50 protein-coding genes and 5 tRNA genes (2 of these 55 cut by a window edge) are annotated in these 56,936 nt (G+C 60.1%); 39 read left to right on the top strand and 16 right to left on the bottom strand.

Annotated features, from left to right (window positions below):
* From recB to PQU95_RS08035, 7 genes are all read left to right on the top strand, one after another.
* A protein-coding gene (gene recB / locus PQU95_RS08065) for an exodeoxyribonuclease V subunit beta (protein ID WP_272751520.1) crosses the window boundary here: on the top strand, window positions 1–1,039 show its 3' portion. It extends 2,516 nt beyond the left edge of the window; 1,039 of the gene's 3,555 nt are visible here — the last part of the coding sequence; the start codon falls outside the window, past its left edge; the stop codon is at window positions 1,037–1,039.
* A 73-nt stretch (window positions 1,040–1,112) separates the two neighbouring features.
* Window positions 1,113–2,069 (top strand): substrate-binding domain-containing protein, encoded by a 957-nt coding sequence (locus PQU95_RS08060; RefSeq protein WP_272751519.1) that lies wholly within the window; start codon window positions 1,113–1,115, stop codon window positions 2,067–2,069.
* 82 nt (window positions 2,070–2,151) lie between these two features.
* Complete coding sequence (gene pap, locus PQU95_RS08055; RefSeq protein WP_272751518.1) at window positions 2,152–3,639, top strand: polyphosphate:AMP phosphotransferase; 1,488 nt, start codon at window positions 2,152–2,154, stop codon at window positions 3,637–3,639.
* Window positions 3,636–5,360 (top strand): exodeoxyribonuclease V subunit alpha, encoded by a 1,725-nt coding sequence (recD, locus tag PQU95_RS08050; protein WP_272751517.1) that lies wholly within the window; start codon window positions 3,636–3,638, stop codon window positions 5,358–5,360. Before pap ends, recD begins: the two co-directional genes overlap by 4 nt.
* A 29-nt stretch (window positions 5,361–5,389) precedes the next feature.
* Window positions 5,390–5,466, top strand: a tRNA-Pro gene (locus tag PQU95_RS08045).
* 192 nt (window positions 5,467–5,658) lie between these two features.
* Window positions 5,659–6,540, top strand: coding sequence for an NUDIX hydrolase (locus tag PQU95_RS08040; protein WP_272751516.1), 882 nt, complete (start codon window positions 5,659–5,661; stop codon window positions 6,538–6,540).
* Between the two features lie 166 nt (window positions 6,541–6,706).
* The gene (locus PQU95_RS08035) at window positions 6,707–6,904 is read left to right on the top strand and encodes a hypothetical protein (RefSeq protein WP_272751515.1); all 198 of its coding nucleotides are present in this window, start codon (window positions 6,707–6,709) and stop codon (window positions 6,902–6,904) included.
* 61 nt (window positions 6,905–6,965) lie between these two features.
* Here the strand turns inward: PQU95_RS08035 and PQU95_RS08030 are convergent.
* A tRNA-Arg gene (locus PQU95_RS08030) sits at window positions 6,966–7,042 on the bottom strand.
* Between the two features lie 155 nt (window positions 7,043–7,197).
* On the opposite strand from PQU95_RS08030, the gene PQU95_RS08025 reads away from it, so the two are divergent.
* A complete protein-coding gene (locus PQU95_RS08025) occupies window positions 7,198–7,938 on the top strand; it encodes a c-type cytochrome (RefSeq protein WP_272751514.1) in 741 nt (246 codons plus the stop codon).
* A gap of 202 nt (window positions 7,939–8,140) precedes the next feature.
* Here the strand turns inward: PQU95_RS08025 and PQU95_RS08020 are convergent, their stop codons facing one another.
* Both PQU95_RS08020 and PQU95_RS08015 read right to left on the bottom strand, forming a co-directional pair.
* Window positions 8,141–8,923: a bestrophin-like domain gene (locus PQU95_RS08020; protein WP_272751513.1), complete on the bottom strand. Its 783-nt coding sequence runs from the start codon at window positions 8,921–8,923 to the stop codon at window positions 8,141–8,143.
* A 97-nt stretch (window positions 8,924–9,020) separates the two neighbouring features.
* On the bottom strand, window positions 9,021–11,045 hold the full coding sequence (locus PQU95_RS08015) for a UvrD-helicase domain-containing protein (RefSeq protein WP_272751510.1): 2,025 nt from the start codon (window positions 11,043–11,045) through the stop codon (window positions 9,021–9,023).
* 147 nt (window positions 11,046–11,192) lie between these two features.
* On the opposite strand from PQU95_RS08015, the gene PQU95_RS08010 reads away from it, so the two are divergent.
* Entirely contained in the window at window positions 11,193–12,014 is an 822-nt protein-coding gene (locus tag PQU95_RS08010; RefSeq protein ID WP_272751509.1) for a symmetrical bis(5'-nucleosyl)-tetraphosphatase, read from the top strand.
* Between the two features lie 266 nt (window positions 12,015–12,280).
* Here PQU95_RS08010 and PQU95_RS08005 read toward each other — a convergent pair whose 3' ends face one another.
* From PQU95_RS08005 to mutM, 3 genes are all read right to left on the bottom strand, one after another.
* Entirely contained in the window at window positions 12,281–13,606 is a 1,326-nt protein-coding gene (locus tag PQU95_RS08005; RefSeq protein ID WP_272751507.1) for a dicarboxylate/amino acid:cation symporter, read from the bottom strand.
* 138 nt (window positions 13,607–13,744) lie between these two features.
* On the bottom strand, window positions 13,745–14,518 hold the full coding sequence (locus PQU95_RS08000) for a lysophospholipid acyltransferase family protein (protein ID WP_272751506.1): 774 nt from the start codon (window positions 14,516–14,518) through the stop codon (window positions 13,745–13,747).
* 13 nt (window positions 14,519–14,531) lie between these two features.
* Complete coding sequence (gene mutM, locus PQU95_RS07995) at window positions 14,532–15,347, bottom strand: bifunctional DNA-formamidopyrimidine glycosylase/DNA-(apurinic or apyrimidinic site) lyase (protein ID WP_272751505.1); 816 nt, start codon at window positions 15,345–15,347, stop codon at window positions 14,532–14,534.
* A gap of 80 nt (window positions 15,348–15,427) precedes the next feature.
* Here mutM and PQU95_RS07990 point away from each other — a divergent pair, with 80 nt between their 5' ends.
* The 12 genes from PQU95_RS07990 (at window position 15,428) to PQU95_RS07935 (ending at window position 24,986) form a co-directional block, all read left to right on the top strand.
* A complete protein-coding gene (locus tag PQU95_RS07990; protein WP_272751503.1) occupies window positions 15,428–17,188 on the top strand; it encodes a tetratricopeptide repeat protein in 1,761 nt (586 codons plus the stop codon).
* On the top strand, window positions 17,185–17,751 hold the full coding sequence (gene lolB / locus PQU95_RS07985; RefSeq protein ID WP_272751502.1) for a lipoprotein insertase outer membrane protein LolB: 567 nt from the start codon (window positions 17,185–17,187) through the stop codon (window positions 17,749–17,751). Before PQU95_RS07990 ends, lolB begins: the two co-directional genes overlap by 4 nt.
* Before the next feature lie 6 nt (window positions 17,752–17,757).
* Entirely contained in the window at window positions 17,758–18,612 is an 855-nt protein-coding gene (gene ispE / locus PQU95_RS07980) for a 4-(cytidine 5'-diphospho)-2-C-methyl-D-erythritol kinase (protein ID WP_272751501.1), read from the top strand.
* Between the two features lie 9 nt (window positions 18,613–18,621).
* Window positions 18,622–18,698, top strand: a tRNA-Gln gene (locus PQU95_RS07975).
* Window positions 18,699–18,721: 23 nt separating this feature from the next.
* Window positions 18,722–18,798: transfer RNA gene (locus PQU95_RS07970), tRNA-Gln, on the top strand.
* Between the two features lie 86 nt (window positions 18,799–18,884).
* Complete coding sequence (locus tag PQU95_RS07965; protein ID WP_147682527.1) at window positions 18,885–19,868, top strand: ribose-phosphate pyrophosphokinase; 984 nt, start codon at window positions 18,885–18,887, stop codon at window positions 19,866–19,868.
* Window positions 19,869–19,938: 70 nt separating this feature from the next.
* Window positions 19,939–20,226: a 50S ribosomal protein L25 gene (gene rplY / locus PQU95_RS07960; RefSeq protein WP_017508751.1), complete on the top strand. Its 288-nt coding sequence runs from the start codon at window positions 19,939–19,941 to the stop codon at window positions 20,224–20,226.
* An 86-nt stretch (window positions 20,227–20,312) separates the two neighbouring features.
* Window positions 20,313–20,894 (top strand): aminoacyl-tRNA hydrolase, encoded by a 582-nt coding sequence (gene pth / locus PQU95_RS07955; RefSeq protein WP_272751499.1) that lies wholly within the window; start codon window positions 20,313–20,315, stop codon window positions 20,892–20,894.
* Window positions 20,895–21,008: 114 nt separating this feature from the next.
* The gene (ychF, locus tag PQU95_RS07950; protein ID WP_227302447.1) at window positions 21,009–22,100 is read left to right on the top strand and encodes a redox-regulated ATPase YchF; all 1,092 of its coding nucleotides are present in this window, start codon (window positions 21,009–21,011) and stop codon (window positions 22,098–22,100) included.
* Window positions 22,101–22,256: 156 nt separating this feature from the next.
* Complete coding sequence (locus PQU95_RS07945) at window positions 22,257–23,036, top strand: transporter substrate-binding domain-containing protein (RefSeq protein ID WP_147682530.1); 780 nt, start codon at window positions 22,257–22,259, stop codon at window positions 23,034–23,036.
* Between the two features lie 63 nt (window positions 23,037–23,099).
* Window positions 23,100–23,759, top strand: a complete 660-nt coding sequence (locus PQU95_RS07940) for an amino acid ABC transporter permease (protein ID WP_272751496.1) — start codon at window positions 23,100–23,102, stop codon at window positions 23,757–23,759.
* A gap of 84 nt (window positions 23,760–23,843) precedes the next feature.
* On the top strand, window positions 23,844–24,986 hold the full coding sequence (locus PQU95_RS07935) for a trans-sulfuration enzyme family protein (protein ID WP_272751495.1): 1,143 nt from the start codon (window positions 23,844–23,846) through the stop codon (window positions 24,984–24,986).
* Window positions 24,987–24,989: 3 nt separating this feature from the next.
* Here the strand turns inward: PQU95_RS07935 and PQU95_RS07930 are convergent, their stop codons facing one another.
* Window positions 24,990–25,277, bottom strand: a complete 288-nt coding sequence (locus PQU95_RS07930) for a hypothetical protein (protein ID WP_272751494.1) — start codon at window positions 25,275–25,277, stop codon at window positions 24,990–24,992.
* Window positions 25,278–25,434: 157 nt separating this feature from the next.
* On the opposite strand from PQU95_RS07930, the gene PQU95_RS07925 reads away from it, so the two are divergent.
* Entirely contained in the window at window positions 25,435–26,208 is a 774-nt protein-coding gene (locus PQU95_RS07925) for a substrate-binding periplasmic protein (RefSeq protein ID WP_272751493.1), read from the top strand.
* A 170-nt stretch (window positions 26,209–26,378) separates the two neighbouring features.
* Here PQU95_RS07925 and PQU95_RS07920 read toward each other — a convergent pair whose 3' ends face one another.
* From PQU95_RS07920 to PQU95_RS07905, 4 genes are all read right to left on the bottom strand, one after another.
* On the bottom strand, window positions 26,379–27,380 hold the full coding sequence (locus tag PQU95_RS07920) for a Wzz/FepE/Etk N-terminal domain-containing protein (RefSeq protein ID WP_272751492.1): 1,002 nt from the start codon (window positions 27,378–27,380) through the stop codon (window positions 26,379–26,381).
* Between the two features lie 256 nt (window positions 27,381–27,636).
* Window positions 27,637–28,377 carry a substrate-binding periplasmic protein gene (locus tag PQU95_RS07915; protein ID WP_272751491.1) on the bottom strand — a complete coding sequence of 247 codons (741 nt, stop codon included), beginning with the start codon at window positions 28,375–28,377 and terminating at the stop codon, window positions 27,637–27,639.
* Window positions 28,378–28,451: 74 nt separating this feature from the next.
* On the bottom strand, window positions 28,452–30,713 hold the full coding sequence (locus PQU95_RS07910) for an arginine/lysine/ornithine decarboxylase (RefSeq protein WP_272751489.1): 2,262 nt from the start codon (window positions 30,711–30,713) through the stop codon (window positions 28,452–28,454).
* A 524-nt stretch (window positions 30,714–31,237) separates the two neighbouring features.
* Window positions 31,238–32,653, bottom strand: coding sequence for a phospholipase D-like domain-containing protein (locus tag PQU95_RS07905; protein WP_272751488.1), 1,416 nt, complete (start codon window positions 32,651–32,653; stop codon window positions 31,238–31,240).
* A 293-nt stretch (window positions 32,654–32,946) separates the two neighbouring features.
* Here PQU95_RS07905 and gltB point away from each other — a divergent pair, with 293 nt between their 5' ends.
* From gltB to PQU95_RS07855, 10 genes are all read left to right on the top strand, one after another.
* A complete protein-coding gene (gltB, locus tag PQU95_RS07900) occupies window positions 32,947–37,398 on the top strand; it encodes a glutamate synthase large subunit (protein WP_272751486.1) in 4,452 nt (1,483 codons plus the stop codon).
* An 87-nt stretch (window positions 37,399–37,485) separates the two neighbouring features.
* The gene (locus tag PQU95_RS07895; protein ID WP_272751485.1) at window positions 37,486–38,901 is read left to right on the top strand and encodes a glutamate synthase small subunit GltD family protein; all 1,416 of its coding nucleotides are present in this window, start codon (window positions 37,486–37,488) and stop codon (window positions 38,899–38,901) included.
* A 228-nt stretch (window positions 38,902–39,129) separates the two neighbouring features.
* Window positions 39,130–39,417 carry a co-chaperone GroES gene (gene groES / locus PQU95_RS07890; protein ID WP_017510212.1) on the top strand — a complete coding sequence of 96 codons (288 nt, stop codon included), beginning with the start codon at window positions 39,130–39,132 and terminating at the stop codon, window positions 39,415–39,417.
* Between the two features lie 47 nt (window positions 39,418–39,464).
* On the top strand, window positions 39,465–41,099 hold the full coding sequence (gene groL / locus PQU95_RS07885) for a chaperonin GroEL (RefSeq protein WP_272751482.1): 1,635 nt from the start codon (window positions 39,465–39,467) through the stop codon (window positions 41,097–41,099).
* Window positions 41,100–41,250: 151 nt separating this feature from the next.
* Window positions 41,251–41,997, top strand: coding sequence for a Nif3-like dinuclear metal center hexameric protein (locus tag PQU95_RS07880; protein ID WP_272751481.1), 747 nt, complete (start codon window positions 41,251–41,253; stop codon window positions 41,995–41,997).
* Window positions 41,998–42,122: 125 nt separating this feature from the next.
* The gene (gene petA / locus PQU95_RS07875) at window positions 42,123–42,707 is read left to right on the top strand and encodes a ubiquinol-cytochrome c reductase iron-sulfur subunit (protein ID WP_147682542.1); all 585 of its coding nucleotides are present in this window, start codon (window positions 42,123–42,125) and stop codon (window positions 42,705–42,707) included.
* A 15-nt stretch (window positions 42,708–42,722) separates the two neighbouring features.
* Complete coding sequence (locus PQU95_RS07870) at window positions 42,723–44,060, top strand: cytochrome b (protein WP_272751479.1); 1,338 nt, start codon at window positions 42,723–42,725, stop codon at window positions 44,058–44,060.
* 13 nt (window positions 44,061–44,073) lie between these two features.
* Entirely contained in the window at window positions 44,074–44,835 is a 762-nt protein-coding gene (locus PQU95_RS07865) for a cytochrome c1 (protein ID WP_272751478.1), read from the top strand.
* Between the two features lie 232 nt (window positions 44,836–45,067).
* A complete protein-coding gene (locus PQU95_RS07860) occupies window positions 45,068–45,670 on the top strand; it encodes a glutathione S-transferase N-terminal domain-containing protein (protein WP_026108187.1) in 603 nt (200 codons plus the stop codon).
* Window positions 45,671–45,764: 94 nt separating this feature from the next.
* Entirely contained in the window at window positions 45,765–46,196 is a 432-nt protein-coding gene (locus PQU95_RS07855; RefSeq protein ID WP_272751477.1) for a ClpXP protease specificity-enhancing factor, read from the top strand.
* An 80-nt stretch (window positions 46,197–46,276) separates the two neighbouring features.
* On the opposite strand, the gene PQU95_RS07850 is transcribed toward PQU95_RS07855, so the two are convergent.
* Together PQU95_RS07850 and glnK are read right to left on the bottom strand one after the other, a co-directional pair.
* Entirely contained in the window at window positions 46,277–47,584 is a 1,308-nt protein-coding gene (locus PQU95_RS07850) for an ammonium transporter (protein ID WP_272751476.1), read from the bottom strand.
* 23 nt (window positions 47,585–47,607) lie between these two features.
* Window positions 47,608–47,946 (bottom strand): P-II family nitrogen regulator, encoded by a 339-nt coding sequence (glnK, locus tag PQU95_RS07845; protein WP_017510221.1) that lies wholly within the window; start codon window positions 47,944–47,946, stop codon window positions 47,608–47,610.
* A gap of 248 nt (window positions 47,947–48,194) precedes the next feature.
* Here glnK and PQU95_RS07840 point away from each other — a divergent pair, with 248 nt between their 5' ends.
* The 6 genes from PQU95_RS07840 to PQU95_RS07815 all read left to right on the top strand — a co-directional run bounded on the left by PQU95_RS07840 (window position 48,195) and on the right by PQU95_RS07815 (window position 52,354).
* Complete coding sequence (locus PQU95_RS07840) at window positions 48,195–48,467, top strand: accessory factor UbiK family protein (protein ID WP_272751475.1); 273 nt, start codon at window positions 48,195–48,197, stop codon at window positions 48,465–48,467.
* 6 nt (window positions 48,468–48,473) lie between these two features.
* Window positions 48,474–49,988, top strand: coding sequence for a YifB family Mg chelatase-like AAA ATPase (locus tag PQU95_RS07835; protein WP_272751474.1), 1,515 nt, complete (start codon window positions 48,474–48,476; stop codon window positions 49,986–49,988).
* Window positions 49,989–50,102: 114 nt separating this feature from the next.
* Complete coding sequence (locus tag PQU95_RS07830) at window positions 50,103–50,717, top strand: SPOR domain-containing protein (RefSeq protein WP_272751473.1); 615 nt, start codon at window positions 50,103–50,105, stop codon at window positions 50,715–50,717.
* Window positions 50,718–50,732: 15 nt separating this feature from the next.
* Window positions 50,733–51,338 carry a thiol:disulfide interchange protein DsbA/DsbL gene (locus tag PQU95_RS07825; protein WP_272751472.1) on the top strand — a complete coding sequence of 202 codons (606 nt, stop codon included), beginning with the start codon at window positions 50,733–50,735 and terminating at the stop codon, window positions 51,336–51,338.
* Window positions 51,339–51,409: 71 nt separating this feature from the next.
* Window positions 51,410–52,228, top strand: a complete 819-nt coding sequence (locus tag PQU95_RS07820) for an undecaprenyl-diphosphate phosphatase (RefSeq protein WP_272751543.1) — start codon at window positions 51,410–51,412, stop codon at window positions 52,226–52,228.
* Between the two features lie 49 nt (window positions 52,229–52,277).
* Window positions 52,278–52,354: transfer RNA gene (locus PQU95_RS07815), tRNA-Met, on the top strand.
* A 150-nt stretch (window positions 52,355–52,504) separates the two neighbouring features.
* On the opposite strand, the gene purB is transcribed toward PQU95_RS07815, so the two are convergent.
* The 3 genes from purB to ffh all read right to left on the bottom strand — a co-directional run bounded on the left by purB (window position 52,505) and on the right by ffh (window position 56,260).
* Window positions 52,505–53,875: an adenylosuccinate lyase gene (gene purB / locus PQU95_RS07810; protein WP_272751542.1), complete on the bottom strand. Its 1,371-nt coding sequence runs from the start codon at window positions 53,873–53,875 to the stop codon at window positions 52,505–52,507.
* Window positions 53,876–53,947: 72 nt separating this feature from the next.
* Window positions 53,948–54,847, bottom strand: a complete 900-nt coding sequence (locus tag PQU95_RS07805) for an ATP-grasp domain-containing protein (RefSeq protein ID WP_272751471.1) — start codon at window positions 54,845–54,847, stop codon at window positions 53,948–53,950.
* A gap of 57 nt (window positions 54,848–54,904) precedes the next feature.
* A complete protein-coding gene (gene ffh / locus PQU95_RS07800) occupies window positions 54,905–56,260 on the bottom strand; it encodes a signal recognition particle protein (RefSeq protein WP_272751470.1) in 1,356 nt (451 codons plus the stop codon).
* 103 nt (window positions 56,261–56,363) lie between these two features.
* Between ffh and PQU95_RS07795 the strand changes: the two genes are divergently transcribed.
* Window positions 56,364–56,936 carry the 5' portion of a cytochrome C assembly family protein gene (locus PQU95_RS07795; protein WP_272751469.1) on the top strand. The gene runs 246 nt beyond the window's last position, so only the first 573 of its 819 coding nucleotides appear in the window; it begins with the start codon at window positions 56,364–56,366; the stop codon falls past the right edge of the window.

The following is a 56,936-nucleotide window of genomic DNA, read 5'->3' as shown; positions in this document are numbered from 1 at the left end:
GCTGCACGGCCGCCATGCGGCCAACCTGGCCAGCCTGGAGGACACGCCGCTATCCGACGCCGCCATCAGCGCCGACCTGGACGCCTACGCGCGCAGCCAGCCCGGCGCGGTGCACTGCCGCAGCGTGAACGTGGCCATGAACACGCTACCCGCGCTGCAGGCAGACAGCTTTACCCCGCAGCTGGCCACGGTGAGCCGCCGCCTGCGTACGCCGTGGTGGGTAAGCAGCTTCAGCAGCCTGACCCGCCACCTGCACGGCGGCGGCACGGTACAGGCAGGCGAGACGCCGGATCACGACCACGGCCCACTGCAGGACGTGGCCGCCGCCGAGCAGCTGGCCGACCGCTTTGCCTTCCCGCGTGGTGCCCGCGCCGGTACCTGCCTGCACGATATGTTCGAGCGCGTGGACTTTACCCGGCCGCAAGGTTGGCCGCAGGTGGTGGCCGAAGCGCTGCAGCGCCATGGTTTTGACGCGCAGTGGCAAGACGCCGCGCTGGCCATGCTGCAGTCGGCCATCCAGGCCGGGCTGGCCCCGGGCGTGCATTTGGCAGACATCCCGCCTTCGCGCCGCCGCGTGGAGATGGAATTCACCCTGCCGGCCAACGGCCTGAACCTGGCCGCCCTGCAGGCTGTGCTGTGCCAGCCGGCGCACGGCCTGGCCGCACCGCTGCGCGAGGCGGCTGCCACGCTCAGCTTCGAGCGGGTGCAGGGCTATCTGAAAGGCTTTATCGACCTGGTGTTCATTGCCGATGACGCGCTGTGGCTGGTGGATTACAAGTCCAACCACCTGGGAGACACTTACGCCGACTACGGCACGGCACAGTTGGCCGCGTCCATTGCGCGCGAGCATTACTACCTGCAGTACCTGATCTACTGCGTGGCGCTGCGCCGCTATATTGCCCAGCGCGCGCCGCAGCTGCGCCTGGGCGGCGTGCGTTACCTGTACCTGCGCGGTATTGATGGCAAAGGGCAGGGCGTGTGGCACGATGCGCCGGATGACGCACTGCTGGCAGCGCTGGACGCGCTGTTCGTGCCCTAGGCAATCAGGCAGACGCGCCGTGTGGTGCGTCCTACACTGAGTAGACCGCACAGAGCACGGCAAAGGAGGAGATATGAGCCGACGCATGCTATGCCTGCTAGCCGTATGGCTATGCTGGGCGCCTTTTTTGCAGGCAGCACAGCCGAACGTCGTCTTTATTCCCAAGGGCGCCTCGCACGTGTTCTGGAAAGAAATGGCACGCGGGGCGCAAGATGCGGCACTGGGCTTGAGCATCAATGTGGTGTGGCGCGGCCCCGCGCTGGAAAACGATGCCGTTTCACAGGGTAAGCTGCTGGAACATTACGCCAGCAAGGGTTTTGCCGGCATGATCGTGGCACCCAACGCCTCGGCCGCCTTGCAAGCGCCCTTGCGCCAGGTATTGCACGCCGGTTGCCGGGTGGTGATCGTGGATTCGCCGCTGCAGCCGGGGCTGGGTCTGCCTTATGTGGGTACCCACAACGCGGCGGCCGGTGCGCTGGCAGCCGAGTACGCCGCCCATCTGCAGCCTGCACCGCGAAAAGTGTTGCTGCTGCGCTTTTCGGCCAGGCACGATTCCACGCGCGAGCGCGAGAATGCCTTTCGCGACCGTTTGCAGCAGCTGTTGCCTGCCAGCCGTATCGAAGAGCGCGAGGAAGTCGGCATTACGGTATTCGATACCCGCGACAAGGTACTGAAAGTGCTGGCTGCCCACCCCGATGCCGACCTGGTGTTCACGCCAAATGAGTCGACCACCGAGGGCACCATCCAGGCGCTGCAGGATGCCGGCCTGGCCGGCAAGCTGCGCCATGTGGGTTTTGACTACTCCCCGCGTATCGACCGTGCGCTGTCCGGCGGCCAGCTGCAGGCGGTGGTGATGCAAGACCCCTACCAGATGGGCGTGCGCGCCATGACGGTGATCGCCCAACTGCTGAAGAAAAAGCCGGTGCCGGCTGTTTCCTACACCCCAGCCACCCTGGTAACGACCGCTGACCTGGCCCAGCCCGCAGTACAGGCGCAGGTACGGCCTTACCTGGATTACCTGCAACGCTAGGCAGGATATTGGCTGTACACACCGCTATCGTCTTACAATCCTGTCATGCCGTGCTGCGGCCAACCTGACAGGAAGGAATACCATGTTCGAATCTGCCGAGATCGGCCACGCTATCGACAAGGCGGCCTATAAAGCCGAGGAAGCCACCCTGCGCGAAGCCCTGCTGGAAGTGCAGTACGAGCTGAAGCAGCGCGGCGAGTTTCCGGTGTTGATCCTGATCCACGGCATGGATGGGGCAGGCCGCGGCGATACCCTGAACCAGATCAACGAGTGGCTGGACCCGCGCCTGATCCACACCGCCGCCTTTGACGCGCCCAATGACGACGCGCGCGAGCGCCCGTGGATGTGGCGCTACTGGCGCGAGCTGCCGGCCAAGGGGCGCATCGGCATGTTCTTTGGCTCCTATTACTCCGACGCCCTGTTCGACCGTGTTGCCAGCACAACCAATCGCGACACCTTCGACAAGCAGCTATTCGATATCCTGCGTTTTGAACGCATGCTGGCCAACGACGGCGTACTGGTGCTGAAGTTCTGGCTGCACCTTACCGAAGAAAAACAGAAAAAACGCCTGAAGACGCTGGAAAAAGACCCGGCCACCGCCTGGCGCGTCAGCCAGGCCGACTGGCAGCACCACCAGCAGTACGGCCGCATCAAGAACACCGCCGAGCACATGATGCGCCTCACCAATACCGCCTACGCCCCCTGGCTGGTGGTGGACGGCGAAGACGCCAACTACCGTAGCCTGGCGGTAGGGCGCGCCTTGCTGCAGGCCTTGCAACAGCGCCTGGCCATGGCCGGATCCTGGCACCCGCGCTCGGACGCCGCGCCCATCACGCCGCCCGCCGACAACAAGCTGCTACTGGAATCGCTGGTGCTGGAGCACGAGCTATCCAAAGACGACTACAAGCAGCAGCTGGCCGTGCTGCAAGGCCGCCTGAACGGCCTGACGCGTGACCCGCGCTTTGCCGAGCACTCGCTGGTGCTGGCGTTTGAAGGCAACGACGCGGCAGGCAAGGGCGGCGCCATCCGCCGCATCACCCAGGCACTGGATGCGCGGCACTACCGCATCGTGCCGGTGGCCGCCCCCACCGAAGAAGAGCGCGCCATGCCATGGCTGTGGCGCTTCTGGCGCCACGTGCCGGGCAAGGGCAAGGTCACCATCTTCGACCGCACCTGGTACGGCCGCGTGCTGGTGGAACGGGTGGAAGGCTTTGCCGACACCGCCGACTGGATGCGCGGCTATTACGAGATCAATGACTTCGAGCACCAGCTCAGCGACAACAAGGCCATCGTGCTGAAGTTCTGGCTGGCCATCAGCGCGGACGAGCAGCTGGTGCGCTTCAAATCGCGCGAGGAAACCGGCTTCAAGCGCTTCAAGATCACCGAAGAAGACTGGCGTAACCGCGACAAATGGGACGACTACAAAGTGGCGGTGTGCGACATGATAGACCGCACCAGTACCAGCGCCGTACCGTGGACGCTGGTGCCGGCCAACAACAAGTACTACGCCCGCATCAAGGTGCTCACCACCGTGTGCGAGGCGCTGGAAGCCAGGCTGGGCAAGGCATGAGTGTGATGGAAGCCGCCGATAGCCTGCTGCCGGCGCAGCTGGCCGCCCTGATGGCGCGGCTGGACCCGCAGCACGGGGCCGCGCTGCAGCCACTGCTGCAACGCCTGTTGGCTGCCCTGGCCAGCGGGCATGTCTGCCTCAGCGGCATGACGCGGGACGAGTTCGCCCTGCTGCGCCACAGCCCGCTGGCAGGCCGCCCCGGCGACTACGCCCCGCTGATTGTGGACGATGCCGGCCGCCTGTATCTGGCGCGGCAGTGGCAGGACGAAACCCGCCTGGTGGCTGCCCTGCAGGCGCTGGCCGCCGACCCGCAGCCGCTGGCCGGCGACGTGGACAGCGTGCTGGACAGCCTGTTTGCCGGTGCGCCGCGGGGTGACTGGCAAAGGTTGGCCGCATGGCTGGCCACACAGCACCGCTTCATGGTGATTTCCGGCGGCCCCGGTACCGGCAAAACCACCACCGTGGTGCGCCTGCTGGCCGCGCTGGCGGCGCTATCCGGCCGCCCGCTGGTGATGGCCATGGCAGCGCCCACCGGCAAGGCCGCCGCGCGGCTGACCGAGTCGGTACGCGCGGCCCGCGACGCGCTACCGGTGGACGCAGCCACCCGCGCCCAGCTACCGGACAAGGCACAAACGCTGCATCGCCTCATCGGCCTGCTGCCCGGCACCGCCCGCCCGCGCCACCATGCGGCCAACCCCTTGCCGCTGGATGTACTGGTGGTGGACGAAGCCTCGATGGTGGACCTGACGCTGATGGCGCAAACCGTGGCCGCGCTGCCGCCGCACGCGCGGCTGATTCTGCTGGGTGACCGTTACCAGCTGGCCTCGGTAGACGCTGGTGCCGTGCTGGGCGATCTGTGCAGCCAGCAGGCCTGGCGCACGGCCACGGCAGCGCAGCTGCAGGCGCTAGGCACCACGCCGCCAGGGCGGGTGGACGATAGCGCCATGCTGGCCGATAGCGTGGTGGTGCTGGAAAAGAGCCACCGTTTTGGCGAGCACTCCGGCATTGGCCGCCTGGCCCGTGCCGTGAACGCAGGCGATACAGCACAGGTCGGCACACTACTGGCCGATGCGGCCAACCTGGACATTGCCAGCCAGCCACAGTTGCCCGAGGCTGCCGGCCTGCACGCACTGCGCGCCGGCTACTGGCAAGCGCTGGACGAGTTGGGCGAGGGCGATAACTGGCCGGCGCTGTTTGCCGCCTTCAACCAGTGCATGCTGCTGGCGGCAGAGCGCCACGCGGTGACGCAGATCAACGAGCAGGTCAGCGCCGAGCTGGTGCGCCTGGGGCGCAAGCCGGCCGATAGCGACTGGTACCCCGGCCGGCCGGTCATGATTACGCGCAACGACTACAGCGTGGGCTTGTTTAACGGCGATATCGGCCTGACCGTGCCGCGCGGCGGCCGCCTGCGGGTAATCTTCCCCACCACCGATGGCGGCTGGCGGGAGGTATCGCCCGCGCGTTTGCCCGAGCACGACACCGTGTACGCCATGACCGTGCATAAATCGCAGGGCTCCGAGTTTGGCCAGGTGTGGCTGGCTTTGCCGCCGCAGCCCACGGCCACGCTGACCCGCTCGCTGGTGTACACCGCCATTACCCGTGCCCGGCAGCGCTTTGTGCTGGCCGGTAGTCTGGCCGTATTGCAAGCTGCCGTGCAGTACGCGCCGGCGCGCCAATCCGGCCTGGCTGAAAAAATTTGGGGCAGGGGCTTGACGGCCTGAAAAGGCATCTGTATAGTTCGGGTCTTGTTCGGAGTGTAGCGCAGCCCGGTAGCGCATCTGCTTTGGGAGCAGAGGGTCCAAGGTTCAAATCCTTGTACTCCGACCAGAATTAAAAAAGCCGCAGTCATCTGACTGCGGCTTTTTGCATTGCATCGGCACTGCAGTGCTGAAAGTATTTATCGAAGTGTTGCATTCGCGCACGTCGGCCAGCAGTGCACCGGTTTGCCACCGCCAAAGCAGGGCAATGCCTGATCAATATCCGTAAGATGGCGCCTTCACGAAGCAGCAGGGAGTTGTCATGCAGGTGCAAGGCGTTGCCGGATTGCTGGAAAAAATCATCCGCTACGATCAAACGGCGTTTATCCCACTGGCGCTGGGTGGTGCGCCTATCGGTTTTATCAACCAGGTCTGGTGCGAGCGCCTGCTGGCACACCACGGCGAGCTGTTCGCGCTGCAAGACGGCGTGATGCAGCTGCTGGCCACGGATATGACCTACAGCGCACGCAGCACCCTGCTGCAAGCCGCCGCCGAAGCCTGGCGCGATGCCGGCTGGTTCAGCGGCTGGCGCAACGAAAAATTCATTGCCTACCTGCCTGACGGTACCCCCTGTTTCGAGCTGGAACGCGCCGCCTTTCGCCCGCTGGGCCTCACCAGCCGTGCCGTACACCTCAATGGCCTGACCCGTATGCCCGATGGCGAAGTGCGCATGTGGATTGGCCGGCGTAGCCCGTTCAAGGACGTGGCGCCGAACCGGCTGGATAACCTGATGGGCGGTGGCGTGGCGGCCGGCGAAAGCATCATGGACGCGCTGCTGCGCGAAGGCTGGGAAGAAGCCGGCATGCCGGCAGAACAGCTGTCCCCGCTGCAACAACAGGCGCTACTGCTGGCGACCCGCCCGGTAGCCCGTGGCCTGCACCGCGAATGGCTGTTTGTTTACGATATCTGGCTGGCACAGGGCGATATCCCGCAAAACCAGGATGGCGAAGTGGCCGAACACGTACTGATGACGCTGGCCGAAGTGGCGCAGCACATCATCAACGGGCAATTCATGAGCGATGCCGCACTGGTGGCTATCGATTGCCTGGTACGCCTGGGTTACTGGGGGGGGCAGGTCGCACCGTTGCTGGCGCTACTGTCCGAGGTGCGCGGCACGGTGGGGCAAAACGTGCAGGGCAAGTAGCAGCCTGTCAGGTCATGCAGCCAAAAAGCCAACCATGGGTTGGCTTTTTTGTTGATGGCGGGTTTTTCTCCGGCAAGCGGGGAGTTGGCGACATTTAGCTGCAATGGCTTGCCTGTATGGTTAGGCGGGTAAGTTGGCCGCAACAACATAACCGCAGGAGCTTGCCTTGTTTCGCGTGCGTTTGATTTCCGATTATTTCGGGGTAGATGAGGGCGGCCCCATTCATGCCACCCAGGAGGATGCGCTGCGTGCCGCCCGGCTGATGCTCAGTATTCACTCCTACCCGGTGCGGGCCGAGATTCGCCAGTTTGTTGATGGCCGCTTTCGCCAGACGCGGGTGGTCGGGGTGCTGGCACGCGGCTAGCGGCAATGCATCAGGCATGAAAAAGCCCCACAGCCAGGCGGCGTGGGGCTTTGTATTCTGTTGGCGTACCCGACTGGAGTCGAACCAGCGACCTTCAGCTTCGGAGGCTGACACTCTATCCAACTGAGCTACGGGTACACGCAAGCCGCGCAATATAGCCTATGCATGGCGTTTTCGTCTAGCGCCATTGCGTTTGCGCAAACATTATCGATGGGACATTTTGCCGCAGCAAGGCTTTGCCGTATAATTTCCCTATTCTTCGGATTGTCATTATTAATTCAGGTGAGGCAGGAATGAGCAACGAAACCAAAGCCCCAGGCAAGATCGTGCCGGTTTTGCTGGGTGTTGTCGTGCTGTTGGTAGTAGCAGTGTATCTGCTGGCCAAATTGGCCACCGGCGGCTTTGATGTCAACGCAGAAGTGATGACCAAGGAAGCTGTCGCTGCCCGCCTGAAGCCGGTTGGCGAAGCCAAAGCCAGCGATGCCCCTCCGGGGATGAAAACCGGCCAGCAAGTTTACGAAGGCATCTGTATTACCTGTCATGGCGCCGGCCTGGCCGGTTCGCCCAAGTTTGGCGATGCTGGTGCATGGGGTGCGCGTGTAGCCAAAGGCTGGGATACCCTGACACTGCATGCCCTGCAAGGCTTTAATGCCATGCCGGCCAAAGGTGGCGCTGCCGACCTGACCGACGACGAAGTGAAACGCGCCGTGGCCTACATGGGTAATGCCGGTGGTGGCAAGTTTACCGAGCCACCAGTAGGTGGTGCCGCCGCTGCGGGTGCCGCGCTGGATCCGGCTGTCGCAGGCAAGAAAGTGTATGAAAGCGTGTGCGTAGCCTGCCATGCTACCGGCGCAGCCGGTGCGCCGAAATTCGGCGACAAGGCTGCCTGGGGCCCGCGTCTGGGTAAAGGTCTGGATGGCCTGATCGCTTCGGCCACCAAAGGCCTGAACGCCATGCCGCCTAAAGGTGGTTACACCGGCTCGGATGAAGAGTTCAAGGCTGCTGTCACTTACCTGACCAACGCTGCCAAATAAACCGGGCTGCTGTTGCCAGAAACGCCGCGATGTATCGCGGCGTTTTTGTTTTTGTGCGCTCCGCTGAAGCCGGCTTGCCGCATGGGTTCCCGCTCGCCTGTCTGGCAGTTTGGGTAGCACCCCGCCAGTGCAGGGCAAGCTGCTGCCCTGGCACAAGCCATGCCGGCCTGGCCAGGTGGCAGGCCGCGTGTGCGGCCAACCTTTACGGCTTCATGCCGGCTAGCAGGCTGCCGAGTACCTGGTCGGCGCTATCCACGCGAATCAGGCCCTGGCGCGGGTACTCCAGGTCGATGATCACAAATACCGCCAGCGCCATGATGGCGGCAAATACCACAATGTGTAGCCAGCTGCGTTGTACGTTGGCCGCAGAGTCAAAGCCGATCAGCAGCGCGCCTACCAGCACCAGAATGCCCAGCAGCAGATAGACCACCATTGGCGGGTGATTCTGGCTGGCCATGGCGCGGGTGGTGGTGATGTCGAACATCTCGTTCAGGGCGGGCAAAAGCAGTACGCCCGCCTGTGGTGCGGCCTGCGGGTGCCGGCTGGCAGCCAGGGCCTGCTGCCAGATCTGGTTTTGCAGGGCGGTGGTAGTGGCTTGTTCTTGCTGTTGCAACGTGCTTTGGCCGCCGTGGCGATAGGCGGTGCTGCGCAGCTCGGTGTAATGGCGGAAAGCTTGCCGTAGCGGGCCTTGGTTCGCTGCTGGCAGCAGCTCCAGCCGTAGCCAGGCGGTGCCAATGGCGTTGGCCTCCTGGGTAATCAGGTGGCGGCGGGCTTCAAAGCGTTCGGCCGCACCGGAGAAGGTGAAGGCAATCAGTAAGCCCATCAAGCCGAATACGGCGGCTTCGGCAGCGCCGGCACCCTTGGCGGGGTCATCCTGGCTATGTGCGCTACGCGCCAGGCCAATGCGGCGGCCCAGCTCGTGGCACAGCATCATGCCGATAAACAGGCCGCTGCCAACCAGTGCGGTGGTGATGGTGAGATCCATGTTGCTCTCCTCAATGATGATGTAATAGGTTCACCTTGAGTCGAGTGTGGTCTGCGGCTGGGGGCGCTGTAAAGCGCAGGCGCGGCCAGTGCGGCGGCTAGCTGTCTTTGTCGTCGGTTTTCTGCACCTTGCTGCCCAGCATGGCGCTCAGGTTGGCTAGCCGGCTCTTGCCCTCGGTTTTGCTGACGATGGGTTCGCCGCCTTTTTTACCGAAGTGGCGCAGGTCGTCACCGCTGATTTCGCCGATAAAGCGTGACGGCTCCACAAACAGCCATTCGCCGGCGCGGCGGCGCTTCACGCAGTAGGTGAGGGTGAGGCTGCGCTGGGCACGGGTAATGCCCACGTACATCAGGCGGCGTTCTTCTTCCACCATGCCGTTATCCACCGACTCGCTGTGCGGCAGGATGCCTTCCTCGCAGCCCACCAGGAACACGTGCGGGTACTCCAGGCCCTTGGACGCGTGCAGCGTGGACATGTGCACCGCGTCCACCTCGCCCTCGTCACGGCCTTCCAGCATGGTGATCAGCGCGATGGTCTGGGTCAGTTCGATCAGGTTCTTGCTGTCGGCCTCGCCCTTGCGTTGCAGCCAGGCCACCAGCTCGAACACGTTTTTCCACTTGCTTTCCGCCGCCTTGGTGCTGTCCTCGCTGTCGTACAGCCAGGCTTCGAAGCCGATGACTTTCAGCATGTCCATCACCAGCTCGCCGGCCGGCTCGCGTGTGGCGCGGTACTGCAGGCTGGTGATGAAGCGGCAGAAGTCTTCCAGCGGCTTGAGCTGGGCGTCCTGCACCTGTACGCGAAAGCCCGGCTCGCTGGCGCTGGCAAACAGGCTCTTGTCGAACAGTGCGGCGCTGGCGCCCAGTTTTTCCAGTGTGGTGGCACCCACGCCGCGTTTGGGGGTGGTGAGCGCACGGATAAAGGCCGGGTCGTCGTCGGGGTTGGCGATCAGGCGCAGGTAGGCCAGCACGTCCTTGATTTCCGGCTTGTCGAAAAAGCTCTGCCCGCCGGCCATCTGGTAGGGGATGCGCTGGTTGCGCAGCACGGTTTCGAACACGCGCGACTGATAATTGCCGCGATACAGGATGGCGTAGTCCTTGAATTCGGTGCGGTACTCGAATTTGTGCGCCAACAGGCGCTGCACCACGATTTCGGCCTCGTGATCTTCGTCCTTGCACATCACGGCGTGGATGGGTTCGCCCAGCCCCAGCTCGCTCCACAGCTGCTTTTCAAACAGCTTGGGGTTGTTGGAAATCACCGAGTTGGCCGCACGCAGGATGCGCGCGGTGGAGCGGTAGTTCTGCTCCAGTTTCACGATTTTCAGCGCCGGAAAGTCGTGCTGCAGCAGGCGCAGGTTTTCCATATTGGCACCGCGCCAGGCGTAGATGCTCTGGTCGTCGTCGCCCACGGCGGTAAACAGGCCGCGCACACCGGCCAGCAGCTTCACCAGCAGGTACTGGCAGGTGTTGGTGTCCTGGTATTCGTCGATCAGCAGGTAGCGCAGGCGGCCCTGCCATTTGATCAGCACCTCGGGGTGGGTCTGGAACAGCCCCACCGGCAGGCGGATCAGGTCGTCGAAGTCCATGGCCTGGTAGGCCATCAGCGTGGCCTGGTAGGCGCTGTAGGTGGTAGCGCAGATGCGGTCGAACTCGTTGTCGGCGGCCAGCAGTGCGGCGTCGGCGTCCAGCAGCTCGTTTTTCCACAGCGAGATGCGGCTTTGCACCTTGCGCACCTCGTCCTTGTGCGTGCTTTTCAGGATGTCCGAGATGATCTTGGCGGCGTCGTAGCTGTCCAGGATGGAAAACTGCGTCTTGTAGCCCAGGTGTGGCGCCTCCTGGCGCAGGATGTGCATGCCCAGCGAGTGGAAGGTGGACACGGTAATGCCCTTCAGCTCGCGGCTTTCCATCAGCTTGCCCACGCGCTCCAGCATTTCGCGCGCCGCCTTGTTGGTAAAGGTGATGGCGGCAATGTGCCGCGCGTCGTAGCCGCACTCGCGGATCAGGTGGCAGATCTTCTGGGTAATGACGCGCGTTTTGCCGGAGCCGGCGCCCGCCAGCACCAGCAGGGGGCCGTCTACGTATTTGATGGCGTCGCGTTGGGGCGGGTTCAGTTGCAGCAGGGACATGGGCCGTCGTCAATCTTTCATGGACAGCGCGCATTGTAGCGCATGGCCGCCGCTGCGCAGCGGCGACGGCAAGCGGCGCATCCATTATCATCTGGCTGGCGGCATGCGCTATGGCCAACCCGGCCGCAATCAGCAAGGAAAAAAGATATGGCCACCTACGCGATTGGCGATTTGCAGGGCTGCTTTACGCCCTTTATGGCGCTGCTGCGCCAGATAGATTTCAACCCAGGCCGCGACACGCTGTGGCTCACCGGCGACCTGGTCAACCGTGGCCCCGAGTCGCTGCAGGTGCTGCGCTGGGTTTTTGACAAGCAGGACTGCGTACAAACCGTGCTGGGCAACCACGACCTCCATCTGCTGGCTGTATCTGAAGGCTACGGCAAGGTACACGCCGACGACACCATCCAGCCCATTCTGGACGCCGCCGAAAGCAAGGTGCTGCTGGACTGGCTGCGCTGCCAGCCACTGATGATCTACGAGCAAGGCTACGCCATGGTGCACGCCGGCCTGCTGCCGGAGTGGAGCATCAAGAAGGCACTGCGCCTGGCCGAGGAGGTGGAGGACGAGCTGTCCGGCAAGCACCACCGCCAGTTTCTGGGCAAGCTGTACGGCAACAAGCCGGTGCGCTGGCAGGACGATCTGAAAGGCATGGACCGCCTGCGGCTGATCGTGAACGCCATGACGCGCATGCGTTTTATCAACCAGGACGGCGAGCTGGACTTGTCGTACAAGGGCGAGCTGGACGGTGCGCCGCCGCACCTGCTGCCGTGGTTCGAGGCGGCGACCCGCCGTAGTGTGGATACGCCTATCATCTGCGGCCACTGGTCGGCGCTGGGCCTGCACCTGGACGACGACGTGCTGGCCATCGACAGCGGTTGCCTGTGGGGCGGCAGCCTTACCGCCGTGCGGCTGGAAGACCGTGCCGTGTTTTCGCTGCCGTGCCAGGCCTACCGCGAGATCAGCCGCTAGGGTTGGCCGCAGGCAGGCTGCGGCCAACCTTTGGCGCAGCATTAGGCGCAAAAAAGCCCCGGTGTCTGTGCCGGGGCTTGAGTTTGACGGCAAAGCCGGTTTGCCAAGCAAACCGGCTTTGCCCTGTAACAGGAAGGCTGCGAACGCAAAGGCTTATGTGGCGCGGCCCGGCTTTGCCGGGTCCGGTAAAGCATCTGTCTGAATATTGTCAGCAGCCTGAAGCCCCGGTGTCTGTGCCGGGGCTTTTTGCTGACAGTACGCTGCGCTTAGCTCAGCTCTTTGGAGACTTCGCGTGCCAGGTGCGGGGCTTCTACCGGGGCACCGTGGTTGATCGGCGTCGGGTTGGCCAGCTCGCGCGCCATCTGGCCGGCGTCCAGCGAGTTTTCCCACTTGGCTACCACCACGGTAGCGACCGCATTGCCGATCAGGTTGGTGATGGCGCGGGCTTCGGACATGAAGCGGTCGATACCCAGAATCAGCGCCAGGCCGGCTACCGGAATCTCGGGCACTACCGCCAGCGTGGCGGCCAGGGTAATAAAGCCGGAACCGGTCACGCCCGCTGCGCCTTTGGAGGTGAGCAGCAGCACGCCCAGAATGGTCAGCTCTTGCGTCAGCGTCAGGTCGATATTGCAGGCCTGGGCAATGAAAATGGCCGCCATGGTCAGGTAGATCGAGGTGCCGTCCAGGTTAAACGAATAACCGGTCGGTACCACCAGGCCCACTACCGGCTTGGCGCAGCCCAGCTGCTCCAGCTTGGTCATCAGGCGCGGCAGGGCAGATTCGGACGACGAGGTGCCCAGCACGATCATCAGCTCTTCTTTGATGTACTTGATCAGCTGCCATACGCTGAAACCGTGGTAGCGCGCGATGCTGCCCAGTACCAGGCCCACGAACAGCACGCAGGTCAGGTAGAAGGTGCCCATCAGCGAGGCCAGCTGCACCATGCTGCCGACGCCGTATTTGCCGATGGTGAACGCCATGGCGCCAAACGCGCCGATCGGGGCCAGCTTCATGATGAAGCCGATCATGGCAAACAGTACGTGCGACACTTTTTCAAAGAAGCCCAGTACCGGTTTGCCTTGCTCGCCCATCAGCGACAGGCCGGCGCCGAACAGTACCGAGAACAGCAGTACTTGCAGGATTTCGCCATCGGCAAACGCGCCTACGGCACTTTGCGGAATGATGTGCAGGATGAAGTCTACCGTGCTCTGGCCAGCGGCTTTTTCGGTGTATTTGGCAATGGCACCGGCATCCAGCGTGGTGGGGTCGACGTTCATGCCGGCACCCGGCTGCACGAAGTTCACCACCAGCAGGCCGATAGCCAGCGCCAGCGTGGTCACTACTTCAAAGTACAGCAGGGCCTTGCCGCCCACGCGGCCAACCTTTTTCATGTCTTCCATGCCGGCAATGCCGACCACGATGGTGCAGAAGATGATCGGCGCGATCATCATTTTCACCAGCTTGATGAAACCATCGCCCAGCGGCTTGAGCTTGGCGCCCAGCTCCGGCATGAAATGACCCAGCATCACGCCCAGTACAATGGCGACAATCACCTGGAAATACAGGGTTTTGTAAAACGGCTTACCCGACATATCGACCTCTCTAGTGTTATGGCGGTGCTGCAGGCAGCACCGGCTATCTCTTGGGTCGATCATGCACTGACAGGGCAGTGGGCAGAATTGGGTATTTCCGCATTGCGGAAAACCCCAATACCCCCGCCCGGCGGGGTGTCAGGCCTGTTCTGTCAGGCCCAGCGCGCCGGCTATGCGGGTGCGGGCGGTTTCCGATAGCGCAAAGCGGGTTTGCTCCGCCGTTGCACCTTGCGGGATGGCGTCGGTGTAGTGCAGCTCTACCACCATGGCGCGGGTACGCAGGATCTGGCGCAGGCTTTGCCAGAAGGTGGTGTCGCCGGCGTAGGCCGCGGCATCACAAAACTGCCCGCCGGGGGTGGTAAAGCGTATGGCCACCGGCTGCACGGTGGCGCCGGACAGGCGGGCGGCTTCGAACAGCGACGCCTTGAACGGCAGCATGGCGCGGCCGTCCGAGGTGGTGGCTTCCGGAAATACGGCCATACAGCCGCCGTCCTGCAGCGCTTGCGCCAGCTGCTGGTTCACACGGCTGGCATCGCGGCGGTTGGCGCGGTCGATAAACAGCGTGCCGGCGTTCTTCACCAGAAAGCCCGCTACCGGCCAGTCGCGCAGCTCTTTTTTGGCCACAAAGCGCGATACCGTTACGCTGTTCAGCGCAAAGATGTCCAGCCACGACACATGGTTGGCCACCACCAGGGTGTGCGCCGGGTAAACGCCGGGCGGGGTGCCGATGACTTTGACCTTGATGGCCAGAATATGCAGTAGCTGGCGTGACCAGCGTTGGGTAATTACCGCACGGGCAGGTTGCGATAGCCTGGGGTAGCGGGTGCCGACGGCAACGACGCCGCGGCACACATGCAAGGCCAGGCGCGCCAGGCGTAGCGCGCGAACGGGTAGGGCAGTAGGGGCGTGCACGTATGGGTCCGTGTCAGAGGGGTTGGCAATGCGGGCAGAAGCAGCTGCTGCGCTGCCCTTGGCGTAGCTCGGCAATCAGCGAGCCACAATCATGACACGTCAGGCCGGCTCTGCCATAGACCTTATAGCTTTGCTGAAAGTAACCCGGCTTGCCTTTGGCGTCCATGAAGTCGCGCAGGCTGCTGCCGCCGGCGTCTATGGCACGGGCCAGCACCAGCTTGATCTGCGCTGCCAGGCGCTGGCACTCGTCGCGGCTCAGGCTGTTGGCCGCACGCGCCGGGTGGATACCGGCGTAAAACAGCGATTCGTTAGCGTAGATATTGCCCACGCCCACCACCACGTGGTTATCCATGATCACCAGCTTGATGGCGCTGCCCTTGCGGCGCGTAGCCTGGTACAGCACGCTGCCGTCAAACGCATCGCTCAGCGGCTCCGGCCCCAGGCTGGCCAGCAAGGGGTGGGCGTCAACCGGCCCCTGCTGCCACAGCATGGCGCCAAAGCGGCGCGGGTCGCGGTAGCGCAGAACTGTTTGCCCCAGGTCGATGTCTACATGGTCGTGCTTTTCCGGCGTGGTGCCGGGTGGCACAAAGCGCAGGCTGCCGGACATGCCCAGGTGCACGATCAGCGTACCGTGCTCAAAATCGATCAGCAGGTATTTGGCGCGCCGGCTCACGCTGCGCACCGTGCGCCCGGCCAGCAGCGCGGGCAGCTCGGGCGGAATCGGCCAGCGCAGCCGTGGCTCGCGTATCACTACCGCGCGCAGCGTGGCACCGGCGAGCTGCGGGCTGATACCGCGACAGGTGGTTTCGACTTCTGGCAATTCGGGCATGAATGACTGTCCTTGCGCGCTGCATGAATTAACTGGATGGCGTGGTATTCTACCCGCCTGAATCGATGTCTGGGCCCAGCATGAACGCACTTCTGAGACTAGTAGCCGTACTCACGCCGCTGGCACTGGCTGCCTGCGCCTCGCATGCCCCTTTGCAGGCAGCTGCCAGCCAGCCCGTCGCCGCTGCGCCCATAGCGGAGCCGGACGAAGAACCCAAAGCCCTGGCCGACGCCGACAACCCGGCCATCCCCAAGCTGCAGCTGCAGCCCGAATGGCTGTACGGCATCATGCTGGCCGAAATATCGGCCCAGCGCGGCGGCGCCGCCCAGGCGGCCGAAACCTATCTGAGCCTAGCCCGCACCACCAAAGACCCGCGTCTGGCGCGCCGCGCATCCGAATTTGCCCTGTTTGCCGGGCAGATCACCACCGCTAGCGCCGCGCTGAGCCTGTGGCTGGCGCTGGACCCCGCCGACGAGGTGGCACGCGAGCAGTTCTTCATCACCCTGTTGCGCAGTGGCAAGCTGGCCGAAAGCCGTGGCCTGCTGGAAAGCATGCTGGCGCAGCAACCCAAGCGTGCCGGGGCCATTTTTGTACAGCTGGCCAGGTTGGCCGCACGCCAGTCCGATAAGGCCGGGGCCGAAAAACTGGTTACCGAGCTGGCTTCCCGTTACCCGGACCTGCCAGAAGCACGCTTTGCCCGCCTGGCGGTAGCGGCCGAGGCCGGTGACCGCGCCGCCGTGGATGCCGAATTCGCCCGCCTGGCCGTGATCGCCCCGCAGTGGGACCTGCCGGTGATGTGGCAGCTGGAGCGTTTGCGCCGCCAGAGCCCGGCTGCCGCTATCGATTTCCTCAAGGCCGAGCTGGCGCGCCGCCCGCAAGCCAGCGTCGAGCTGTGCATGAACAATATTCGCCTGCTGGCTGGCGAGAAGCGCTATGCCGAAGCCGAGTCCTACGCCCAGACCCTGATGCCACGCTTCGGCCAGCACCCGGGCGTGCTGCATCTGGCCGGCTTGCTGGCGTTCCAGAATGGCAAGCTGGAGCAGGCGCAGCAGTATCTGGAAGGCGCGCTGAAAGCCGGCTTTAACGACCCGAACGAGCTGCGTTACGTGCTGGGCCAGCTGGCCGAAGAGCGCAAGCTGCCGGCGCAGGCACAAAACTGGTACGCGCTGGTAGATGCAGGTGACAACCTGCTGCCCGCCCGCGTACGCCTGGCGCAGCTGCAGTCGGCGGCCGGGCTGTGGCAGCAAGCCATTGATAGCCTGGCACCGCTGGCGGCCGACCCGCAAAACACCGTGCGCATCAGCCTGGCGCAGGCACGCATGGCCAAAGAGGCCAAGCAGCCCGAGCAAGCTGTCACCCTGCTGGACACCGCGCTGAATATCCTGCCGGGGCAGGCCGACGTGCTGTACGAACGCGCACTGCTGCTGGAGTCGCTCGGCCGCGTGGCCGATGCCGAACAAGACCTGCGCACTATCCTGAAAGGCCGCCCGGATGACGCGCAGGCACTGAATGCCTTGGGCTATATCCTGGCCAACCAGGGGCACCAGCTCAAAGAAGCGCAGGGGTACATCGAGCAAGCGCTGAAGGCCGAGCCGGACAATGCCATGATGCTCGATAGCCTGGGGTGGGTGCTGTTCCGCCAAGGCCATGCACAGCAGGCGCTCAAGCATCTGCAGGATTCTTACGCCAGTTTGCCGGATGCCGAAGTTGCCGCGCATCTGGGCGAAGTGCTGTGGAGCCTGGGGCGCAAGGACGAAGCCCGCGCCATCTGGGAAAAAGCCCGGCAGGGCAGCCCTGAGCACCCCATTCTTACCGAAACCCTGAACAGACTGAAACCATGAAGTATCAGTACGGCTGGCTATTGGCCGGCCTTCTTGTGCTGGCCGGCTGTGCCAGCACGCCCGAAGTCAACAGTACCATGCAAGCGCCTGCGGCCAACCTGCGCGACGAGCCTTTCGACGCCAGCGGCCGCCTGGCAGTGAACTACCAGGGTAAGGGCGAAGTCGCCAGTTTCGACTGGCAGCACGCACCGGGCGGTGACCAGCTCAATGTCAAAACGCCGATCGGTACCACCGTAGCCAGCCTGAGCCGTACCGCACAAGGCGTAACGCTGAAAGCCAATGGCCGCGAACAGTACGCTACCGACGTGGAAACCCTCACCGAAGCCACGCTGGGTTGGCCGCTGCCACTGTCCAACCTGGCCTGGTGGGTGCGCGGCCACGCCGCCCCGGGCTGGCCGGCCCGTTATGCGGACGATGGCCGCCTGATGCAACAGGGCTGGCTGATCCGCAATACCCGCGACGCTGACACCCAGCTGCCACGCAGGCTGGAGCTGGAGCGTGAAGGCATGAGCATCCGCCTGGTTTTTTCCAGCTGGCAATGGCAGCCGGCACCGCAACCCTGAGTCATCATGCAAGCCCAGACTTTTCATACCTTTCCCGCCCCGGCCAAACTGAACCTGACGCTGCTGATTACCGGCAAGCGTAGCGACGGTTACCATTTGCTGGATACCGATTTCCGTTTTATCGACTTGTGCGACAGTATCGATATTGCCGTGCGTGACGATGGCGTCATCGAGCTGCTGAACCCGATGCCGGACGTGCCGGCCGACAGCGACCTGACCGTACGCGCCGCGCGCCTGTTGCAGCACGCCACGGGCAGCCCGCTAGGTGCCACGCTGCGGGTGCACAAGCGCATCCCGATGGGTGGTGGCCTGGGCGGCGGCTCGTCCGATGCAGCCACGGTACTGCTGGCGCTGAACCGCTTGTGGGGTTGCGGCCTGAGCCGGGAGGCGTTGATGCAGCTGGGCGTACAGCTGGGTGCCGACGTGCCGGTATTCATCTTTGGCAAGAACGCCCGCGCTACCGGTATTGGCGAACAACTCACCGAGCTGGCGCTGGCGGATGCCTGGTATGTGGTATGCAAACCACCTGTGCACGTGGCGACCGGGCCGGTATTCCAAGAATTTTCACAAAGGTTGTTGACAGGGCGAGCTTCGTTCTCCATAATGCGAAGCCTGTCTGGCGCGACGCAAAAACAAAACGATTTGCAGCCAGTCGTAGCAGAAATATATCCAGCGGTAAAACAGGTTTTGAATCGTTTAAGTGAATACGGTTCGCCGCTGATGACAGGTTCGGGAGCATGCGTGTTTCTGGAGCTGGCAAATGAAGATCAAGCAAATAAAGTATTCCACTCTTTGTCTGGTGAAATGACTGTGTATGTTGCCAAGGGGTTAAAGGCGCATCCGGTTTCAGACGGGGAATAGCAAGGATACTGGGGAGTCGCCAAGTTGGTTAAGGCACCGGATTTTGATTCCGGCATGCGAAGGTTCGAATCCTTCCTCCTCAGCCATTATCCTGCATAACAAAGAATACTGGGGAGTCGCCAAGTTGGTTAAGGCACCGGATTTTGATTCCGGCATGCGAAGGTTCGAATCCTTCCTCCTCAGCCAAGCTTCCAGAGTGAAGTGAGAAAAAGAGCGTGTAAGTATTTCTTACACGCTTTTTCTTTATCTACCGATCCTAAGGCATTCCAGTTATGGCGGCATACGACAGTTTGATGGTCTTCACCGGGACAGCGAACCCGGAACTTGCACAAAACGTGGTGAAACACCTCGATATTTCCCTCGGCCGTGCCGATGTGGGCAAGTTCAGTGATGGTGAAGTGGCAGTAGAGTTGCTGGAAAACGTGCGCGGTCGCGACGTGTTCATCCTGCAGCCTACCTGTGCCCCAACCAACGATAACCTGATGGAAATCCTGACCATGGCCGACGCGCTCAAGCGCGCCTCTGCCGGCCGGATTACTGCGGCGATTCCGTACTTCGGTTACGCCCGTCAGGACCGTCGCCCCCGTTCCGCCCGTGTACCGATTACTGCCAAGCTGGTAGCCAACATGCTGACCAGCGCCGGTGTAGACCGTGTACTGACCGTCGACCTGCACGCCGACCAGATCCAGGGCTTTTTCGATATGCCGGTGGACAACGTTTACGCCACCCCGGTACTGCTGAAAGACATCCGCAGCCAGCGTTTTGACGACCTGATCGTGGTGAGCCCGGACGTAGGCGGCGTGGTACGTGCCCGTGCCGTGGCCAAGGCGCTGAATACCGACCTGGCCATCATCGACAAGCGTCGCCCGAAGGCGAACGTGGCTGAGGTGATGAACATCATCGGTGAAGTACAAGGTCGTACCTGCCTGATCGTGGACGACATGATCGACACTGCCAATACCCTGTGCAAGGCTGCTTCCGCCCTGAAAGAGCGTGGCGCCCAGCGTGTACTGGCTTACGCTTCCCACGCCGTGTTCTCCGGGCAGGCTGTGGATCGCATCAATAATTCGGACATCGACGAAGTTGTCATCACCGATACCATTCCGCTGTCGGCCCAGGCCAAACAGTGCAGCCGCATCCGCGTGGTATCCATTGGTGGCCTGATCGCAGAAACCCTGCGTCGCATCAACAACGAAGAATCGGTGTCCTACCTCTTCAATGAGGATCTGGTATCGTCGGGCGCCTGCCTGCCGTAAACGTTCAGCCCGCTGGTCGCGGTGGGCTGGAGACTTAAATGAAGCTGAAAAGCTAACTGGAGTATTTCACATGGCAATCGAAGTTATCGCTACCAAGCGCGTACAAGAAGGTACTGGTGCGAGCCGCCGCCTGCGTATCGCTGGTCAGACCCCGGCTGTGGTATACGGCGCTGGTAAAGACGCTGTATCCATCACCCTGGATCACAACACTATGTACTACGCGCTGAAAAACGAAGCGTTCCACAACGAAGTACTGGAACTGGTTATCGACGGTCAGAAAGAGCAAGTAAAAATCGCTGCTTTCCAGATGCACCCGTTCAAGCAACTGGTTCTGCACATCGACTTCGCTCGCGTGTAATAGATTAAGCCGTGCCGCCTGGCGGTAACGGTACTGGGCTCGTTGCGGCTAAACCTGCAGCGGGCCTTTTTCATGGAATACAGGAAATGACAGCCATCCGTCTGGTGGTCGGCCTGGGCAACCCCGGCGCCGAATACGAAAAAACCCGTCACAACGCCGGCTTCTGGCTGGTGGACGAGCTAGCCTGGCAGCACAAGGCCAGCTTGCGTGCCGAAGGCAAATACTTTGGCGAGGTGGCCCGTGCGGTACTGCCCGGCGGCGACCTGTGGCTGCTCAAACCCATGACCTATATGAACCTGTCCGGCCAGGCGGTGGGTGCACTGGCACGCTTTTACAAAATTGCACCAGAGGAAATCCTGGTGGTGCACGACGAGCTGGACCTGCCACCCGGCGCGGCACGCTTCAAGCAGGGCGGGGGGCACGGTGGCCACAACGGCCTGAAAGACATCATCGCCAAGATCGGCTCGCCCAATTTCTGGCGGCTGCGTATCGGTATTGGTCACCCGGGCGACCGCAATGAAGTGGCCAACTTCGTACTGAAAAAAGCCCGCGCCGAAGAGCAGCAAGCCATAGACGATGCCATCGCCAAGGCCATGCAGGTCATGGCACAAGCCATCGGCGGCGACATGCCTGCGGCCATGAAAACGCTACACACCGCCGCCAAATAAAACGCGGCCAAGGTTGGCCGCAAGCGGCCAGAAACAAAGAACACGGCACCGGGTGATACAATCACGCGGTGTATGCCTGCCCCGGTGGCAGGCCGGATATTTCGAGGAATCACCATGAGTCTGAAATGCGGTATTGTCGGCCTGCCCAACGTAGGCAAATCCACCCTGTTTAACGCGCTGACCAAAGCCGGTATCGAAGCGGCCAACTACCCGTTCTGCACCATCGAGCCGAACGTGGGCATCGTGGAAGTGCCGGACCCGCGCCTGCAGCAGCTGGCCGCCATCATCAACCCGCAGAAGATCCAGCCTGCCATCGTCGAGTTTGTCGATATCGCCGGCCTGGTAGCGGGCGCCTCCAAAGGCGAAGGCCTGGGTAACAAGTTCCTGGCCAATATCCGCGAAACCGACGCCATCGTGAACGTGGTGCGCTGCTTTGACGACGACAATATCGTGCACGTGGCCGGCAAGGTCGACCCGATTTCCGATATCGAAACCATCGGTACCGAACTGGCGCTGGCCGACTTGGCCTCGGTAGAGAAAGCCATCGCCCGTGATGGCAAGAAAGCCAAATCCGGCGATAAAGACGCGCAAAAGCTGGTAGCCGTGCTGGAAAAAGTGCTGCCGCACCTGAACGAAGGCAAGCCGCTGCGCAGCTTCAAGCTGGACGAAGAAGACAAGGCGCTGCTCAAGCCGCTGTGCCTGCTCACCATCAAGCCGGCCATGTACGTGGCCAACGTGGCCGAAGATGGCTTCCAGAATAACCCGCACCTGGACAAGCTCACCGCGCTGGCTGCGGCCGAAGGCGCACCGGTGGTGGCACTGTGCGCCGCTATCGAGAGCGAAATCGCCGACCTGGACGATGCTGACAAGGTGGAATTCCTGGCTGAAATGGGCCTGGAAGAACCGGGTCTGGACCGCCTGATCCGTACCGGCTACAAGCTGCTGGGCCTGCAAACCTACTTCACCGCTGGCGTGAAGGAAGTGCGTGCCTGGACCATCCGTGTTGGCGATACCGCCCCGCAAGCCGCCGGCGTGATCCATACCGATTTCGAGCGTGGCTTCATCCGCGCGCAAACCATCGCCTTTAACGACTTCATCACACTGGGCGGCGAAGCCAAGGCCAAGGAAGCCGGCAAGATGCGTGCCGAAGGCAAGGAATACGTGGTGCAAGACGGTGACGTGCTGAACTTCCTGTTCAACGTGTAAGCCAGGTCCGCTGTTATCCGAACCGGCCAGTAGGCCGGTTTTTTCATTTGCTTATCGGTTTTTGTTCCAAGCGGATACTGGAGTAGAAAAGTCGCCTTTGTTATAGTTCGTTCCATTGTATTGATTATTAAATCAATAGCCATAAGGAATAAAACCATGAAAAAGACCCTGTTCGCTCTGACCCTGATCGGCTTTGCGGCCAACGTTTACGCTGCCGATTTGCTGGATACCGTGCAACAGCGCGGCACGCTGAAAATCGCGCTGGAAGGCACCTATCCGCCGTTCAACTTCAAGGACAAAGACCAGAAGCTGACTGGCTTTGAAGTAGAGTTGGGCAATGCGCTGGCGCAAAAGCTGAAGCTGAAGCCGGAGTTCACCACTGGCGAATGGAGCGGCCTGCTGGCCGGCCTGCAGGGCGGCAAGTTCGACGTGGTGCTGAACCAGGTGTCGATTACCGACAAGCGCAAGGAAGTGTTCGACTTCTCGCAGCCGTACACCATTTCCAGCGCGCAACTGATCGTGCGCAAGGATGAAAAGCGTAGCTTCAAGAGCCTGGCCGACCTGGCCGGCAAGAAGATGGGCGTGACCCAGGGCAGCAACTACGCTGATATGGTGAAGGCGCAGGGCGGTATCGAGTCCAAGTTCTACCCGTCCGCGGCGGAGATTTTCCAGGACTTGGCGCTGGGCCGTGTTGATGCAGCGGTGAACGACAGCTTGCTGATTCCGTTTGCCCTGAAAGAAGCCAAGCTGCCGCTGAAAGCCGGCGCGCCGGTGGGTGGCACCACGCAGATGGGTATTCCGTTTGCCAAGGGCAACCCCAAGTTCAAGGCGGCCATCGACAATGCCCTGAATGCGCTGCACAAAGACGGTTCGTTCAAGAAAATTTCGGTGAAGTGGTTCGGTATTGATGTATCGAAAGCACCAGCTGCGCGATAATCCTGCAGCTTGAATATCACGCCCCTGCCGTGTGCAGGGGCGTTTGTGTTTTGGAGAGCATGAATGGAATGGTTGAGTCTGGCGCAAGAGGCGCTGCCGGTGTTGCTCAAGGGTGCTGGCCTGACGGTATTCTTTGCGCTGAGTGCCATGGTGTTGGGGCTGACGCTGGGTTTTGCCGTGGCCATGGTGCGGCTGGCGAAAGTGCCGCTACTGGCGCCGCTGGTGGCGTTTTACGTTAGCGCCATGCGTGGCACGCCGCTGCTGGTGCAGATTTTTGTCATCTATTATGGCCTGCCGTCGGTAGGTATCGAATTCGAGCCGGTGACCGCTGGCGTGCTGGCGCTGACGCTGAACGTGGCGGCCTACCTGTCGGAAAGCCTGCGCGGCGCCATTGCCGGTGTGGACAAGGGGCAGTGGGACGCGGCGCAGTCGCTGGGCCTGAGCTGGTGGCAGAGCATGCGCCACATCATTGCGCCACAGGGCATACGTCTGGCGGTGCCCAGCCTGGCCAATAGTCTGATTTCGCTGATCAAGGACACCTCGCTGGTCTCGGTGATTACCGTGTCCGAGCTGATGATGGCCACCAAGGACATGATTGCGCAGACTTTCCAGCCGTTGCCGCTGTATCTGATGGCAGCAGCTATTTACTGGGTGCTCAGTGCCTTGTTTGAACGGGTACAAAAGCGCGTGGAGCAGCATTACGCCAAAGCCTATCAACGATAAGCCACTGACGCTGCCTGCGTGCTTGCGCCATGGCAGGTGTGGCGAATGCATACTGGCCAGGGTTGGCCGCAAGGGATAAAGACCATGAAATTTGCTACCAAGGCTGTACATGCCGGTTTCGACTATCACCAGCATAACCGCGCGGTGATGCCGCCCATCTACCAGACCTCGGCCTTTGCCCACGACGTGGTAGGCGAGCAGCTGGACTTTGCCTACGCCCGCACCGGCACACCAACGCGCGCCGCGCTGGAGGCCAACCTGGCGGCGCTGGAAGACGCACAACACGGCCTGGCCTTCGCCAGCGGCATGGCCGCTATCGACGCGGTACTGCGTGCTACTTTGCAGCCGGGCGACGAGGTGATTGCGGTAGCCGACTTGTACGGCGGTGCCTATCGCATCCTGGACAAGGTGATGCAGCCACTGGGTATCAAGGTGACCTTTGCCGACCTGAGCGATGCGGCCAACCTGCAGGCTGCGATTAGCCCGCAAACCCGTCTGGTATGGCTGGAAACGCCGACCAACCCGCTGCTGAACCTGGTGGACGTGGCGGCGCTGTCGGCCATTGCCCACGCTCACGGCGCCAAGGTGGCGGTAGATAACACCTTTGCCACGCCTTACCTGCAAAACCCGCTGAATCAGGGCGCCGACATCGTGGTGCACTCGGCCACCAAATACCTGGGCGGCCACTCCGATGTGTTGCTGGGCCTGGTGGCGGTGAACGACGAGGCGCTGTTCAAGGCCATCAAGTTCATCCAGAACGCTGCCGGCGCGGTGCCCGGCCCGCAGGACTGCTTCCTGACCCTGCGCGGCATCAAGACGCTGGCGCTGCGTATGGAGCGCCACTGCGATAACGCAGAGCGGGTGGCGGCTTACCTGCAGCAGCACCCGGCCATCGAGCATGTGTTTTTCCCCGGCTTGCCAGGCCACCCCGGCCACGCGCTGGCCTGCCGCCAGATGCGCCGTTTTGGCGGCATCGTCACCGTGTACCTGAAAGACAACAGCCGCGAAGCGGCCAGCCGTGTGGCCAGCCGCCTGCAGCTGTTCATGCTGGCGGAGTCGCTGGGCGGGGTGGAGTCGCTGGTGAATCACAGCTACACCATGTCGCACGGAGGCATGCCGCCGGAGCAAAAAGCGGCGCTGGGCATTCGCGAAGGGCAGCTGCGTTTGTCTATCGGCATTGAGGATATCGACGACATCCTGGCCGACTTGGCGCAGGCGCTGGCTTGACCGTTAAACAAACTGGCCGAGGCGTGATGTCGGTTCAATAATGAACCAATGGTGTTTAACCGCAAGATAGCCATAAAGCATCTTGTGTGAAGGTGGCGACTTGCTGCGTGAGCAAGGTGCCCGCGAGGTGATGCCGGATAGCCGTACCGGCATGCATATCGTGCTTACCGGGCCGGGCAAGCTGCCCAGGCTGTTGCAGGTGTGGGCCGACATGGAGCCCACTTCTGCATTGGTTTTTCGGTCGTCCTGCTTGGCCGGAAATAGCGACTGCGGGCGTTTTCGCCGTGTCATGGGGTGCTTGTTCTGTGTGTATCGCACATAGCGGCAAGCTTGCACCCCAGCTGCGTGGTGCGTACGATCGTCTTAACCGTAGTGGTCGCTATCAACGCCTGATGGCACCGTATATCGATGGCGCTAGCGTGGCGCTGGTGCGGTAGAAAGCGTGATCATGAAGAGATGGACGCAGCGCTTGCTGGTACTGGTGTGCTGGTGGAGTACGTGCAGCATGGCGCAGCCCGCTGCTGCTACAACTTTCCGCGTGGTAACCGAAGATGCCCCACCTTTTACCTATTGGCATGATGGTGAACTGGCCGGCCCGGTACTGCCTTTTGTGGATAAGCTGATGCAGGCCGCCGGCTTGCCGTATAGCCACCATGTTTACCCGTGGGCGCGTAGCCTGGCATTGGCCCAGCATGCACCGAATGTACTGATTTATGCCTTGGCACGCACGCCGGAGCGCGAAGCCAGCTTTCACTGGATCGGCGAGCTGGTCGATATGCGCATCTATCTTTATGGCATGGCCGGCCGCAATACACCGCCAGTAGACTCGCTGGCGCAGGTCCGGCAGTTGCGCATTGGTGTCATCAACAAGGACGTGCGTCTGGATTGGTTCAAGGCGAACGGCTTTAGCGAACTGAGCCCCACCTCTGTGGGCGGGCTGGACCTGTCAGAAAATAGCGAGGTCAATATGCTCAAGCTACGGCGTGGCATGGTGGATGCCGTCCCTGTCAGCCGCATTGCCATGCAGACTTATTGTCGCCAGAGCAAGCTGGATTGCGGCCAGTTTCGTCAGCTTTACCCGTTGCCGATGACGATGTCGCTGTACCTTGCCGCCAGCAAAAAGACTTCTTACCAGTATGTGAATACCTTGCGCTACCACTACCGCAAGCTGGTGCAGGATGGCAGCCATCACCAGGCGTTCTCCCGGTTGAACGATGGCTAGTTTGGTTGCTATATGCCGCTTGATTCGCAGGGCTGCACCTGCTGCCTGCGTGAGCGACAGGCCGCGAGTGAGTTGTATGCAGCGCGGCGACAATGATGACTATCGGGAGCATCAGAAAACAATCGGCAGCACCCGTAGGTACTGCCGTGATGGTTTATTTGCTTAGGGCCTTAGCTGCGTAGCGCATTTCTCAGGCGCTGCCATTGCTCTTTCGTTTCCGGATTATGCTGGCTTTTGTCGATGGCAGCGCGGATAAAGGCGGTACAGCACCCCACTACAACCCCTGCCAGCATGAAGAGCAGCACAATCAATGCGCGGCCAGGCCTGTCCGCTTTTTTAGGGATGGTGGCTGGCATGGCAATGACAATGGATTGCTCCTGCTGCTTCAGCGCTTTGAGTTCTTTTTCAATGTTCTGCTGTACCAGTGTTTTGTAGGTATGGATGAACAGATCCTTTTTTTGGCGGTCGTTGACGCTGCCTGTTTTGCTGCCTTGCATCAGCGATACTGCATTTTCTTGCATTTTCTGCACTAATTGCTTCTCACCACCTTGCATGATAACCGATGATTCCAGCGCCGCAATCGGCAGGGCATAGGCCAGGAATTCATTCTGGTCGATATCTGCTTTGCCGGCTGGTACGGAAATGGCGGCGATTTCAGCGGCTACGTCGGCTTTGGCCGCGTCCAGTTTGCTTATCTTCTGGCTGACCGTGCTGAGCTGCATCCGCTTGGCTTCGGCGACGATGCGCTCTGCGGTGTCATTGATGTTTTTTTGCGCGGCGGCCGCATCGTCCAGCTTCAGGCTGAGTTGTATCTGGCTGGTTTTGTTATTCAGGCTGGCCGTATAGGTGCCGTCCAGATCGTTGATGATGTCCGCTTCGGTGATGAAACCGTCTTTTTCCAGCTGCTTGATCAATGGCTGTTTGATGCCTTCGCTTTGTGCCAGCGATAGCATGGTCTCAGTGGCGATACCGATTTCATCATTTTTATTGGTGATGATGGTCGCGGTAGCGGTAAAGGTGCGAGTCTTGATTACATACGCGTAGCTTAGCCCCAGCGCAGCAAATATCAGGACACAGACGGCAATCAGGCGGCGATGTACGACCAGGACGGTGAGCAATTCAATAAGAGAAAGCTCGTCTTGTTCTTCTGCGTAGTGTTCGGATGGCGTCATGGAGGTATACGATTTTAATTGTGGGTTACACGCAATCGAGTGATGTGATGCTTGTATCAGGTTTGTGATTATACCGAAAACATGTGCATACAGAACAGGCACGCTCACGTACTGGTGGGGCGCATACCATGCTGTTGGCCGGTATGCAGCCATGATGTCCATTGTGGGCAGAGGATGTGCACATTATCAGGCGTGATGTCATGGTGATGAATGCCATGGCGCTGGTTTGGTGTCCGTCTGCTCTGCTGTTGTGTGCCTATTCCATCGCTGGTTTTGTTTCATCATGCGCGTCGCCCAGATAGTTTCGCATGATGCGCTCGGTTTCCCCTTGTGCCTGAAGTTGCAGGAAGGCTTGCTGTAGTGCCTGTATCTGTGCCTTGGGGGTATGCCGGTGGCACGCTAGCCAGGAATTGGCTTCGCCCAGACTGGCCACGGCTTTCAAGGGAAAGCGGCTGAGTCTGGCTTCGTAGCGCGCCACGACCTCATGCACCGCCCAGTAGTCGGCCTGGCCTAGCTGTAGCAACCGTAAACCGTCTGCGACGACATTGGTCGTGCTATAGGGCAGGTGCTGTTGTTGCAGGCGTATTTCTGCCGACGAGCCTGCCAGTACGGTGATGCGTGCATCGGCGGCGGCTTGCAGGTTTGCCAGGCGTGTGCTCCCCACCCAGCCATACAAGCGCAACTGGCCCGGTGCGATCAGCCCCACCCACTGGTACTGCTTTTCTCTGGCGGGGTGCCGGCTGAGGGGAAACACGCAGGCATCGCGATGCTGGCTGGCCATCAGTTGTGCCCGACGCCAGGGCAGTGTACTGATTTCGATGGTGATACCGGCCAGGTTGGCCGCACGCAGTACCAGTTCGTCGGCGATGCCGGGTTTCTGCTCACTGCCAGGGCCCATGTGTAGTGGCGGGTATAGCATGGTGTAGGCCTGCAGCACGGTCTGTGCCTGGGCAGAAGGGGTGAATAGCAGAAAGAGTGTCAGCAGGCGAATCAGCATCTACAACATGGCCGGAGAGAATAAAAAAGGCGCACAGGGCAGAGCCTGTACGCCTTGATTGTACGCCTGTCGGCTTAGCCTGCCTTGACGCAATCCACGCAGTACACTTTTTTGCCGTCAACCAGCGTGGCTACCAGGCCGTGTACGTCGGTTTCAAAGCCGGGCAGCTGGCTATTGAACGCCTGCACAAAGCGCAGGTAGTCGACGATGGTGGTGTTGAATACTTCGCCCGGAATCAGCAGCGGGATGCCCGGCGGATACGGGGTGAGCAGTACGGCGGTGACGCGGCCTTCCAGCGCCTCTACCGGTACGCGTTCGATCTCGCGGTGCGCCATCTTGGCAAAGGCGTCGGCCGGGCGCATGGCCGGTTCCATATCGGACAAGTAGATCTCGGTGGTGAGACGGGCAATGTCGTGCTCGCGGTACAGGCTGTGGATCTTCAGGCACAGGTCCTGCAGGCCAACGCGCTCGTACTGTGGGTACTTGGCGACGAAGTCCGGCATCACACGCCACAGCGGCTGGTTCTTGTCGAAGTCGTCCTTGAACTGCTGCAGCAGCGAAATCAGCGTGTTCCAGCGGCCTTTGGTAATGCCGATGGTGAACATGATGAAGAAGCTGTACAGGCCGGTTTTTTCCACCACCACGCCGTGCTCGGTCAGGTACTTGGTGACGATGGCGGCCGGGATGCCCAGCTCTTCGAAGCTGCCGTCCAGCGACAGGCCCGGGGTGAGCAGCGTGGCCTTGATCGGGTCCAGCATGTTGAAGCCGTCTTCGATGCCGGCAAAACCGTGCCAGCTGTCTTCCGGTTTCAGTGTCCAGTCTATCGGGTCACAGATGCCGTCATCGGACAGTGCGTCCGGGCCCCATACACGGAACCACCAGTCTTCACCGTACTCTTCGTCCACTTTGCGCATGGCGCGGCGGAAGTCCAGCGCCTCGACCAGCGACTCTTCTACCAGCGCCTGGCCACCCGGCTGCTCCATCATGGCCGCAGCTACGTCGCAGCTGGCGATAATGGCGTACTGCGGACTGGTGGAGGTGTGCATCAGGTAGGCTTCGTTGAAGCTCATGGTGTCCAGCTGGCGGTTCTCCGGGTCTTGCACCAGGATCTGCGAGGCTTGCGAAATGCCGGCCAGCAGTTTGTGGGTGGACTGGGTGGAGAAAATCATCGATTCCTTGCAGCGCGGTCGGCCTTCGCCGATGGCATGGAAGTCACCGTAGAAGTCGTGGAAGCTGGCGTGCGGCAGCCAGGCTTCGTCAAAGTGCAGGGTGTCCACTTCCCCATCCAGGATGCCCTTGATCTCTTCCACGTTGTACAGGATGCCATCGTAGGTGGACTGGGTGATGGTGAGGATGCGCGGCTTGGTATTGGGGTTCTTGGCGAGCGCTTCGCGGGCGAAAGGGTTGGCCGCAATCTTGGCGCGGATGCTGTCCAGCGAGAATTCGCTTTTCGGAATCGGGCCGATGATGCCGTAGTGGTTACGCGTGGGCATCAGGAATACCGGAATGGCACCGGTCATCATGATGGCGTGCAGGTTGGACTTGTGGCAGTTACGGTCTACCAACACGATGTCGCCGGCGGCCACGGTGCTGTGCCACACGATTTTGTTACTGGTGGAAGTACCGTTGGTCACGAAGAACAGGTGGTCGCAGCTGAAAATGCGGGCGGCGTTGCGCTCGGACGCAGCCACCGGGCCGGTGTGGTCCAGCAGCTGGCCCAGTTCGTCTACCGCGTTGCACACGTCGGCGCGCAGCATGTTTTCGCCGAAGAACTGGTGGAACATCTGGCCCACCGGGCTCTTCAGGAAGGCCACGCCGCCGGAGTGGCCCGGGCAGTGCCAGCTGTAGGAGCCGTCGTAGGCGTAGTTCACCAGCGCGCGGAAGAACGGTGGTGCCAGGCTGTCCAGGTAGGATTTAGCCTCGCGGATGATGTGGCGTGCCACGAACTCTGGCGTGTCTTCGTGCATGTGGATGAAGCCATGCAGCTCGCGCAGGATGTCGTTCGGGATATGGCGCGCGGTGCGGGTTTCGCCGTACAGGTACACCGGGATGTCGGGGTTGCGGCGGCGGATTTCCGCTACAAAACCGTACAGGCCGCCCAGCGCGGTCTGGGCCGAGTCGTCGGTGTGGAATTCCTCGTCATCGATGGACAGGATGAAGCCGGCAGCCCGGCTTTGCTGCTGCGCGAACGAAGTGAGGTCGCCATAGCTGGTGTAGCCGATAACGCTCATGCCTTCCGCTTCGATGGCGGCGGCCAGTTCACGGATACCGGAACCGCTGGTGTTCTCGGAACGGAAGTCCTCGTCGATGATGACGATGGGGAAGTGAAAACGCATACCTGAGTCCTTGTTGCTGTTAACTCGGACACGTCAGGCTGTCGTGAAAACCGCTTGGCAGAGCGTGGATCGTGCCGTGTGCGGCGGCGCGATCCGGTGCACCTGTAACGCCAATGCTGGCCTTCGCGGCGGGGCCGGAAGTGTCACTCGGTGCGCGTTGGGGCACAGTTCTGTACGTACGACGTGATGCCGCCGCCCTGGATGGCTGGCCTTGAGGCGCGATTGTTTATCCGCCATGCCAAAGCACGGCGGAACAAAGGGGCGCTTTGCACCGCGGTCCGCACTGGGAGGCTCGCCTCCTTCACGTCTGCCGGCTTAGGGTGTTGTCGTCCGGGTGGCCTTGCTTGAGGTTGGCCGCAACGGAAAACACCTTCGAATAACCCAAGAAAGCGCGCATTGTAGCGGCATTGTGGGCGTTTATGTTGCACGGCAGTATTACAGGCAGAAAAAGTTTTTCGTACCAAGCTATTGCTGCAAGGCCATCAAGTAGATTTGATCAAAAAACGTGCACAAACAAGTGTTTGCTACGATGTGGCGTCGGGTGGCGTACCGCTTTTAGGCGTGCTGCGCTGGCGCCGCCGCCAGAGCCGCGGCAAGGCGCGCAGTAGTACGCTGCCACCGAGTAGCACGAGCACCAGGGCGAGGGGGATCACCACCAGATAGGGTTGCCACAAAATGGCGGCGGCCAGCGCTAGCAGCACCAGCGCGATGCTGGCAAAGGCGCTGGCTTCGCTATCTTCGACATTGCGTGTGCCGCGTACGGCAGTGTCCAGTACCTCGCCCAGCCGTGCCGCTTGCCGCGCGGCGGCTGCGGCGCTGGCGGCGGCGTGCTGGCGCAAAGGCAGGCGTGGGCCTTGCTGGCGCGGCGTGGCCAGCGCCGGCCGCTTGTGCATGCCGCTGAGTACGACTTCGGTGGCGTGATCGATATCCTGCAGAAAACGGGTTTCCATCTGGGCTGCCAGCTGGGCATCTTCTATCGCCAGATCGAGCTCGCGGTTGGCCAGCCAGCTGGAAACGTTAAGGTTGGTAGAGCCGATACGCGCCCAGCGGCCATCCGCCACCGCGGTCTTGGCGTGGATCATGGGCCCGTTCCATTCGAATACCCGCACGCCGGCCTCCAGCAGCGGGCGATAAAGTGTGCGCGAGACGGTAGCGATCCAGCCGATATCGCTGCTGCGTGGCACCAGCAGGCGCACGTCCACCCCGTCGCGGGCAGCATTGCACAAAGCGCTCAGGTAAGCGCTGGTGCCCATGAAATAGGCGTCGGTCAGCCACAGCCGTTCGCGGGCAAAGCCGGCAATCAGCAAGTCCAGCCGCATCAGCTTGGCAGTGGAGGGGGTGGTGGCGATCAGCCTGGCGCTGACATGGCCTGCGGTGGCAAGGTTGGCCGCAAGCGGGGGCAGTGGCTCGCCGCAGGCCGCCCAGCTGTCGGCAAATGCCGCCATGGCGTCGCCCAGCAGCGGGCCGCGCAGGCGCAGGCCGGTATCGCGCCAGTGCAGCCAGCGCGAGCTGGCGCACAAGCCGCCGATAAAGGCGGTGTCGCCATCCACCACGATCAGTTTGCGGTGGTCTCGCCCCAGCAGGCTCAGGCCGCGGCTCCAGCCTGGCGCTTGCCAGGCGCGTACCTGGGCACCCGCCTGCTGTAACGGTTTGAAGAAGCCACGGTAGTGTTCCCGCCAGCAGCCCAGCCAGTCGTACAGCACATACACGTGCACGCCATGAGCCAGGCGTTCCAGCAGCAAGCCGCGCAGTTGCTGGCCAAATTCGTCGTCGGCAAACAGGTACATCTCTATCAGCACGCTGTGCTGCGCATTGGCGATACCGTCCCACCACGCCTGGAAATTGGCCTCGGCATCAAACAGTACCTCGATCTGGTTCCCGGCTATCAGTGGTGCGCCAGCCGAGCGCGCCAGCGCCTGTTCTGCCAGTTGACGAAACAATGAGCCTGGGTTTGGCTTGGTGTCAGGTGATGTCATTTGTTTATTGTCTGACAGTATTAAAAATTCATTATTTTGTAGGGTTCCTTCTATCGAGCAGGTCAGTCGTTTTTTTGAATGTTGGTGTCTCTAAATTGTAAAGTGACGTGTGGGTAAACCCGTATTCTGTAGTGGTAAAATTACAGTAAGTAACTGTTTATTAAATGATAATGCGTCGCACAAAAAGCGGTTGCAGGGTCAGTATTCTTGACCTTAGAATCGAAACATTCGCATCACATTATAAGCAGGGACAAAAGATGGACAGACAGCGCTGGCTGGAGGGCACTTTATACAGCCCGGATTTCGAACAAGACAGCTGTGGTTTCGGCCTGATCGCCCAACTGGACGACAAGCCTTCGCACTGGCTGGTCAATACCGCCATATCTTCCTTGGCCAAGCTTACCCACCGTGGCGCGGTGGCTGCCGATGGTAAATCGGGTGACGGCTGTGGCTTGCTGTTCCGCAAACCGGATGGTTTCCTGCGTGAAGTCGCCGCCGAAGCCGGTATGGCCTTGAAGGCAGTGTACGCCGCTGGCCTGGTGTTTGCCCACCCGGACGCAGCCCATGGCGAGCGCAGCCGCAACCGGTTAAAAGAATTCCTGGAAGCCCAGGGTCTGGAAGTGGCCGGCTTCCGCCAGGTGCCGATCGATATCGGCGCCTGTGGCGAGCAGGCAATGGCATCGTTGCCCAGCTTCTACCAGGTATTCGTTAACTGCCCTTTCGGCATGGACGAGCTGTCGTTCCAACGCCGCCTGTACATGGGTCGTCGCCAGGCTGAAAAAGCCAACAAGGCAGACGACCCTTATTTTTATCTGCCGACCCTGTCGCCGCACACGCTGTCGTACAAGGGCCTGGTCACGCCGGACAACCTGCACAAGTTCTACCTGGACTTGTCCGACCCGCGTTTCGAGTCCAGCCTGGCGGTGTTCCACCAGCGCTTCTCTACCAATACCTGGCCGCAGTGGAAGCTGGCGCAGCCGTTCCGCTTCCTGGCGCACAACGGCGAGATCAACACCGTGCAGGGCAACCGCAACTGGGCCCGCGCGCGCGAACGCATCATGACCTCGCCGCATATCGACATGGATGCCATCCGTCCTATCGTGCAGACCGACGGTTCCGACTCCATGAGCCTGGACAACATGCTGGAAGGCCTGCTGATGGGCGGCATTCCGCTGTTCCGTGCGCTGCGCCTCTTGGTGCCGCCGGCATGGCAGAACGTGGATTCCACCGATAAAGACCTGCGTGCCTTCTACGAATTCAACTCCATGCACATGGAGCCGTGGGATGGCCCGGCCGGTATCGTGCTGACCGACGGCCGCTACGCCGGCTGTATGCTGGACCGCAACGGCCTGCGCCCGGCACGCTGGGTGCTGACCAAAGACAACATCCTCACCATCGCGTCCGAGGTGGGCGTGTGGGATTACAAGCCGGAAGACGTGGTGAAGAAGGGCCGCGTGAAGCCGGGCCAGCTGTTTGCCGCCGACCTGCAAACCGGTGAAATCCTGTATCCGGAAGACATCGACGCGCAGCTGAAGTCGGCCAAACCGTACCGCCAATGGATCAAGGACGCCGGTTCGCGTCTGGAGCTGTCCATCGAGGACGACGCCGGCCTGGAAGCGTGGCCGAAAGAGCAGCTGCTGACCTACCAGAAACTGTTCAACATCAGCTTTGAAGAGCGCGACCAGATCCTGCGTGTGCTGGCCGAAGACGGCCAGGAAGCGGTGGGTTCGATGGGTGATGACACCCCGATGGCGGTACTGAGCCAGAAGGTGCGCTCGCCGTTCGACTACCTGCGCCAGCAATTTGCCCAGGTGACCAACCCGCCGATCGACCCGATCCGCGAAGCCATCGTGATGTCGCTGAACACCGTGTTCGGCCCCGAGCGCAATATGTTCGAGGAAACCGCCGAGCACGCCAAGCGCCTGGAAGTACGCAGCCCGGTACTGTCGCGCGAGAAGTTCATCCGTATTACCACGCGCACCGAGCCGTACCTGAAAACCACCACCTTCGATCTGTGCTTCGACCCGTCCGAGCGCACGCTGCAGCAAGCCATCGAGCGCCTGGCGGCGCACGTGGTAGAAGCGGTGCAGGAAGATACCGTGATCGTGGTGCTGTCCGACCGCACCATTGCGGCCAACCGTCTGCCGATTCCGGCGCTATTCGCCGTCGGCGCCGTGCACCATGCGCTGATCGACGCCGGCCTGCGCTGCAAGGCCAATATCATTGCCGAGACCGGTACCGTGCGTGACCCGCACCAGATGGCGTGCCTGCTGGGTTACGGCGCTACCGCCGTTTACCCGTACCTGGCTTACCAGACCATCGTCGACCTGGTGGCCACCGGCGACGTGAGCCTGCGCGTGAACGAAGCGCTGCAGCACTACCGCAAGGGCATCAACAAGGGTCTGATGAAAGTGCTGTCCAAGATGGGTATTTCCACCATCGCCAGCTATCGCGGTGCCCAGCTGTTCGAAGGCATCGGCCTGCACGAAGACCTGGTCAAACTGTGTCTGAAGGGCACGGTGTCGCGTATTTCCGGTGCCAGCTTCGAGGACTTCGAAGAAGACCAGAAGCTGCTGTCGCGCTTGGCGTTCAACCCGATGCGCCCGGTGACCCACGGTGGTTTGCTGAAATACGTGCACGGCGAGGAATACCACGCCTACAACCCCGACGTGGTAATGACGCTGCAAAAGGCGGTACAGAATACCGACTACGACGCCTACAAGCAGTATGCCGAGCTGGTGAACACCCGCCCTGTGGCCATGTTCCGCGACCTGATGCAGCTGAATTTCGACGGCGTGACACCGATTGCCATCGACGAAGTCGAGCCGGTGGAAAGCATCCTCAAACGCTTTGACTCTGCCGGTATGTCGCTGGGCGCCTTGTCGCCGGAAGCGCATGAAGCCATGGCTACGGCCATGAACCGCCTGGGTGGCCGCTCGAACTCCGGCGAAGGTGGCGAAGACCCGGCGCGTTACGGCACCGAGAAGATGTCCAAGATCAAGCAGGTGGCGTCCGGCCGTTTCGGTGTGACCCCGCACTACCTGGTGAACGCCGAAGTGCTGCAGATCAAGGTAGCGCAAGGTGCCAAACCGGGTGAAGGCGGTCAACTGCCGGGCGACAAGGTTTCGCCGCTGATTGCCAAGCTGCGCTGTTCCAAGCCGGGTATCAGCCTGATTTCGCCGCCGCCGCACCACGATATTTACTCCATCGAAGATCTGGCACAGCTGATTTTCGACCTGAAACAGGTGAACCCGAAGGCGCTGGTGTCGGTGAAACTGGTCGCCGAGCCGGGTGTGGGCACCATTGCCGCCGGTGTGGCCAAGGCCTATGCCGACCTGATCACCATCTCCGGTTACGACGGCGGTACCGGCGCCAGCCCGCTGACCAGCGTGAAATACGCCGGTAGCCCGTGGGAGCTGGGCCTGACCGAAGCACAGCAAGTGTTGCGTGCCAACGGCTTGCGTGGCCGTGTCCGCGTGCAGACCGACGGTGGCCTGAAAACCGGCCTCGATGTGATCAAGGCCGCCATCATGGGCGCCGAGAGCTTCGGTTTCGGTACCGGCCCGATGGTGGCGCTGGGCTGCAAATTCCTGCGTATCTGCCACCTGAACAACTGCGCCACCGGTGTGGCCACCCAGGAAGTGAAGCTGCGCGCCAAGTACTTTATTGGCTTGCCGGAAATGGTAATGAACTACTTCCTGTTCATCGCCCAGGAAACCCGCGAGTGGATGGCCAAGCTGGGCGTGCGCAATATGGAAGAGCTGATCGGCCGCATGGAGATGCTCACCCTGGAGGACGGCAAAACCAGCAAGCAGCAGCGTCTGGACCTGTCGCCGCTGCTGTCGCAAGGCACAGTGCCGGATAGCGTACCGCGCTTCTGCGTCAGCGACTCCAACCCGTCCTTCGACAAGGGCGAGCTGGCCGAGCAGATTCTGGTGGACGCACTGCCGGCTATCAACAACAAGCAGATGCTGGAGCTGAGCTACCCGATCGAGAACATTCACCGTTCTATCGGCGCCCGCCTGTCTGGCGAAATCGCCCGTGTACACGGCGCAGCCGGCCTGCCGTTTGGCTGCCTGAAAGTGAAATTCACCGGCTCCGCCGGCCAAAGCTTTGGCGTGTGGAACGCACCAGGCCTGCACCTGGAGCTGGAAGGCGATGCCAACGACTACGTGGGCAAGGGCATGGCTGGCGGCCGCGTGACCATCTACCCGCCAAAGGGTGCTGCGTACCAGTCGGACGAATCCATCATCATCGGTAACACCTGCCTGTACGGCGCTACCGGCGGCCAGCTGTTTGCTGCCGGTGTGGCCGGCGAGCGTTTCGCGGTGCGTAACTCCGGTGCGCTGGCCGTGATCGAAGGCGCGGGTGACCACTGCTGCGAATACATGACCGGCGGTAGCGTGATCGTGCTGGGCGAAACCGGCTACAACTTTGGCGCCGGTATGACCGGTGGCTTTGCCTTCGTCTACGACCGTGCCGAGAAGTTTGCCTACCGTTTCAACAACGAGCTGGTGGATATCAACCTGATCAACGGCGAAGCCATGGGCATGTACCGTGCCTACCTGCTGGAGAAGATCGCCAAGCACGTGGAGCTGACCGGCTCGGAAACCGGCCGTGCCATGCTGGAAAACTTCGACGATTACGTCGACTACTTCTGGCTGGTGAAGCCTAAAGCAGCCAAGCTGGAAAGCCTGCTGAAAGACTGATAGGGACGGGCGGGTTGGTCCGCCCCTTGATAGCAATAAAAGCACCTTGCGGCCAAGGTTGGCCGCAAGGGCAAAGGACAAGTGATCATGGGTGACGTTTTCCAGTTCATGAAGCTCTCGCGCAACCCGGGCGACAAAGTAGAAGTTGCCGTGCGCAAGATCGAATTCAAAGAGATTTACACCCCGCTGCACGCGGTGGACGCAACAGACCAGGCCGGCCGCTGCCTGTCCTGTGGCAACCCTTATTGCGAGTGGGAGTGCCCGGTGCACAACTACATTCCCAACTGGCTGAAGCTGGTGAAGGAAGGCAAGCTGTTCGAGGCGGCCGAGATGTCGCACAAGACCAATAGCCTGCCGGAAATCTGCGGCCGCGTTTGCCCGCAAGACCGCCTGTGCGAAGGCGCGTGCACGCTGGAGCAGGGTGGCTTTGGCGCCGTGACCATCGGCAGCGTAGAAAAATTCATTACCGATGAAGCCTACAAAGCTGGCTGGCGCCCGGATATGTCCAAAGTGGTATGGACCGACAAGAAGGTCGCCATCATCGGCGCCGGCCCGGCTGGCCTGGCTTGTGCTGACGTGCTGGTGCGTAACGGCGTGCGCCCGGTCGTGATCGACCGCTACGAAGAAATCGGCGGCCTGCTCACCTTCGGTATCCCCGAGTTCAAGCTGGAAAAGAGCGTGGTGCAACGCCGCCGCGAGATCATGGAAGGCATGGGCGTGACCTTCCAGCTGAATACCGAAGTGGGCCGCGATGTCGAAATCGAAGCGCTGCTGGAGCAGTACGACGCCGTGTTCATGGGCATGGGCGCCTACAAGTACATGAAAGGCGGCTTCGATGGCGAAGACCTGCCTGGCGTGCTGGAAGCGCTGCCTTTCCTGATCAACAACGTACGCCAGTGCATGGATACGCTGCCTGCCGGCGATGCACCGCTGTCCATGGCCGGCAAGCGCGTGGTGGTGCTCGGTGGTGGCGATACCGCCATGGACTGCAACCGCACCTCCATCCGCCAGGGCGCCAGCAAGGTGATCTGTGCCTACCGCCGTGACGAGGCCAATATGCCGGGTTCCAAGCGCGAAGTGGCCAATGCCAAGGAAGAGGGCGTCGAGTTCTTGTGGAACCGCCAGCCTATGGGCGTAGAGCAGGCAGCGGATGGCAGCTTGCGCCTGAAACTGGCCGAAACCCGCCTGGGTGCGCCGGACGCCAAAGGCCGTCGTAACGCCGAGATTGTGCCAGGCAGCGAAGAGGTCATCGAGTGCGATCACGTCATCGTGGCTTTCGGCTTCCAGGTGGAAGCCGCCAGCTGGTTCGAGCGCCAGGGCATTGCCAGCAATGCGCAGGGCCGTACCGTGGCCCCGGCCAATGGCCAGTTCAAGCACCAGACCAGCAACCCGAAAATCTTCGCCGGTGGTGACCAGGTGCGCGGTGCCGACCTGGTGGTGCGTGCGGTATTTGAAGGCCGCCAGGCTGCAGAAGGCATGCTGGCCTACCTGCAAGTCTGGTAAAACGCGCCAGCGGCCCTTGCGGCCAACCTTGCCCAGCCCGCCACATGGCGGGCTTTGTCATTTCCGGCGACGGCAAACTGTAAAAATCTTGGCCTGCCCCCTCTTGAAAACCGGCTATGCCGTCCCTATGATTAGCACTCGTCAGGGCAGAGTGCTAATGCACCTGTCCGCTATCGCTGAATTGATAGGTAATCATCTTTCAACAGCCACTGCTATTAGGAGAGTCAAATGGCAATTCGTCCTCTGCACGATCGTGTTGTTATCAAGCGCCTCGAGGCTGAAGAAAAAACCGCATCCGGCATCGTTCTGCCGGGCGCCGCAGCTGAAAAACCAGACATGGGTGAAGTGGTTGCCGTAGGCAACGGCAAGATCCTGGAAAACGGCGACCGCCGTGCGCTGGAGCTGAAAGTTGGCGACAAGGTTATCTTCGGCAAGTATTCCGGCCAAACCGTCAAGGTTGACGGTGATGAGCTCCTCGTTATGCGCGAGGAAGACGTGATGGGCATCGTTGAGTAATCCGGGCCGCATCCCTCTTATCAAACTGATTCTGGAGAATTTCAAGCATGGCAGCTAAAGACGTACGCTTCGGCGATTCCGCCCGCGCAAAAATGGTAGTTGGTGTCAACATTCTGGCTGACGCCGTTAAAGTGACCCTGGGCCCGAAAGGCCGCAACGTGGTTCTGGACCGCTCCTTCGGTGCCCCGACCATCACCAAGGATGGTGTATCCGTTGCCAAAGAAATCGAACTGAAAGACAAGTTCGAAAACATGGGCGCCCAGATGGTGAAAGAAGTCGCTTCCAAGACTTCCGACGTTGCCGGTGACGGCACCACCACCGCTACCGTACTGGCCCAGGCTATCGTGCACGAAGGCATGAAGTTCGTGACTGCCGGCATGAACCCGATGGACCTGAAGCGCGGTATCGACAAAGCCGTTATCTCGCTGGTAGGCGAGATCGCCAAGATCGCCAAGCCTTGCGCCACCACCAAGGAAATCGCCCAGGTAGGCTCCATCTCCGCCAACTCCGATAGCGATATCGGCGAAATCATTGCTACTGCAATGGAAAAAGTCGGCAAAGAAGGCGTGATCACCGTTGAAGACGGCAAATCGCTGCAGAACGAGCTGGACGTAGTGGAAGGCATGCAGTTCGACCGCGGCTACCTGTCCCCGTACTTCATCAACAACCAGGAAAAACAGATTGCCGCACTGGATAATCCGTTCATCCTGCTGTTCGACAAAAAAATCTCCAACATCCGCGACCTGCTGCCCGTACTGGAGCAAGTGGCCAAGTCCGGCCGCCCGCTGCTGATCATCGCTGAAGACGTAGAAGGCGAAGCGCTGGCTACCCTGGTAGTGAACACCATCCGCGGCATCCTGAAAGTGGTAGCCGTGAAGGCGCCAGGCTTCGGCGACCGTCGCAAGGCCATGCTGCAAGACATCGCTACCCTGACCGGCGGCACCGTGATTGCAGAAGAAGTGGGCCTGACCCTGGAAAAAGTGACCCTGGACATGCTGGGCCAAGCCAAGCGCGTTGAAGTGGGTAAAGAAAACTCCACCATCATCGATGGCGCAGGCGATGCCGCGCTGATCCAGGCACGTGTTGCCGAGATCCGTCAGCAGATCGAAGCCGCTACTTCCGACTACGACCGTGAAAAACTGCAAGAGCGCGTGGCCAAACTGGCTGGCGGTGTTGCCGTGATCAAGGTTGGCGCCGCTACCGAAGTGGAAATGAAAGAGAAGAAAGCCCGCGTGGAAGACGCGCTGCACGCTACCCGCGCTGCCGTTGAAGAAGGCGTGGTTCCTGGCGGTGGCGTAGCCCTGCTGCGTGCCCGCTCCACCCTGGCCGATCTGGAAACTGCCAATGCCGACCAGGCTGCCGGCGTGAAGATCGTACTGAAAGCCATCGAAGCCCCGCTGCGCCAGATCGTGCAGAACGCCGGCGACGAGCCATCCGTAGTGGTAAACAAAGTGCTGGAAGGCAAAGGTAACTTCGGTTACAACGCCGCTACCGGTGAATACGGCGACATGCTGGAAATGGGCGTGCTGGATCCAGCCAAAGTAACCCGCTCCGCGCTGCAACACGCAGCCTCCGTAGCCGGCCTGATGCTGACTACCGACTGCATGGTAGCCGAGCTGCCGGAAGACAAGCCTGCCATGCCAGACATGGGCGGCATGGGTGGCATGGGCGGCATGATGTAAGCTGCCTCGCCCCAGCGAAGCCAGAACCCCGCACTACGGTGCGGGGTTTTTTATGCGGCACGGCATTGCGGCCAACCTTTCACCAGGTTGGCCGCATTGTTTTGCCCGCGCAGTCTGGCACAATGCCGGCTTTATCCCGCGGAGCGTCAATATGAAACGATCAGATTTGCTCAAAGTGCTGGACGGCAAGCTGGAGCCGTGGCGCTTCAAGGATTACGCCCCGAACGGGCTGCAAGTAGAAGGCGGCGACGAGATCCGCCGCGTGGTAACCGGCGTTACCGCCTCGCAAGCCTTGATCGACGAAGCCATCCGCCTGCAGGCGGATGCCATTCTGGTACATCACGGTTACTTCTGGAAAAGCGAGGCGGCGGCCATTACCGGTATCAAGCGCCAGCGCATTGCGGCGTTGTTGCGCAGCAACATCAACCTGTTTGCCTACCATTTGCCGTTGGATGCGCACCCGGAGCTGGGCAATAACGCGCAGTTGGGCCAGGTATTGGGCTTGCAGAATAGGGCCCCGTCCGTGGCGGAGCCACTGATCTGGACCGGTGAGCTGGCACAAAGCTGTACTGCCGATGCCTTGCGCGAGCAAGTTGGCCGCAGCCTGGGGCGCGAAGCGCTGCTGCTAGGGGACAAGACGCGTAGCGTGCAGCGTGTGGCCTGGTGTACCGGTGGGGCGCAGGGTTATTTCGAACAAGCCATCGCTTTAGGGGTGGATGTGTTCATTACTGGCGAAGTGTCTGAGCAAAATCAGCATTTGGCCAATGAAACTGGCGTAAGCTTCATCGCGGCGGGCCATCATGCCACCGAACGCTATGGTGTAAAGGCGCTAGGCGAGTGGCTGGCACATGATTTTGCCCTGGATGTGCAATTTATCGATCTCTTTAACCCGGTCTGAAAACTAAGCCCCTGTTGTCAATGAGGCGATTTGTCGCATATGCGCTTCAAGTTCCCTCATGGAATCGGGTAGAATTGTAAAGTTTCAAGTTTATAGCTCGGTTTCCACGTTTGAGGATGACTGTAATGAGTGAACAACACGTTGATGCGGGGCGCCGTCGTTTTCTGACGGTGGCCACCAGCGCGGTTGGTGGTGTGGCGGCAGCCGGTGTGGCTGTCCCGTTTTTGATGAGCTTTGCACCTTCTGAGCGTGCCAAGGCTGCAGGTGCGCCAGTAGAAGTGGACATCAGCAAGCTGGAGCCGGGCCAGAAGATCAACGTCGAATGGCGTGGCAAGCCGGTATGGGTACTGTCCCGTACACCTGAGCAGCTGAAAAACCTGTCGACTATCGAAGGTGATCTGCTGGACCCGAAATCGGAAGCGCCGCAGCAGCCGGCGTATTGCCAGAACGCTACCCGCTCCATCAAGCCGGAAGTGCTGGTAGCCGTGGGTATCTGTACCCACCTGGGCTGTTCTCCGACCCACCGTCCGGACCTGGCGCCTGCCGACTTGGGCCCGAAATGGGTTGGCGGTTTCTACTGTCCATGCCATGGCTCCAAGTTTGACTTGGCTGCCCGTGTCTACAACGGTGTGCCGGCGCCAAAGAACATGGAAATTCCGCCGCACAAGTACCTGACCGATACCACGCTGCTGATCGGCGATGACAAGTAAGCGAGGGGAAAATACATGAGCACTGGCCAAAAAATCCTCAATTGGGTGGATGAGCGTTTCCCGCTGTCCTCGATGATGAAAGAACACGTCACCGAGTACTACGCCCCAAAAAACTTCAACTTCTGGTACTTCTTCGGCTCCCTGGCACTGCTGGTGCTGGTGATCCAGATCGTTACCGGTATTTTCCTGACCATGAACTACAAACCGGATGGCACGCTGAACGGCGCTGGCATTCCGGTAGCGTTTGCCTCGGTGGAATACATCATGCGTGATGTGGCGGGTGGCTGGATCATCCGCTACATGCACTCTACCGGCGCATCCATGTTCTTTGTCGTGGTTTACCTGCATATGTTCCGTGGTGTGATCTACGGTTCCTACAAGCAGCCACGTGAACTGGTCTGGGTATTCGGTACCCTGATCTTCCTGGTGCTGATGGCTGAAGCCTTTATGGGCTATCTGCTGCCATGGGGTCAGATGTCGTTCTGGGGTGCGCAGGTGATTGTTAACCTGTTTGCTTCCATCCCGGTTATCGGCCCGGACCTGTCGGTATTCATCCGCGGTGACTTCGTGGTAGGCGATGCGACGCTGAACCGCTTCTTTGCCCTGCACGTGATTGCCGTACCGCTGATTCTGCTGGCATTGGTGGTAGCCCACCTGATCGCCCTGCACGAAGTGGGTTCCAACAACCCTGACGGCGTGGAAATCAAAAAACTGAAAGGCGAAGACGGCAAGCCGCTGGATGGCATTCCGTTCCACCCTTACTACACCGTAAAAGACGTGCTGGGTGTGGCCGTGTTCCTGATCGTGTTCTCGGCGATCGTGTTCTTTGCCCCGGAAATGGGTGGTTACTTCCTGGAACATCCGAACTTCGACCAGGCTGACCCGCTGAAGACCCCACCGCACATTGCGCCGGTATGGTACTTCACCCCGTTCTACGCCATTCTGCGTGCAATACCGTCGTTTGCCGGTACCCAGGTATGGGGTGTGCTGGCCATGGGTGCTGCCGTGGTGCTGATCGCCTTCCTGCCGTGGCTGGATAAGTCCCCGGTGAAGTCGATCCGTTACCGTGGTCCTAAGTTCAAGATCATGCTGACCTTGTTCATTACCGCCTTTATCGGTCTGGGTATTCTGGGTGCACTGCCGTCGACCAACCTGCGCACCATCGTGGCTCAGCTGTTCTCCTTTATCTACTTTGCGTTCTTCCTGGGCATGCCGTTCTATACCAAGAACGACGTGGGTACTACACCGGTTCCGACCCGTGTGACCATGAGCACTCCGGCTCGCCAGGCACGCTTTGTGGTACTGGTGGTAGTAACGCTGGTAGCCGCTACCCTGTTTGCAAAATTCATCTGATAGAGGGGGCACTATGAACAAGACTATCCGTCAACTGGTTGCCGCCGTAGCCCTCATGGTTCCTGCTGTTGGTGCGTTTGCTTCTTCCGAAGGTCCTGCCCTGGAAAAAGCACCGATCAACATTCAGGATACCGAAAGCTTGCAGCGTGGCGCACAGACCTTTGTGAACTACTGCCTGTCCTGCCATTCGGCCAGCGCCATGCGCTACAACCGTCTGGCTGACATTGGCCTTTCCGAAGAGCAGATCAAGTCCAACCTGATGTTCGCTACCGACAAGATCGGTGAGCAAATGAACGTAGCCATGGACAAGAAAGATGCCAAGAACTGGTTTGGCGCAACACCACCGGACTTGTCCGTGATTGCGCGTTCGCGTGGTGCCGACTACCTGTATGGCTACCTGCGTGGCTTCTACCGTGACCCTAGCCGCCCAACCGGCTGGAACAACCTGGTATTCGACAAGGTGGGCATGCCGCACATCCTGTGGGAATGGCAGGGCGAGCAAGAGCTGCACACCCATAAAGGCGCAGATGGTCATGAAGAGCACAAACTGGAGCTGGTGAAAGCCGGTACGCTGACCAAGCTGGAAAACGGCAAAGCCAATACCGCCGAGTTTGACAAGCGCATGGCCGACTTGACCAACTTCCTGGTTTATATCGGTGAGCCGGTGCAGGTGAAGCGTCATCAGGTGGGTTACACCGTGCTGCTGTACCTGTTCCTGTTGCTGCTGCCTTTCGCCTACTTCCTGAAAAAGGAATACTGGAAAGACATCCACTAGGCCATGTGCCAAGTGAGGCGGCTTGATGCTGCCAGCCAAACCCCCTTCGTTCGCGAAGGGGGTTTTTGCATTGAGCTCGCCCGAGTGTGTTTTCCTGTTTTGTTGCGGGTTGTTTTTTGATATTTCTCTTTTTATTCATTGACTTATGCAACTTTTGTGGAAAGTGATAGGCCAAAGGTGCTAGAATTGCACGTTATTTGATCAACAAGCCTGTTTAAGGAATGAATGCCTCATGATGACCCTTTACTCTGGTAGTACTTGTCCTTTCAGCCAACGCTGTCGCATCGTGTTGTTCGAGAAGGGCATGGACTTCGAGATCATTGATGTGGATATTCACAACAAGCCTGAAGATCTGGCCGTGATGAACCCGTATAACGAGGTTCCGGTGCTGGTAGAACGCGACCTGATTCTTCATGAATCCAATATCATCAACGAATACATCGACGAGCGTTTCCCGCACCCGCAGCTGATGCCGGCAGACCCGGTGATGCGCGCGCGTGCCCGCCTGTTCCTGTTCCGTTTCGAGCAAGAGCTGTTTGTGCACGTGAAAACACTGGAAAACGGTGCCAGCGGCAAGGAAGCCAATAAAGCCCGCGAAGCCATTCGTGACGGCCTGGTGACCATCGCCCCGATTTTTGCCAAGCAGAAGTTCATGCTGGGTGACGAGTTCTCCATGATCGACGTAGCCATCGCGCCGCTGATGTGGCGCCTGGAGCACTACGGTGTGGACTTGGGCAAAAATGCTGCCCCTATCCTGAAATACGCCGAGCGCCTGTTCCAGCGCCAGTCGTTCATCGACTCGCTGACGCCTGCAGAAAAGGCCATGCGCAAGTAATTGCATTACCAGGCAGGCCGGCTAGGCTTTGTGGCAGGGTTGCTGCCATAGAGCTAGCTGGCCTGTTTTCATATTGCCAGCAGAGGAGTTCCCCATGACAGCCAGTACCAGGCCCTATCTGATTCGTGCCATTCATCAGTGGTGCACCGATCAGGGGCAGACACCTTATATGGTGGTGTGGGTCGACGAGAACGTGCAGGTGCCGATGGAGTTTGTGAAGAACAACGAGATCGTACTCAATGTTGGCTACGGGGCTACGCAAGGCTTGAGCATCGAAAATGACTGGATCTCTTTTTCGGCGCGCTTTGGTGGTATCTCGCGTGAAATCTGGGTGCCTGTTGGCAATGTGCTGTCCATCTTTTCGCGCGATTCTGGCGAAGGTATGGGCTTTGAGCTGGAGAAGCTCGCCGACACGGCGGTGCGTCCGTCAGCCGCTCCCGGGGTGGTGCCTAGCCCAATCGAGCCTGCGACCGATGCTGTACCGCAAGGGGCGAAGGTCATCACGTTCCCCGGGCGTCGCAACTAAACCACGTGCTCATGAAAAAACCGCCCGGTAAACCCGGGCGGTTTTATTTTGCAACCAGGCACGAAGCCTGGCATGGTCACTTACTCTACGCGCTCGCCATGTAGTACCACATCCAGGCCTTCGCGCTCTTCTTCTTCGCTCACTCGCAGCCCCATTACCATATCCAGCAGTTTCAGCAGGATAAAGGTCACGATAGCGCAATACACTACGGTAGCGCCTACGCCTACTGCTTGGGTCATCAAATTGCCTTCCACGCCACCGATTTCTTTCACAGCAAAGATACCTGTCAGCAGTGCACCAACGATGCCGCCTACACCATGCACGCCAAAGGCATCCAGTGAATCGTCGTACTTCAGCATGTGTTTCAGCGAGGTTGCGCTCCAGTAGCACACGGCGCCAGAGATCAGGCCAATTGCCAGCGCGCCTTTTGCATCGACAAAGCCCGCGGCGGGGGTGATAGCTACCAGGCCTGCAACTGCACCGGATACGATACCCAGCACCGAAGGCTTGCCTTTGGCGATCCACTCGGCAGCCATCCAAGACAGGGCGGCCATGCCGGTAGCAACCTGGGTCACCACCATGGCCATGGCGGCACGGCCATCAGCGGCTACTGCGGAGCCGGCGTTGAAACCGAACCAGCCAACCCATAGCATGGATGCGCCGACCAGCGTCAGTACCAGGTTGTGCGGGGGCATGGCTTCGCGGCCAAAACCGACACGTTTGCCCAGAACCAGTGCGGCTACCAGACCGGCAATACCCGCGTTGATGTGGACCACCGTACCGCCAGCAAAGTCCAGCACGCCGTGGTCAAACATCCAGCCGCCGGGTGCCCATACCCAGTGGGCTACCGGCACATAAACCAGCAGAGACCACAGCGCCATGAAGACCAGCATGGTGGAAAACTTCATGCGTTCGGCAAAGGCCCCGGTAATCAGTGCTGGCGTGATAATGGCAAAGGTCATCTGGAAGATCATGAATACGGCTTCCGGGATGGTGCCAGCCAACGGGTGTACGGTCAGCTTGCCTTCATCTTTCAGGTAGAGCATGCCGTCCAGCAGGATGCGATCCAAGCCGCCAATCAGGCTGTTGCCTGGGGTAAATGCCAGGCTGTAGCCCACCACGGTCCACAGCACGGTAATCAGCGCGCAGATAGCAAAGCTCTGCATCAGGGTGGCCAGCACGTTTTTCTTGCGCACCATGCCGGCGTAGAACAGCGCCAGGCCAGGGATGGTCATGAACAGTACCAGCGCGGTAGAGGTCATCATCCAGGCGGTGTCGCCTGCGCTGATCACCTTGCTTTCCACCAGGGCGGGAGCGCCATCAGCCAGCGCCGGGAAGGCAGCGCATAAAGTGCCGAATGCAGCCAGCGAGAGTAGTTTCTTGCTCATGTTATTGTCCTTTCAGCAGGGGCTTAAACGGCGTCGGCGCCAGTTTCACCGGTACGGATACGAACCACTTGCTCCAGGTCGTAGACAAAAATCTTGCCGTCGCCGATTTTGCCGGTACGGGCTGCTGTTTCAATGGCTTCCACCACCTGATCCAGCTGTTCGTTGCTAATGGCAATCTCCAGTTTGACCTTGGGCAGAAAGTCCACGACGTATTCTGCGCCACGGTATAACTCGGTGTGACCTTTCTGGCGGCCAAAACCTTTCACTTCGGTAACGGTAATACCTTGCACGCCGATGGCGGAAAGGGCTTCACGGACTTCGTCAAGCTTGAAGGGCTTGATAATGGCGCTGACCAGTTTCATGTTGGCTCCTAGGTGCTCAGTAATGAGTGAGTGTGACAAATTTGCCTATGCATGAACTGTGCCAGAGTAACATTTGTTTTATATTTCAATTGGTTGTGGCGGATTTAACTTTTGTATTCGATATGTTTTTGCAATGTTGCATGGTTTGAGCGGGGCTTGCCCGCTAATGGTGCGTTTGCGCTTATGCAGGGGAGGGCGCTTTTTGCTAAACTGCCCTGCATTCATCATGCCAAAGTCAAGGCGTCATCATGCTTAGTCAGAAACTGTTCGACGAAATCAGCAATAAAATCTCCGAAACCATCGCGGCCAGCCCGGCTAAAGATCTGGAAAAGAACGTGAAAGCCATGATGGCAGCCACGTTTAGCCGTATGGATCTGGTGACGCGCGAGGAGTTTGATATCCAGCAGGAAGTGCTGGCGCAAACGCGTGCCCAGCTGACCGCGCTGGAGCGTCGCCTGATCGCGCTGGAAGCCCTGGATGCCACGCCGGCCGCTACGGATTCGCAGGCCGACCCTAGCTAGATCGGCATGTCGCTCGCGGTTTGCCTGAGCCGTGCGCTTGCCGGGGTCAGTGCACCGGAAGTGGCGGTTGAAGCGCACCTGGCAAATGGCTTGCCCGCCTTTACCTTGGTCGGGTTGCCGGATACCGAGGTGAAGGAAAGTCGCGAACGGGTACGCGCAGCAATTATCCAGTCCGGCTTTGATTTTCCGGCCCGTCGTATTACGGTGAATCTGGCTCCAGCCGATTTGCCGAAAGAGTCGGGCCGTTTTGATTTACCCATTGCTGTGGCATTGTTGGCCGCCGATGGCCAGCTGCCGCTAGATGTTTTGTCCCGTTACGAGTTAGCCGGTGAGCTGGGGCTGGGCGGGGAGCTGAGGCCTGTTCGTGGTGCATTGGCCATGGTCGCGGCAGCGCGTGGTGGCGGCCGGCATTTCATTCTGCCCAGAAGTAGTGCAATAGAGGCATCCTTGGTGCAAGGGGTGGAAATTTATGCGGCGGATAGCCTGGCAGAGGTGTGTGCACACCTGTCAGGTATTTGTCTGCTGGCGCGCAGTGCGTTTTCCTCATCTTGGCAAAACCAGGCCGTGTATCCGGATCTGGACGAGGTAAAAGGGCAGGGGCTGCCCAAACTGGCGTTGGAAGTTGCGGCGGCAGGTGGGCATAGCCTGTTGATGCAGGGGCCACCCGGTACCGGGAAGTCCATGTTGGCCGCACGCCTGCCCGGTATTTTACCGGCCATGAGCCAAGATGAGGCGCTGGAAAGTGCGGCAGTTCAGTCCTTGGGCAGTCAGGGCTTTGATGTGCGTTCTTGGTGCATCAGACCCTACCGGCACCCGCATCATACTGCCTCTGCCGTGGCATTGGTGGGCGGCGGGCCAGACCCGCGCCCGGGGGAGATTACCCTGGCACATCATGGTGTGCTGTTTCTGGATGAGTTGCCCGAGTTTGACCGCAAAGTGTTGGAGGTGCTGCGGGAACCTCTGGAGACCGGAGAGATTCATATATCCCGTGCTGCGCGCCAGGTGTGTTATCCGGCCCACTTTCAGCTGCTGGCGGCCATGAATCCTTGCCCTTGTGGCTACCTGGGTCATGCGCGCCGCACTTGTCGTTGTACGCTGGAGCAGGTTTTGCGCTATCGAGGTAAACTGTCAGGGCCCTTGCTGGACAGGTTTGATTTGATGGTAGAGGTTGGTTCGCTGTCGCTCGACGAGTTGCAGACCTTGCCTGCCGGCGAGTCTAGCGCCCAGGTGCGTGAGCGTGTCGATGCTGCAAGGCAGCGTCAATGGGGGCGTCAGGGCAAGAGCAATGCCAGCTTGCAGGCTGCAGAGCTGTCTTTGCATTGTGCCTTGCCGCCTGCGTTGCAGCAGCAGCTTAACCAGCTGCTGGAAAAGCTTGATTTGTCAGCTCGTGCGTATCACCGTGTTTTGCGGGTGGCGCGCACATTGGCTGATCTGGCGGGAAGCCAGGATGTGTTACGCCAGCACATTCTGCAGGCGGTACAGTTTCGGCGAGGGTTGGCCGGCTTTGGTACGAGCAAGTAACCAGCTTGGCAAGATTAAAATCAATATAGTGGGCTTATGAGTAACAGAGATTTGAAGCATACCTCCCGAGCGGGGGGGCGTAGTGCGCCAGCTGGCAAGAGTAGTGGCGGTTTGATGACTGGCGTGCTGGTAGGGCTAATTGTCGGTGTGGGTATTGCCGTAGGCATGACCATGTACCTGAATCGTGCCTCTACCCCTTTCAGTAATCTCGAAAAGATGCAGGGTAAAGAGGAGGCCTCTTTACCCGCTGCCGAGCTGCTTGAGCCGGGTGCCAAGCTGGCAACGACAGCGGCCCCGGTGCCTGTTCCGGCCACGGCACCGGTACCGCCAGTCGTATCGGCCTCTGTGCCTGCTGCTGCAGTACCAGCCAAGCCTGCACCGGCAGATGCCGATGGCCAGCGTTTTGATTTCTACAAGATTCTTCCTGGCCAGCAGGAGGCTATCCAGCAAGATGGCAAGCCTGCGGATGCCGCGCAGCCTGCGGCCATGCCACGCCTGTTCTTGCAAGCCGGTGCATTCCAGTCGGAAAGCGATGCTGACAATATGAAGGCCAAGCTGGCGCTGATGGGTGTGGAAGCCAAGATACAGTCGCTGAATCTGCCTGAGAAAGGCCTGGTGCACCGGGTACGTATCGGTCCGTTTGAGCGCCAGGAAGAGGTGGATGCACTGAAGGCCCGCCTGCGTCAGGAAGGTGTTGATGCAGCACTTGTAAAATTACCTGCTAAATAAGACGAAAGACCTGTCATGAAGAAGTGGTTGCTTGCCCTGATGTTTACCCTTACCGGCGTTACCCATGCCGCGATTGTGGAAGGTAAAGACTACACCGTGCTGCCTAAGCCTCAGCAAGTGGCGACGCCTGGCAAGGTGGAGGTGATCGAGTTTTTCTCTTATCACTGCGTGCATTGTTACCACCTGGAGCCAGTATTGGCGCCGTGGGCCAAGAGGTTGCCGGCAGATGTGAGTTTCCGTCGCGAGCAGATTGTGTGGGGCGCGCAAATGGAGCCCTTGGCGCGCCTGTTTGCCACGGTCAATGCAACGAAAAGCATGGACAAACTGCATGCTCCGGCACTGAAAGCGATGGTGGAGCAAAAGATCAACCTGGCCGATGAAGCTGCGCTGGGCAAGTGGCTTGCCACGCAGCCTGGCGTGAACGTGACAGCTTTCATGCAGACGTATAAATCGTTTGGTATCAATGCCCAGGTTGGCCGCGCCAGCAAGATGACCCGCGACTATGCCATCCAGGGCACCCCCACCATTGTCGTGGCTGGCAAGTACGCTACCATGGCTGCCGAGCCTGCCCGTCTGTTGCAGGTGGTGGATGAGCTGATCACCAAGGCGCGTGGCAAGTAAGCGGTACCGCCATAGCAGGCCGCCCCATGACAGGCGGCCTGTTTTCTTTATTTAAGTACAAAAGGTTTTCTGTGGATTTTTTATTGCTCGCCAAGGCGCTGCTCTTGGGTATTGTCGAGGGGATGACCGAGTTTCTGCCGGTATCCAGTACAGGCCACCTGATTGTGGTCGGGGACCTGATCAACTTCCAGAATGAAGGCAAAGTCTTCGAGATCGCCATCCAGTTTGGTGCCATTCTGGCGGTACTGTTCCAGTACCGGGAACGTTTTGTCTCGCTCGCTACGGGTATTACCCATGATGCAAAGGCACAACGCTTTGCGGCCAACCTGCTGATTGCGTTCCTGCCTGCTGCGGTGATCGGCTTGCTATTTATCAAACAGATCAAGGCGCATCTGTTTAATCCTGTCAGCGTGGCAACGGCGCTGATCATTGGTGGCCTGGTTATCCTCTTTGCCGAGCGCCGTCAGCATGTGGCGCGCATCCATACGGTGGATGATATCCGTGGCCGTGATGCCCTGAAGGTTGGTTTGGCACAAGTCATCGCCATGATTCCTGGCACGTCCCGCTCTGGCGCTACCATCATTGGTGGCATGTTCTTTGGTCTGGATCGTAAAGTGGCAGCCGAGTTTTCTTTCTTTCTGGCGGTGCCAACCATGTTTGCCGCGACCGTGTATGACCTGTACAAGCACCGTGACCTGCTCTCCATGGCGGACTTTCCCATGTTTGCCGTGGGCTTCGTGGCGGCCTTTCTGAGTGCTTTGCTGGCGGTGCGTACCTTGGTCAAATTTGTAGCCAACCATACCTATGAAGTCTTTGCCTGGTACCGTATTGCGTTTGGTCTGGTGATCCTGGGGACATGGTATTTTGGCCTGGTGGCGTGGCACGTATAAAAAAGGCTTGACGTTATTGTAGAGATCATCTATTATGCGTTCTCTCTGTCGCGGGATGGAGCAGTCTGGTAGCTCGTCGGGCTCATAACCCGAAGGTCGTAGGTTCAAATCCTGCTCCCGCAACCAAGTTTCAAAAAAAGCCGTCAATCAACGATTGACGGCTTTTTTATTTTCCGTAGCGATCAGGCCAAGGTGACCTGGCAAGCAGAACCCCTTCCACATCGGCAGGGGTTGTGCTTTTGCTGGCCACCACGGCATGCGTGGTGGCCAGGGACATCAGATGCGGCGGGCCAGCTCTTCTGCCTTGCCCAGGTAGCTATCCGGGCTCAGGGCCAGCAGGCGTACTTTCTCGGCTTCCGGAATCTCCAGGCCTTTGATGAATGCCGCCAGGGTGTCGCGAGTGACACCATCTTTACCACGGGTCAGCTCTTTCAGCTGCTCGTACGGGTTAGGCACGCCGTAGCGGCGCATCACCGTCTGGATCGGTTCTGCCAGCAGCTCCCAGGTGGCATCCAGGTCGGATGTCAGCATGGCCGGGTTGATTTCCAGCTTGTTCAGGCCTTTCATCAGCGCTTTGAAGCCCAGCAGGGTGTAGCCAAAGCCCACGCCCATATTACGCAGCACGGTGGAGTCGGTCAGGTCACGCTGCCAGCGCGATACCGGCAGTTTTTCCGCCAGATGCTGCAGGATGGCGTTGGCCAGGCCAAAGTTGCCTTCCGAGTTTTCAAAGTCGATCGGGTTGACTTTGTGCGGCATGGTGGAGCTGCCCACTTCGTCTTTCTTCACTTTCTGCTTGAAGTAACCCAGCGAGATGTAGCCCCAGACATCACGGTCCAGGTCGATCAGGATGGTATTCACGCGGCTCAGGGTCTGGTACAGCTCGGCCATGTAGTCGTGCGGCTCGATCTGGATGGTGTACGGGTTGAAGGTGAGGCCCAGGCCGCTGACAAAACGGCCTGCCAGGCTTTCCCAGTCTACATTCGGGTAGGCCACGATGTGGGCGTTGTAGTTGCCCACGGCGCCGTTGATTTTGCCCAGAAGCTCCTGTTTTACCAGCTGTTCGCGTTGGCGCTTCAGGCGGTATACCACGTTGGCCAGCTCTTTACCCATGGTGGAAGGGGTGGCAGGTTGGCCGTGGGTGCGGCACATCATCGGTACTGCAGCCTGGTCGTGTGCCAGCTGGCTCAGCTTGGTGATGACCTCGTCCAGCGCTGGCAGCATCACGGTGTTGCGCGCGGTTTTCAGCATCAGGGCATGGCTGAGGTTGTTGATGTCTTCCGAGGTGCAGGCGAAGTGGATGAATTCGCTGGCTGCCATCACTTCAGGGTTGCCGGACAGGCGCTCTTTCAGCCAGTACTCGATGGCCTTTACGTCGTGATTGGTGCGTGCTTCGATGGCTTTGACTTCTTCGCCGTGCTGGATGGAGAAGTTGGCGATGACATCGTCGATTTCGCGGATGGTGGCGTCAGAGAACGGCTTTACCTCCTCGATGCCCGGCTCGGCAGCCAGCATTTTCAGCCACTCCAGCTCTACCTTGATACGGGCTTTCATCAGGCCGTATTCGGAGAAGATGGTGCGCAGCGGTTCGGCTTGGCCGGAATAGCGGCCATCGAGCGGGGAAAGGGCGGTCAGCGTGGTCAGGTTCATCACTCAGTGCTTCCAGGTTGCTGGCCAGCGCAGGCTGGCCGGTTGCTTCAAAAAGAAATCTTCAGTGCTGGCTCAGGCTGCCAGCCGGCGCGCAATGCCTGCGGCCAGTATGTCTGCTGCTTCCGCTTTGAAACGGAAGAATAGCTCGGGTTCAATCATTTCCAGCTCCATGATGGCAAGTTGGCCGCGGTTATCGCGCACCATGTCCACCCGGGCGTACAGCACATCAAACGGTACGGCGGCCACCGCAGCTTCGGCGAAGCGGATTTCCTCGGCGCTAGCCTCGTAACGGTGCACGGTACCGCCATGGTCGTCCTGCACGCGGAAGTCGCCGGTTTTGGCTGTCTTGCGTATGGCATGGGTGTACTGGCCGTCGATCACCATCAGCGACAGCTCGCCCTGGCTCAGGATGGCGTGCTGGAAAGGTTGCAGCATCATGCTTTCCTGCTGGATGAGCTCGGCAAAGATGCACTCCAGTGCGGTGGCCTCGGCGGCCTGCAGCCGGTAGGTATGGCGCGCAGCGCCGGAAATGACCGGTTTGAGGATGATGTCCGGCCAGCCGCTATCGGTAATCACTTGCGCCAGTGTGCGCTGGTCGCCCACTTCGATATAGCAGGTGGGCACGGTATTGATACCGGCTTGTTGCAAATCGGCCAGATAGTGTTTGTCCAGGTTCCAGTGAATCAGGTCGGCCTCGTTGAACAGGCGGGTGGTCTGGCTGACTTTGGCCAGCCAGGGGGCAAACTCGCTAAAGCGGTGGAAGTAATCCCAGGTGGTACGAAACACCGCGGCGCGGCACTGCGCCCAGTCATAACCGTGCTCTGCCCAGTCTTTGCGGCCAACCTTCAGCCCTTGTTGCTCCAGGGCGCGGGCCACCAGGCCATCTTCCAGATGGACCTGACGGCTGTACCAGTCTTGCTCGTCCAGTGCGAGCAGGGCGTTGTCGGTGAGTACAACGATATCGAATTGCATCAGCTAGCTTTCTGCTACACATGAAAAACGGGCGTACACGACGCCCGTTGTCAACGATTACATGCCCGGCAGCATGCCTTTCATGCCCTTCATCAGTTTCATGATGCCGCCTTTGGAAGAAAAGGCTTTCATCATCTTCTGTGTCTGCTCGAACTGCGCGAGCAGACGGTTAACTTCTTGTACTGACACGCCGGAGCCGGTGGCGATGCGGCGTTTGCGGCTGGCTTTGATCAGCTCGGGCTTGCGGCGTTCTTCCATGGTCATCGAGTTGATGATGCCCTCGATGCGGCGCATGGATTTTTCTGCCTCGGCGCCTTGCACGCCTTTGGCCAATTGGCCGATTTCACCGGGCATTTTTTCCAGCAGGTTGGTCATGCCGCCCATTTTTTTCATCTGTTGCATCTGGGCCTTGAAGTCTTCCAGGTCGAAGCCTTTGCCGGACTTCAGCTTTTTCGCCATCTTGGCGGCTTCGTCCTGGTCTATGCCTTTCTGCACGTCTTCAATCAGCGATAGCACATCGCCCATGCCCAGAATACGGCTGGCCAGACGATCGGGGTGGAAGGGCTCCAGGCCGCTGATTTTTTCGCCCACACCGATAAACTTGATCGGTTTGCCGGTGATGTGGCGTACCGACAGCGCTGCGCCGCCGCGCGAGTCGCCGTCCATCTTGGTCAGTACTACGCCAGTCAGTGGCAGGGCTTCGTTAAAAGCCTGTGCTGTGTTGACAGCATCCTGGCCCTGCATGGCATCCACCACAAACAGGGTTTCAACCGGTTTCAGGAAAGCATGCAGCTCCTTGATTTCGGCCATCATGGCTTCGTCAATGGCCAAGCGGCCGGCGGTATCCACCATCAGCACGTCAAAGAAGTGACGTTTGGCGTAGTCCAGCGCCGCCTGGGCAATGGCCAGCGGTTTTTGGTCTCCTGCGGAAGGGAACCACTCCACGCCTACCTGTTCGGCCAGGGTTTTCAGCTGCTCGATGGCGGCCGGGCGATACACGTCGGCAGAGACCACCAGAATCTTTTTCTTCTGGGTGTCTTTCAGCAGCTTGGACAACTTGCCCACCGTCGTGGTTTTACCGGCCCCCTGCAGGCCTGCCATCAAGATGATGGCAGGCGGCACGGCGGCCAGGTTCAGGGCGTCGTTCTTCTCGCCCATCAGTTTGACCAGCTCTTCATTCACCACGCCGATCAGCGCCTGGCTTGGGGTCAGGCTGCCCAGAACCTCCTGGCCCAGTGCCCGTTCCTTGACCTGGTTAATGAAGGTTTTTACCACCGGCAGGGCGACATCGGCCTCCAGCAGCGCCATGCGCACTTCGCGCAGGGCGTCTTGTATATTGGTTTCCGAGATCCGTGCCTGACCGCGCAAGGTTTTCAGCGCACTGGTGAGGCGTGAGGTAAGGTTGTCAAGCATGGGATATCCTTATGGTCTGCCAAGCACTCTCGGCTTGGTGTAGACTTCTGCAATCGTTCATTTTACCACGACCCGGTTCCGGTTCGTTGAGCTCCCACATTCCATGAGCGGATTCCTCTTCATTTTGCTAATTCTGCTGGCCTGCGGTTATATGGGGCTGTCCTGGCATTTCCTGGCGCACTGGCGCGGTGTGGCCTCGTGGCAGCGCCAGCCGGTGAGCGAACACTCGCTGCTGGGCATCCTGCTGTTAATGCATGCGGCCATATTGGCTATGCCTGTACTGCACGATGGTGGTGTACGGCTTGGTGTCGGGTCGGTGCTGTCACTGCTGAGCTGGATCATGCTGCTGATTTTCTGGACTGGCAGCTACTTTGCCCGCATGGAAGGTTTGCAGATATTTTTGGTGCCTTTGGCTGCCATAGCTGTCCTGATGGCCGAAGTTCTGCCTATTCCGCACACGCTGTACGCCATTGATAATCTGGCGTTCATGCTGCATTTGCTGGTGTCCCTGCTGGCGTACAGCCTCTTCGCGGTCGGTGCCTTGCTGGCCGTCCTGATGCTGGTGCAAGAGCGTGCCTTGCATCACCGGCGTTTTGCCCTGGCCCGGCAGATGCCACCACTGCTGGTACTGGAAAACCTGATGTTCCAGACCCTGGGCACCGGCTTTATCTTGCTG

The sequence above is a fragment of the Vogesella aquatica genome, from assembly GCF_028548455.1.
Lineage (GTDB): Bacteria > Pseudomonadota > Gammaproteobacteria > Burkholderiales > Chromobacteriaceae > Vogesella > Vogesella aquatica.
The sequence above is the reverse complement of the archived record's forward strand: the minus strand, read 5'-3'. Positions and strand labels throughout refer to the sequence as shown.

Coding starts and splice junctions, on each gene's coding strand:
- PQU95_RS08060 (WP_272751519.1), top strand. CDS start 1,113: ATGAGCCGACGCATGCTATGCCTGCTAGCCGTATGGCTATGCTGGGCG.
- pap (WP_272751518.1), top strand. CDS start 2,152: ATGTTCGAATCTGCCGAGATCGGCCACGCTATCGACAAGGCGGCCTAT.
- recD (WP_272751517.1), top strand. CDS start 3,636: ATGAGTGTGATGGAAGCCGCCGATAGCCTGCTGCCGGCGCAGCTGGCC.
- PQU95_RS08040 (WP_272751516.1), top strand. CDS start 5,659: ATGCAGGTGCAAGGCGTTGCCGGATTGCTGGAAAAAATCATCCGCTAC.
- PQU95_RS08025 (WP_272751514.1), top strand. CDS start 7,198: ATGAGCAACGAAACCAAAGCCCCAGGCAAGATCGTGCCGGTTTTGCTG.
- PQU95_RS08020 (WP_272751513.1), bottom strand. CDS start 8,923: ATGGATCTCACCATCACCACCGCACTGGTTGGCAGCGGCCTGTTTATC.
- PQU95_RS08015 (WP_272751510.1), bottom strand. CDS start 11,045: ATGTCCCTGCTGCAACTGAACCCGCCCCAACGCGACGCCATCAAATAC.
- PQU95_RS08010 (WP_272751509.1), top strand. CDS start 11,193: ATGGCCACCTACGCGATTGGCGATTTGCAGGGCTGCTTTACGCCCTTT.
- PQU95_RS08005 (WP_272751507.1), bottom strand. CDS start 13,606: ATGTCGGGTAAGCCGTTTTACAAAACCCTGTATTTCCAGGTGATTGTC.
- mutM (WP_272751505.1), bottom strand. CDS start 15,347: ATGCCCGAATTGCCAGAAGTCGAAACCACCTGTCGCGGTATCAGCCCG.
- PQU95_RS07990 (WP_272751503.1), top strand. CDS start 15,428: ATGAACGCACTTCTGAGACTAGTAGCCGTACTCACGCCGCTGGCACTG.
- lolB (WP_272751502.1), top strand. CDS start 17,185: ATGAAGTATCAGTACGGCTGGCTATTGGCCGGCCTTCTTGTGCTGGCC.
- ispE (WP_272751501.1), top strand. CDS start 17,758: ATGCAAGCCCAGACTTTTCATACCTTTCCCGCCCCGGCCAAACTGAAC.
- PQU95_RS07965 (WP_147682527.1), top strand. CDS start 18,885: ATGGCGGCATACGACAGTTTGATGGTCTTCACCGGGACAGCGAACCCG.
- rplY (WP_017508751.1), top strand. CDS start 19,939: ATGGCAATCGAAGTTATCGCTACCAAGCGCGTACAAGAAGGTACTGGT.
- pth (WP_272751499.1), top strand. CDS start 20,313: ATGACAGCCATCCGTCTGGTGGTCGGCCTGGGCAACCCCGGCGCCGAA.
- ychF (WP_227302447.1), top strand. CDS start 21,009: ATGAGTCTGAAATGCGGTATTGTCGGCCTGCCCAACGTAGGCAAATCC.
- PQU95_RS07945 (WP_147682530.1), top strand. CDS start 22,257: ATGAAAAAGACCCTGTTCGCTCTGACCCTGATCGGCTTTGCGGCCAAC.
- PQU95_RS07940 (WP_272751496.1), top strand. CDS start 23,100: ATGGAATGGTTGAGTCTGGCGCAAGAGGCGCTGCCGGTGTTGCTCAAG.
- PQU95_RS07935 (WP_272751495.1), top strand. CDS start 23,844: ATGAAATTTGCTACCAAGGCTGTACATGCCGGTTTCGACTATCACCAG.
- PQU95_RS07930 (WP_272751494.1), bottom strand. CDS start 25,277: ATGACACGGCGAAAACGCCCGCAGTCGCTATTTCCGGCCAAGCAGGAC.
- PQU95_RS07925 (WP_272751493.1), top strand. CDS start 25,435: ATGAAGAGATGGACGCAGCGCTTGCTGGTACTGGTGTGCTGGTGGAGT.
- PQU95_RS07920 (WP_272751492.1), bottom strand. CDS start 27,380: ATGACGCCATCCGAACACTACGCAGAAGAACAAGACGAGCTTTCTCTT.
- PQU95_RS07915 (WP_272751491.1), bottom strand. CDS start 28,377: ATGCTGATTCGCCTGCTGACACTCTTTCTGCTATTCACCCCTTCTGCC.
- PQU95_RS07910 (WP_272751489.1), bottom strand. CDS start 30,713: ATGCGTTTTCACTTCCCCATCGTCATCATCGACGAGGACTTCCGTTCC.
- gltB (WP_272751486.1), top strand. CDS start 32,947: ATGGACAGACAGCGCTGGCTGGAGGGCACTTTATACAGCCCGGATTTC.
- PQU95_RS07895 (WP_272751485.1), top strand. CDS start 37,486: ATGGGTGACGTTTTCCAGTTCATGAAGCTCTCGCGCAACCCGGGCGAC.
- groES (WP_017510212.1), top strand. CDS start 39,130: ATGGCAATTCGTCCTCTGCACGATCGTGTTGTTATCAAGCGCCTCGAG.
- groL (WP_272751482.1), top strand. CDS start 39,465: ATGGCAGCTAAAGACGTACGCTTCGGCGATTCCGCCCGCGCAAAAATG.
- PQU95_RS07880 (WP_272751481.1), top strand. CDS start 41,251: ATGAAACGATCAGATTTGCTCAAAGTGCTGGACGGCAAGCTGGAGCCG.
- petA (WP_147682542.1), top strand. CDS start 42,123: ATGAGTGAACAACACGTTGATGCGGGGCGCCGTCGTTTTCTGACGGTG.
- PQU95_RS07870 (WP_272751479.1), top strand. CDS start 42,723: ATGAGCACTGGCCAAAAAATCCTCAATTGGGTGGATGAGCGTTTCCCG.
- PQU95_RS07865 (WP_272751478.1), top strand. CDS start 44,074: ATGAACAAGACTATCCGTCAACTGGTTGCCGCCGTAGCCCTCATGGTT.
- PQU95_RS07860 (WP_026108187.1), top strand. CDS start 45,068: ATGATGACCCTTTACTCTGGTAGTACTTGTCCTTTCAGCCAACGCTGT.
- PQU95_RS07855 (WP_272751477.1), top strand. CDS start 45,765: ATGACAGCCAGTACCAGGCCCTATCTGATTCGTGCCATTCATCAGTGG.
- PQU95_RS07850 (WP_272751476.1), bottom strand. CDS start 47,584: ATGAGCAAGAAACTACTCTCGCTGGCTGCATTCGGCACTTTATGCGCT.
- glnK (WP_017510221.1), bottom strand. CDS start 47,946: ATGAAACTGGTCAGCGCCATTATCAAGCCCTTCAAGCTTGACGAAGTC.
- PQU95_RS07840 (WP_272751475.1), top strand. CDS start 48,195: ATGCTTAGTCAGAAACTGTTCGACGAAATCAGCAATAAAATCTCCGAA.
- PQU95_RS07835 (WP_272751474.1), top strand. CDS start 48,474: ATGTCGCTCGCGGTTTGCCTGAGCCGTGCGCTTGCCGGGGTCAGTGCA.
- PQU95_RS07830 (WP_272751473.1), top strand. CDS start 50,103: ATGACTGGCGTGCTGGTAGGGCTAATTGTCGGTGTGGGTATTGCCGTA.
- PQU95_RS07825 (WP_272751472.1), top strand. CDS start 50,733: ATGAAGAAGTGGTTGCTTGCCCTGATGTTTACCCTTACCGGCGTTACC.
- purB (WP_272751542.1), bottom strand. CDS start 53,875: ATGAACCTGACCACGCTGACCGCCCTTTCCCCGCTCGATGGCCGCTAT.
- PQU95_RS07805 (WP_272751471.1), bottom strand. CDS start 54,847: ATGCAATTCGATATCGTTGTACTCACCGACAACGCCCTGCTCGCACTG.
- ffh (WP_272751470.1), bottom strand. CDS start 56,260: ATGCTTGACAACCTTACCTCACGCCTCACCAGTGCGCTGAAAACCTTG.